Source organism: Alphaproteobacteria bacterium, assembly GCA_017308135.1.
GTDB lineage: Bacteria > Pseudomonadota > Alphaproteobacteria > CACIAM-22H2 > CACIAM-22H2 > Tagaea.
Map to the genome: position 1 here is coordinate 448,033 of JAFKFM010000006.1, position 55,480 is coordinate 503,512.

A 55,480-nucleotide genomic window follows, 5' to 3' on the forward strand; every position below is an offset into this window, starting at 1 on the left:
ATGCGCGGGACGCGACGTTGGGCCAGGCGTCGCAGATCTTCGATCGTGGTGATGACGGGCATTTCGGGGTTCCTCTTTTCCGGGCGGAGAATGCCCAGCGCGCTACGCCGATGCAACCCAATCGGCGAAGGCCGCCACGCGCGCGTCCTTGGCCGCCGCTTTGGGATGGACGACCCAATAAGCGAAGCCCGAGGGCAGTTCCAGATCGAACAGCTTCACGATCCGCCCTAAGGCGAGATCGTCGGCCAGCGGCACCGATCGTCCGATCCCCACACCATGACCCAAGCGTACGGCCTGAAAAATCGCGCTGCTGTCCATGAAGCCGGGCCCGCGCTGCGCCAAGGCGCGCGGCAGGCCCAGCAGATCGAGCCACGGTTCCCAGGCGAGACGCGGTTCGCTGCGCCCGGCACTCGTGTCGTGAATCAGCGTCGCGCGCGTGAGATCGGCCGGGCGGCGCAAACCAGGTTTGCCCGCCACGAGCGACGGGGCGGCGGCCAAGAACAATGTCTCGCGTGACAACAGCCGCGATGCAAAACCCGCCGGGGCCGTCTTCGCGTAACGGACCGCAAGGTCGACGCCATCGCGCGCGAAATCGACCGTCGCGATTTCGGAGCGTATGTGCACGTCGATCTCGGGGTAAAGCCGCCGAAACGAGGGTAGGCGCGGCACCAGCCAGTTGGTCGCGAAATTCGGCAGCACCGATACGACGATGCGGCCCGCGCGCGGCCGTGCCCCCAGCCCGCGCGTCGCTTCGGCCAAGCGATCGAACCCGTCGCGCAATCCCGGCAGATAGGCGCTGCCCGCATCGGTCAACGCCACGCCGCGCGCGTGGCGACGGAACAACGCGACCCCCAGCCCGGCTTCGAGCTGCGCCACTTGCTGGCTGATCGCGGCGGGTGTCACGGCCAATTCGCGCGCGGCCGCCTTGAACCCGCCCAAGCGTGCGGCGGCTTCGAAGGCGCGCAACGCGCCCAAAGGCGGCAATCGGCGAGACATAGCGGTGCTTAGCCTTGGCTTCGAATTACCCGGTTGCGGGCGGCGTTGGTCCGTCTATACCGGAGGGCATGACCGTGCTCTACGACAATCTTTCCTCGGGCAACGCCTATAAGGTGCGGTTGATGCTGCACAAGCGGGGCTTGCCCTATACGCGCATCGAAATGGATATCGACACGGGCGCCACGCGCCGTCCCGATTTCCTCGCCCTCAATCCCGACGGGCGTGTGCCCCTGCTGGTGCTCGACGACGGCACCAAGCTGCCGGAATCCAACGCGATCCTCGCGTTTCTTGCCAAGGGCACCGATCTGTTGCCCGAGAACGCCGCCGATTTCGCGCAGGTACTGCGTTGGCTGTTCTGGGAGCAGTACAGCCACGAGCCGAATATCGCGACCGTGCGTTATTGGATCACGCACAAGGTCGAGATGACGCCGTATCGCAAACTGGCGATCGAGGATAAACGCGCGCGCGGCGTCGCGGCTTTGGGCGTGATGGAAACGCATCTCGCCGCGAACGAATTCTTCGCCGCCGGGCGCTTCACGATCGCCGACATCGCGCTTTATGCCTATACGCATGTCGCCGAAGAAGGCGGGTTCGATCTATCACCCTACCCCGCCCTTCGCGCGTGGCTGGCGCGCGTCGCCGCGCAGCCGCGCCATATTCCGATCACGGCTTAGAAACGCTTCCGTCATCCCGGGCAAGCCGGCGCGGCAGCGCCGGTGCGACCCGGGATCCCGGCTCTCGCTCACGCTCGGCCGGGATGACGAAATGTCAGGAACCGCGCATACGCCGTTCGGCGATCGCTTGCGGCAAGAGCAGCCAATAGCGGCCGGGCGAGCGCATTTTGCCCGCACGTTCGGCGGCGTCCGCCCCCGCGCCCCAGAACACATCGCCGCGCACGGCGCCGCGAATGGCGCCGCCGGTATCCTGCGCCATCATCATCCGGCGGATGCGTGTGCCAGGCGTCAGCGGGTCTTCGGCATCGAGCCAGAGCGGCAATCCCATCGCGATCAGGGACCGGTCGACGGCCAGCGAACGGCCGGGCGTGAGGGCGACACCTTCCGCCCCCAGCGGCCCGTCGCCGTCGAGCACGCGGAAGAACACGTAAGACGGGTTCGTTTCCATCACCGCACGTGCCTCGGCCGGGTTGGCGCTGAGCCAGGCGCGGATCGACTGCATCGATACGGTTTCGCGCGTCAGCGCACCGCGTTCGATCAGCGTGCGGCCGATCGCGACATAAGGCTGGCCGTTTTGCGCGGCATAGCCCAAGCGCAATACGCGGCCATCCGGCAGCACGACGCGGCCGGAGCCCTGGATTTCCAGAAAGAACGCATCGACCGGATCGTCGACCCAGACGAGCACCTCGGCGCGGTTGTCGATCGCACCTTGATTGATGCCCGCACGCGCGGGATAAGGCCGGAGATTGCCGTTCACCACATTGCCCGCGATGCGCTGGCCGCGCAGCTCCGGCCGGAACTCGCCCAGATCGACCATCACCAGATCGGCGGGGCGGGCGCGCAGCGGAATCGTGTAGGCGCCCGTGCGGGTCTGCGAGCCACGCAATTCCGGCTCGTAATAGCCCGTGAAAAGGCCATCGGGCCCGGCGGCTTCGTCCGACGCGAGGAACGGCCGGAACGCGGATTCGAGGAAACGCTTGGCCGCCACATGGTCGCCCATCGGGATCGCGGCGGCTTGCGCACACGGCGCACGCCAATCGGCGGCGCGCCCGCCCAACCCCGTTTCGCGATCATCGGGCAAGCGCGCGAGCCTTGCACAGGTGCGCGCAAACGCGGACAGGAATTCGGCGTGGCGGTCTTCGGCCCAGCCCGGCAGATCCGCGAACGAGGCCGCTGCCAGCGCCAATTTCGGCAACGGCGGGGCGGCGGGCGGCGGGGCTTCGCGCGGCGCGCAAGCGGCCAACGCCGCCAATGCGAGCGCCGCGACGAAACGCTTCAAGGTCAGGCCGGCTCTTCGGTGCGGACCAGGATCCAGTTCGGATCGCGGTTGCCGGTGTCGCGCTGGAAGGTCCATTGATCGGTGAGGCGCAGCACCTTTGCGGCATCGCCATCGACCACGTTGCCGTCGGCGTCGCGCGTCACGTTGACCTGTTCGGAGATGAACCGCACCGTGACCAGCGCGTTGCGGCCTTCCATCGTGGCGCCGACGATCTCGGCCGAGCGGATGCCGACCAGCGTCGTCTCGCGCGTTTCCTTCGCGGCGATGCGGTCCTTGATCGCGGTCTCGAAACCCTTGAACACATCGGCGGCAAGCAATGGCTTCAGCGTCGCCGTATCGCCTTGCGCGAAGGCGGTGACGATCATTTCGAACGCCGCCTTGGCGCCGCCCACGAACCCGGCCGCGTCGAAATCGCGGTCGGCGCGGCGGATATCGTCGATGCCCTTGCGCAGTTCCGGATTGCCGGTCGTATCGATGCCGGCGGTTTCGTTCGCGGTCTCGGCGGTCGGCTCGGCCGATTTCGGCGCGCCGGGGAATTGGGTCACGTTGTCGGGCACCTGCTCGGCGCGCTCCATCGTGCGCTCGGGCGGGCGGGCGCGCCAACGCTCGGCATCCTCCGCCCCGTTGCGACGGCCCAAGACCGAACGCAGACGCAAGATCAGAAACCCGGCGACGGCGGCGAATAGCACGATATCCAGAAAAGCCATGTCGCCCATCGGCGAAACCGTTCCTCTTTGGGGGGTGTGAAACTCCCGTTATAAATAGGCCCCTTGAATGCCCGCGACAAGCGGCGATCCCTATTTTCGGCCCCTTTGGGAGAGACCCCCCTTTCGTTCCCATGCTGTTGATTCGTCACGGACAATCGGAATTCAACGCGGCCTACGCGAAAACCCGTATCGACCCGGGAATCCCCGACCCGCGCTTGACCGAGGAAGGCAAGCGCCAAGCGCGCGAGGCCGCTGCCGTTTTGGCGGCGCATGGCGTCGAACGATTGCTGGCGAGCCCCTATCGCCGGGCCCTGGAAACCGCGTCGATCATCGCGCGCGAATTGCGCATCCCCATCGCGGTGGAACCGCTGGTGCGCGAACGCGCGGCGTTCCATTGCGATATCGGCACGCCCACGCCCGAGCTCGTCAAACGCTTCCCCGAGCTCGATTTCGCCCATCTCGACGAAACCTGGTGGCACGACCACGTGACGCTCGGCGTGGAGGAAAGCGAAGCCCAAATCATCGAGCGCGGGCGGCGCTTTCGCGAAGCCGCGCGCGGGCTTTCCGGGCGCGACAGGATCGCGGTCGTCTCGCATTGGGGCTTCATCCGCGCGCTGACCGGGATCGAGCCCAAGAACGGCGAGATCGTGCGCCTCGAATTCGCCGATTGAGCCCCCGCTTGAGGCTGCCACGGTTCCCGTGCTACCTCGACCCGGCTTTTTCTCGATAAGGAGATGTCCATGACCGACGCGGCTCAAGGCCAGCAAGGCCCGGTGTTCGGCGTTGTCGCCCAGTACCTGAAGGATCTGTCGTTCGAATCGCCGCGCGCACCGGACATCTTCCTCAATCAGGACAAGAACCCGCAGGTTTCGGCCGACGTGAAGACCGAAGCCCGCCCGCTTGCCGATGGCGTGTTCGAGGTCGAGCTGCTGATCGCCGCCAAGGCGATGGCCGGCGACGACGTCGTGTTCCAGATCGAATGCCTCTACGCGGGCGTGTTCCAGGTGCAGGGCGTGCCCGAGCAGCATATGGGCCCGTTCCTGCTGATCGAATGCCCGCGCATGCTGTTCCCGTTCGCGCGCAACGTCGTCGCCGACGCGACGCGCGAAGGCGGCTTCCCACCGCTGATGCTGCAGCCCGTCGATTTCGTCGAGATCTATCGCCGCCGCGCCGAAGCGCAAGCCGCGGCGGGCAATCCGCCCGCCCCGTCGGCACAAGGCCCGACGTCGAAGATCATCCTGCCGAACTGACGCGCGCTTCGCGCGTCAATTCATCCAGACCGGCGCTTTGAGCTTGGCGAGGGCCGCCGCATGCGCGGCGAGCTCCGCCTCGCTCGGCGCGTGCGGGCGCGCGGGCCGCGCCACGCGCTTGACCGCCACGGCGGCTTCGATCGCAGTCTTCTGCGCGCCGAATTCCATGCCCGATTGCCGGCCGCCGATCAGTTCGAGATAGACCTTCGCCAGCAGATCGGCGTCGAGCAGCGCGCCGTGCAGCGTGCGATGCGTGTTGTCGATTTCGAAGCGTTTGCACAGCGCGTCGAGCGACGCAGGCGAGCCCGGAAATTTCTGGCGCGCCATGCGCACCGTATCGATCGCGCGCGACATCGGCATTTTCTCGAACCCCAAACGCGCGAACTCGGCGTTGAGGAAGCCCATGTCGAATTCGGCGTTGTGGATCACGAATTTCGCGTCGCCGGCGAATTCGATGAACTCGGCGGCGATCTCGGCGAAGACGGGCTCCTTGGCCACGCGCTCGTTCGTGATGCCGTGCACGTTGGTCGCTTCGGCCGGGATATCCATTTCCGGATTGATGTATTTGTGGAAATGGCGGCCGGTCGGCACGTGGTTCATCAATTCGATCGCACCGATTTCGACGATGCGGTTTTTCGACGGATCGAGGCCGGTGGTTTCGGTATCGAGAACGATTTCGCGCATATGAATCAGCCCGTCATTCGGATCGCGCGTTTGAGCGCGCGCAAGGTGGGAAGATAGCCCAACGCCGTGACCGCGACGATATCCGCGCGGCGGCGTTTTTCGGAATCCGGCATTTGGCGGGCGAGGATGCCCGCAAGTTTTTCGTTGGTCATGCCCGGCCGCGAAAACGCGCGCTGGCGCTGGATCGCGGGCGACGCGCTGACCACGACGACAGCGTCGCAAACCGCGTCGAGTCCGGTTTCGTACAGCAACGGCACATCGAGCACGACGCGCTTGGTGTGGCGGCGGCGATGCTGGTCGAGAAACGCTTTCATATCCTGGCGCGCGAGCGGATGCAGAATCGCTTCGAGATGGGCGAGCGCCGTCGGATCGGCAAAAACTTTGGCGCCGAGTTTGCGCCGGTCCACCGCCCCGTCGACGATCGCATCGGGGAACAGCTTCGCGACGGGCGTCACGCCCGCTCCGCCTTTGGCTAACAGGCGATGGATCGTCGCGTCGGAATCGCGCACGGGCAGCCCCAAGCGCCGGAACATCTTCGCGGCCACCGACTTGCCCATTGCGATGGAGCCCGTCAGGCCGATGATTTTCATTTGATGCCTTCGCCCACGAACGCGCGCAGTTCGGGCGTCACGTCGGGCATCGTGCCGAACCACGCGGCGAAACCCGGGCGGCCCTGGTGCAGCAACATGCCAAGCCCGTCGACGGTTTTAAGGCCGCGCTTGCGGGCTTGGGCGAGAAGCGGCGTTTCGAGCGGCACATAGACCAGATCGTTCACGACGGCGTCGGCCGGCAAGCCCGCGAGATCGATATCGAGGGCCGGTTGTCCATCCATACCTTGCGTGGTCGTATTGACCAGCAAGCCCGCCTTGTCGAGCGCGGTTTCGCGCGCCGCCCAATCGACGACGCGGATTTTGGGCCCGAATTCCTTGGCGAGATTGTCGGCCCGCGCGCGCGTGCGATTGGCGAGGCGGATTTCCGGCACGCCGGCATCGAGCAAGCCGACCAGGATCGCACGGGCCGCGCCGCCGGCCCCCAGCACGACCGCCGGCCGATCCTTGCGCCAATCCGGCGCGGACTGCGTCAGATGCGCGCCGAAGCCGAACGCGTCGGTATTGCGCGCTTCGATTTTGCCGTCGGCATGGAAGATCAGCGTATTCGCCGCCCCGATGCGCTTGGCGCTGGCGTCGACGATATCGGCGAGTTTCAACGCCGCTTCCTTATGCGGCACGGTGACATTGGCGCCGGCGAAGCCGAGTTTCGGCAAAGCGCGCACCGCCGCGTCGAAATCCTCGGGCTTCACGGCGAGCGGCACATAGGCCGCGTCGATGCCGTAATGCTTCGCCCAGAAGCCATGCAGACGCGGCGAGCGCGAATGCTTGACCGGCCAGCCGATCACGCCCGCAAGCTTTGTGCTGCCCTTGATCATGGGACGAGCGCGCCGTTCGCGCGCAAGAAGCCCAGCAACGGCAACAACGGCATGCCCAGCACGGTGAAGTAATCGCCATCGACGCGCGTGAACAACTGCGCGCCCAGCCCTTCGAGCTGATAGGCGCCCACACTTCCCAGTGCCGCATCGCCCGTCGCGTCAAGATAGGTTTCGATGAATTCGTCCGTCAAGATACGGACAGTCAGCTTGGCGCTGTCAACATGATGCCAAACGCGCACCATGTTGCGATAGGCGACGGCCGCACTGACCAGACGATGCGTCTTGCCCGAGAAAGCGCGCAAATGCGCGGCGGCATGCGCGCGATCGATGGGCTTGTCGAACCACACGCCGTTGCAATCCAGCATCTGGTCGCAGCCGATGACGATGGCGCCGGGAAATTTCTCGGCGATGCGCCGCGCCTTGGCTTCGGCGAGTTTGACGGCCGCGTCCTCGACCTTGGCGCCCTCGGCACGCATGGCGAGTTTGATCTCGTCCTCGTCGACGCGCGCAGGGTAGGTTTCGACATGCACGCCCGCGTCTTCCAGCATTTTGCGCCGCGCCGCACTTTGCGAGGCGAGCACGATCGGCGGGCCGTTTTCGAGTTGCAGTTTCGTCATTTCGGGGCGGCTTTCTCGCGCCGTTCTTGAACCATGGTCATGATCTGCGCGGCCGTTTCCTCGATCGAGCGGCGGGCGACGTCGATCACCGGCCAGCCTTGCGAACCGAAGAAGCGTCGCGCCTCGGCGACTTCGCTTTTGACTTTGTCGAGGTCGGTATAGTCGGTTTCGCGGTTCTCGTTGAGAATATTGAGCCGGTTGCGCCGCAGCTGCACCAAAATCGTGGGATCGTTGGTGAGGCCGACGAAGATCGGCGGCTCGGCGCTGTCGATCAATTCGTCGATTTCCGACGGCAAGCGCACGCCGGGCACGTAAGGCACGTTCGCCGCCTTCACGCCGCGATTGGCGAGATAGATGCAAGTCGGCGTTTTGGACGTGCGGCTGACGCCGATCAGGATGACCTCCGCTTCGGTCAAGCCATGCGTCGACATGCCGTCGTCATGCGCCATCACCCAGTTGATCGCGTCGATGCGCCGGAAATACTCGGCGTCGAGCGCGTGCTGCCGACCCGGCAGATTGCGCGTTTTGAGACCGAGATAATTCGACAACGCACCCATCGTCGGATCGAGAACCGGGATATAGGGCACGCCCAGCGCGCGGCAGCCTTCTTCCAACGCGGCGCGCGCATGTTGTTCGATCAACGTGTAGAGCACGACGCCCTTGTTCGCGGCGATGCCGGAGAGCACGCGTTCGATCTGCCGGTCCGAGCGTACCATCGACCACATATGCTCGACGGGCTCGACCTCTTCGAACTGCACGAGACACGCGCGCGCGATGCCGATGAGCGTTTCGCCGGTCGCGTCGGAGACGAGATGCAGATGGAATCGTTTGATGTCGTCGGACATTCAGGACCGGGGATTATGGGGACCGCGGGGATAAACAGGGGTGTCATCCACAGGGGTCGAAAATCGGTCCCGAGACCCGTACACGTCAAGCCCGGCTTGACCCCATGGGGAAGGTCACAATCGGCATTCCGGGGATAACTGGGAAAACCGGGCGGTTTTGAATCTATCCCCGATTCACCCGTCGCTGTGATTCACAGCCCGTATGCTTCTGAATCGTCCGGGGCACGATGCTTTCCGGCAGTTGACCAAGCGATGATCCACATGCCGGCGACGCCCGTCGTTTCCACCGGACAAGACGACTAAAGGCCTGCGTCCCCGGTATCCACAGGCACCCATCCACTACCTCATCCTTTTAAGAATCTTATCTTTATGTTGGTTCCTTCGGAGCCGCGTGGCTACACTCCGCCCATTCTTGCGAGCAGGCCATGTTGACCCAACCAAAATCTTTCGTGCGCGCGATCCGAGGCGAAATTCAAGCGCGGCCGTGTTTCTGGCTGATGCGCCAGGCCGGCCGCTATTTGCCCGAATATCGCGCAACCCGGGCGCAAGCGAAGGGGTTCGTCGATCTGTGTTTACGCCCCGATTTGGCGACCGAGATCACGTTGCAGCCGATCCGGCGCTACGGCATGGACGCGGCGATTTTGTTTTCGGACATTCTGATGATCCCGCACGGGCTCGGCCAAAAGCTCGAGTTCAAGGAAGGCGAAGGCCCGGTGCTGGAACCGGTGACCGACGCCGGAGGGATCGCGGCCCTGGAAAAGGGGCTCGATGGCAGTCTTGAAAAGCTCGGGCCGATTTTCGAGACCGTCTCGCGGGTCAAAGCGGCCTTGCCGCTGGATACGGCGCTGATCGGCTTTGCGGGCGCCCCTTGGACCGTCGCGACCTACATGGTCGAAGGCGGCGGTTCGAAAGATTTTGCGAAGGTCCGTTTGCTTGCTGCGCGCGATCCAGCACTGTTCGAAAAGCTGATCGATTTGCTGGTCGAAGCGACGACGCGCTATTTGTCGCGCCAGGTCGAAGCCGGGGCCGAAGTCCTTCAGCTTTTCGATACCTGGGCCGGCGTATTGCCCGAAGACGAATATCAGCGCTGGGCGATCGAGCCGGTGAAGGAAATCATCGCCCGGATCCGCGAACGGCACCCATCGATCCCGATCATCTATTTCCCGAAGGGCTCGGGAATGCTTTACACCCACGCGGCCGCGGAAACGGGCGCGGATGCGCTGGGCATCGATACATCCGTGCCGATGGAATTCGCCAAGCTGTTGCAGCACCAGGTGACGGTGCAAGGCAATCTCGATCCCATCAAACTCGCTGCCGGCGGCAAGGCGATGGAGGATTCGATCAATCGGATCCTCGCGGCGCTCGCGGGCGGCCGGTTCGTGTTCAATCTCGGCCACGGCGTTATTCCGCAAACGCCGCCCGAACATGTCGCGCGTCTGGCAGAGATCATTCGCGGCTGGCGCCACCGGGCGAATTGATGCGGAAGATCGCCGTCGTCCTGTTTAATCTCGGCGGCCCGGATTCACCCGACGCGGTGAAGCCGTTTCTGTTCAACCTGTTCAACGATCCGGCGATCATTAGCGTTCCGAATCCGTTTCGCTGGTTGCTGGCGAAATTGATCTCCGGCCGCCGGGCGCCGAAAGCGCGCGGCATCTACGATCTGATCGGCGGGTCCTCGCCGTTGCTGGCGAATACCCAGGCCCAAGCGCGCGCATTGGAAGCCACCCTCGCCGATCTCGGCGCCGTCAAATGCTTCGCGGCGATGCGCTATTGGCATCCATTGACCGAAGGTGCGGCGCTGGCCGTGCGTGAATTCGGGCCCGAGCGCATCGTGCTGCTGCCGCTTTATCCGCAGTATTCGACGACGACGACGGGCAGCTCGAAGAAGGCTTGGGATCGCGCGGCGGCGCGATTGGGCTTGAACGCGCAGACCGCGTCGGTGTGCTGCTATCCGACGGAACCGGGTTTCGTGAAAGCGGTCGCCGATTTGATCCGGCCGCATTACGACGCCGCGTCCGCGCATGGCAAGCCGCGCGTCCTGTTCTCCGCGCATGGTTTGCCGAAAAAAGTGATCGACGCGGGCGATCCCTACAAGGTTCAAGTCGAGCGCACCGCCGCCGCGATCGTCGCGGAATTGGGCATTCCCGATCTCGATTCCGTCGTTTGCTATCAAAGCCGCGTCGGTCCGCTCGAATGGATCAAGCCCTATACGGAAGCCGAGATCGAACGCGCGGGCAAAGATAAGGTGCCGCTGGTCGTCGTGCCCGTCGCGTTCGTGTCCGAGCATTCGGAAACGCTGGTCGAGCTCGACATCGAGTATCGCGAAAAAGCGCATGAAGACGGCGTGCCGCATTACGAGCGCGTCCCCACGGTCGGCACGCATCCGGCGTTTGTCGAAGGCCTCGCCAAGATCGTGCGCGCGGCGGTGAGCGGCCCGGCCCGCGAATGCGCGGCGGACGGGCAAGGCCGCCTGTGCCCCGCCGAATGCGGCAAATGCCCGCTTAAAGCTTCGTCGCCGTCTGGCTAAGCCGGCGCAAGGCGGGGTGGAATTCCCCCGGCCCGAGCGCACGCATCCAATCGTCCCAATCGGCGGCCATCTCGACCAGCGTATCGCTGATCGGATTGACCGGCAGCGTCTCGGTCCACGCCGCCAGCGGGCCGGAGCCGAGAACAAGCATCGCCAGTGTCGCCGCGACGATCGCGATCGAGACGTCACGTAACGGGCGCGCAGGCGCACCGGCAACAGGCTCGATCGGCGGGCGATATTGGATGATGCGCTTCATGTCAGAACTGGAAATAGATGAAAGGCGCGACGCCCGCCGGGCCGATCGCGTCGATGGCGACGATCGCGGCCCCCAGCGCCAGCCCTTGCGCCCAGGCCGGCAGGTCCATGACGCGCGCCTCGGCGCGCGCCAGACGATCCTTGGGCAGGAATTGGCTGGCGATGCCAAGCGCGATCAGAATCATCACGAAGCCGCTGGCATGGACCGGCAAGGCGAGGTGTTGCAGCCCCGCGAGATAGTCGAGCGCCTTGCCCGAATCGCCCGCGCGGAAGAACACCCAGGTGACGCAAACGAAATGGAAGGTCAGCGCGGTCGCCAAGGCGCGCGGCAAGGCGATGGGCCAAGCGCGCGCGATGATCAGGGCCGCACCGTGCAACGCGCCCCAGATCACGAAGTGCCACGCAGCCCCGTGCCAGAGCCCGCCCAGCAGCATCACGAGGGCGAGGTTCGCATAAGTGCGCGCCCCCCCCGCATCGCCACCGAGCGGGATATAGAGATAGTCGCGCAGCCAGCTCGATAGCGAGATATGCCAGCGCTTCCAGAATTCCGACGGCGAGGCCGCGCGATAGGGCTGGTCGAAATTGACCGGGAAGCGATAGCCGAGCAAGGCGGCGACACCGACCGCGATATCGGTATAGGCGGAGAAGTCGCAATAGATCTGCAGCGCATAGGCGTACATGCCGAGCAGCAGATCGCCCGCCTTGTAGAGCGACGGATCGCGGAACATCTCGTCGGCTTGCAGGCCGGCAAGCCATGTCGCGACGAAGACCTTCTTGAACAGACCGACCGCGATCAGCAGGAAGGCGCGCGTCATCGCGATGCGGGTCGCATCGGCCGGGGCGGCGATCTGCGGCAGGAAATGGGCGGCGCGCACGATCGGCCCCGCGACGAGCTGCGGGAAGAACGACAGATACAGCGCCATGTCGAGCAAGCCGGCGGCTTGGTGCACATGACCGCGATGGATGTCCACGAGATAGGAGATCGCGTGGAAGGTGAAGAACGAGATCGCAACCGGCACCACGAGCGACAGCAGCGGCAGATCACGCCCAAGGCCGGCGGCGTTCAACAGGCCTTCGAGCGAGAGCAGGAAGAAATCGGCGTATTTGAAAAAGCCGAGAACGACAAGATTGAGGGCGACCGCGCCGAGCAGGATGGGTTTGCGCGCTTCTTCATCCGGCGTGTTGGCGAGGGCGCGGCCGACCGCCCAGTTGCCGACGCTCGACAGCGCCAGCAATACGCAAAACCGCCAGTCCCACATCGCATAGAAGCCGTAGCTGGCGGCGACCAGCAGCAGCTTGCGGCTATCGGTGCGTTTGGCGAGGGCCCAGCTGGCGAAGAACACGGCCAGGAAGAACAGGCCGAAATTCAGCGTCGGGAACAACATTTAGCGGGCCCGATTCCACGCGTCGTAATTCGCCATCAGATCTTCGAAGAGCCGTTCGGCGACGGCCGAATAGCCCAGTGTAGTGAAATGCACGTGATCGGCGCGCGCCAGCGGCGGATTGGCGCGCACCCAGCGGCGCATGGAATCCGCGCCGCCCATCGAGCCCCACCAATCCCAAAACTCGTAACCGAGCTTGGGCGCGTTGGCGATTTGGATGTCGCGCACCAGCGCGATATTGGCGGGGGTGGCCCAATTGCAGGCAAGGCCCTGGCAGCGCGGATCGGATTTGCGCGCCGCATCTGGCGGACCGACGACCAGCACCGACGCGTTGGGCACAGCGGCATGCACCGCGCGCACGCGCTGCGCCAAAGCTTCGGTATAGCTCGCGGCGTCCAGATCGTTGCGGAAGCCCTCGTTCGTGCCGAAAACGAGGATGACGAGCGACGGTTCGCGCGCCGCAAGCTCAGCCGCGGCCGCGGCTTCGTCCCAGCGCAAGGTGGTGAGGTAACTTGCCCCCACGACGCCGAGAGAATCGTAGACCAGCCCCCGCATCGCGCGCTCGATCCCCCAGCCCAACAGCGTGACCGGTTTGCGATCGAGCGTGGTGATGCGCAATGTGCGCGAACCCGACGGCACGTCGCGGCGGAAGATCTGCACCGGCCCGCGCAGTGTGCTTGTGTCGAGGGTTGCGAGATCGCGGCCATCGACGGAGATGCGCACGCGCCCGCCATTGGGCTGCGGGCGCAAGGCGACGAAAATCTCGTCGAAGCCGCGCTCGTCGGTCGTATCGAGGGCGAGCGACGCGCCCGCCGCCCCGGTCTTGGCGGCGATGCCCGCGAGCGAGAACGGGCCGCTGGAACGCTGGTTCAGCGAGAATTCGTAGGCCCAGCGGCCGGTCTCCTGGATGGTCAGGCCCGCATGGCGCACGGTGGGATAAGGCTTGCCCGGCGGCATCCAGCCGCGACCGGCCGAACCGAAGCGCTGTTGAAGGAGTTCGCGCAGGCGTGCGCTCATCACATCGCCCGCCGTGTGGCTGTCGCCGATCTGGACGATACTCACCCGCCGCCGCACGCCTGTTTCGAGCGATGCGAGATCGGCGAAGAACGGGTCGAGCCGGCTGGTATTGCGCGGGATCACACGCGGGCGCGCCGCCCCCGGCACCATCGCCGCCATCAGATCCGTCGCCAGCGGCGCGAAGCTTTCGTCGGCCGGCGGCAAGGGCACGCTTATCGCGGGGGTTGTCGGCGACGAAGGGGGTGCGGCCGGTTGTTGTGCCGCACAGCTCGCCAGCAACAGGAAGGCGAGGCACGCGGGCCCCAAACGACCGCGTGCGAAGATCATGTCAGCGCGGCTGGGCGGTTTCGGGCAAGCGCGCCGAGGCTTCCGCCTGGCCCGCTTCGAAACGCCGGATCGCGGCCATCGCCTTGTTGGCGATGATGTCGTAGCCCGTGCCGATGAAATGCAAGCCATCGTCGCCGCGCACTTGCAGGCGCCGCCCGTCGGCACTGGCGAGATGCGTCGTGAACGCGCCCTCCGGCCCCAGGAAATCGTCGTAGATCGGCACGAAGGCGATGCGCGCGCGCGCGGCCGCTTCGGCGTAAAGCGAGGTCAGATGCTTGGCGCCGTCGTTCTGTTCGGGTTTGCGGAACACCGGCAAGCCGATCCACACGACGTCGTCCGCCTTGGCGCGCAAGCGCGCGATCAGCTGGTCGATGCGCTTGGCGTAGGCCGCGTTCCACGCGTCGGTGCCGTAGACGCGCCCGCGCCGGTCGTCGCGAAAATCGCGCATGTCGTTCAGGCCGAACATGACCACGACATGGCGCGCGGGGTTCGCGTCGAAATCGGCGTCGATCTGGTCGAGCCAGGCCGAAAAATCGGAGCGCGTCAGACCCGTGCCGATCGACGAACGCCGCGTGGCGATCCAGCCGCCGGGCTCGCGCTTCAAGCTGCGGGTGAACGCGTCCCACACGCCATCGGCGAGGGAATCGCCATAGACGGCGATATTGCGCGTGGGGCTTTGCGCGCCGGCGGGCGAAACCGCGGCGAATGCAAAGGCCAGGAATGTCAGGGCACCCGCCCAGCGGGTGAAAAATCCGGAAAAGCGCCGCATCTTGATCTCACGAAGGGTGTCCTTCGGCACCCGTCCTAATGCCCCTGTTCACATTACAGGACAGTTCCGTCGCAGGACGGATCGGCATTGCGTCGTTGGATATTGCGCGGCTCGGTGCGCGGATATAGTGAAACACGCGAATGCGGCGGACAAGTGGCATTCCGTTCGCCGCGCGCGAATTTTTCGAAAGGGCCGGTCGTGTTCGAGACCATTCAGGAAATCGTCTACGTCGCCTATGACTGGATCAAGTGGTTGCACGTCGTCTCGGTGATGGCGTGGATGGCGGGGCTGCTCTATCTGCCGCGCCTGTTCGTCTATCACTGCGCGGCACCGGCGGGCACGCACACCTCCGAGACGTTCAAGGTCATGGAGCGCCGCTTGCTGCGCGCGATCATGGGACCGGCGATGATCGCGACCTGGGTGTTCGGCCTGCTGCTGGCCAGCGTCCAGGATTGGACGTCCGGCTGGCTGATCGCGAAATTCGTGCTGGTCCTGATCTTGAGTTGGCACCACCATGCCCAGGCGCGCTGGCGCAAGGATTTCGAGGCCGATCGCAACACGCGGCCCGCGCGCTTCTACCGGATCCAGAACGAGATCCCGACCCTTCTGATGATCCTGATCGTGCTGTTCGTGATCGTAAAACCGTTTTGAACGAAGGGGTTGCGACCCTCCGCCCGCGTTTGGGGGATTGACAGGGTCGGGGAAATCGCTAGATTGGCAAGCGGATGGGGGTCGCCCCTATCTTCGAGGCCGCGTTCTGCGGCCGATTTTCCCGCTGATATCTTCGATTATTCGAGCGAGCCTTAACGGCACCGCTCGGTCCTTCCAAACAGGACGAATTCAAATCGGATACGGCGGGGGCGCGGGCCCCTCGAATCCTCCTCCTCGGCCGACACCTCCCCTCGCGGAACACCAAGACGATGAATCTCCAAGAACTGAAGCGCAAAACGCCGGCGGAGTTGCTGGCTTTCGCGGAAGAGCTGCAGATCGAGGGCGCTTCGGCCCTTCGCAAGCAAGACATGATGTTCGCCATCCTGAAGCGGATGGCCGACAACGACGTCGCGATCTACGGCGACGGCGTGATGGAAATCCTGTCCGACGGGTTCGGCTTCCTGCGCAGCCCCGAATCGAACTACCTGCCCGGCCCCGACGACATCTACGTCACGCCGCAATTGATCCGCCGCCACGGCCTGCGCACCGGCGACACGGTCGACGGCCAGATCAAGGCGCCCAAGGACGGCGAGCGTTATTTCGCACTGACCACCGTGCGCGCGATCAATTTCGACGAGCCGGACGTCGCGCGCCATCGCATCAATTTCGATAACCTCACGCCGTTCTATCCGACCTCGCGCTTGCAGCTCGAGGTGACGGACGACAGCCCCGAAGCGGCCCCGCCGCCGATCCCGAAAAAGGCCTCGCGCCGCCCGCAGGGCGACGAAGAGGCGATCGCCCTCAAAGGCACGCTGTCGGCCCGCCGGACGGAGAAGAAGGAAAACGCGCCGTCCGGTCCGCGCCGCGACATCACCGGCCGGATCGTCGATCTGGTTTCGCCGCTCGGCAAAGGCCAGCGCGCGCTGATCATCGCCCCGCCGCGCGTCGGCAAGACCGTGATGTTGCAGAACATCGCGCATTCGATCGCGACGAACCACCCCGAGGTCTATCTGATCGTGCTGCTCATCGACGAGCGGCCGGAAGAAGTGACCGACATGATCCGCTCGGTGAAGGGCGAGGTCGTGTCCTCGACCTTCGACGAACCGGCGCAGCGCCATGTGCAGGTCGCCGAAATGGTGATCGAAAAGGCCAAGCGCTTGGTCGAGCACAAGCGCGACGTCGTGATCCTGCTCGATTCCATTACGCGTCTGGCGCGCGCCTACAACACGGTCGTCCCCTCGTCCGGCAAGGTGCTGACCGGCGGCGTGGACGCCAACGCGTTGCAGCGCCCGAAGCGCTTCTTCGGTGCCGCGCGCAATATCGAGGAAGGCGGGTCGCTGACCATCATCGCGACGGGCCTGATCGATACCGGCAGCCGCATGGACGAAGTGATCTTCGAAGAGTTCAAGGGTACCGGTAACTCCGAAATCATCCTGGACCGCAAGCTCGCCGACAAGCGCACCTTCCCGGCCATCGACATCACCAAGTCGGGGACCCGCAAGGAAGAGCTGCTGGTCGATAAGGCCGTGCTGTCGAAGATGTGGGTCTTGCGCCGCATCCTGATGCCGATGGGCACGACGGACGCGATGGAGTTCCTGATCGACAAGCTGAAGCACTCGAAGACCAACAAGGATTTCTTCGAGGCGATGAACACCTAGTTCGCGAACCCCCGCCCGACCGGCGGGGGTTTTCGTTTGGGGACGCGCGCGATGCTGATCATGGTGGCGGGGCCGTTCTCGGCCCCCGATGCGGCCGGGCGGGCCGCAAATCTCGCCCGGATGAACGATGCGGCCGTGGCGGTCGCCAAGGCCGGTCATATTCCCGTGATCGGCGTCAACGCGGCCTTGCCCGTGCTGGAAGCCGCCGGGTTGCCGCCGAACCACGCCTGGATGATGGAGATTTCCCTGGCTTTGGCCGCGCGCTGCGACGGCTGCCTGGTGATCGCGTCTTCGCCCGGAGCGGACCGCGAAGCGGCGGTTTTGGCGGGTCTTGGCCGCCCGGTTTGGCGGCGGATCGAAGACCTGCCGCCCGTTTGATCCCGGCGCTATAGTCGCGCAAAGGGGGCACCCGAGTACGATGACGGTTGCCGACGAGCGCGACGAACTGGACCTATCGCCGAACGCCGCCGATCTGGCGCGCATGGCGATTTTGGAGACGGATTCGCACGGCAGAATCCGGCGCGCCAACGCGCATGCCGCGCGGATGTTCGGCTATGAAAGCCCGGCCGCGATGATCGCGGGCGTGGCGCATTCGCGCGATCTGTTCGTGCGCGAAACCGACCGCGCGGCCTTGCGCGCGCGATTGGCGCGCGGCGAAGCCGTGGACAATGTCGTGGTCGAAATGCGCCGGCGCGACGGCAGCGCGTTTTGGGCGGTCCATGGCGTGACGGCGAAGGCGGGACCGGACGGGCCGCTCGACCGGACGGTCGGCTGGATCGTCGAGACGGGCAACGTCGTGGATCGCAAGTCAGCGGTCGAGCCGATCGAGCGGCATTTCGCGGAATCGGAATTCCTCGCTCAGCTTTTCGGCGCGACCGATATCGGCATTTACGAAGCCGACGACCATTGCCGTATTTTGCGCGCCAACGAAGCTTTCGCGCGGATGTTCGGCTACGCCTCGGCCGACGAAATGCGCCGCGCCTTGCCGGATGGCAGCGAGGCGATCTATGCGGACGCGGACGATCACACGCGGCTGGTCGACCGGCTGATCAGCGAGGGCACCATCCGCGAAGCCTTATGGCAGGCCCGCCGGCGCGACGGGACGCCCTTCTGGGTGCGTCAATCGGCGATCCGCGTCGATGGTCCGCCGATGCGGATGATCGGCACCGTCGCGGACGTGACGCAGCTCGTCGAAGCCTGGGCCGAGGTCCAGCGCGCGGAAGCCAATTACCGCTCGATGTTCGAAAACGCGAGCCACGGCATCTTCCGTTCGTCGCGCGAGGGCAAGCAGTTGCGCGCCAACCCGGCGTTGGTCGCCCTCAACGGTTACGACACGGAAGAACAGCTGCTCGCCGCCGTCAACGACATCGCCCAGGAATGGTATGTCGAGCCCGGGCGGCGCGACGAATTCATCCGCTCGGTAGAGCGCGACGGGCGCGTGCTGGATTTCGAATCGGAAGTCTACCGCCACAAGACGCGCGAGCGCATTTGGGTCTCGGAAAGCGCTTGGGTCGTGCGCGGCCAGGACGGGCGCGTGCTCTATTACGAAGGCATGATCGAGGACATCACCGCGCGTAAGCGCGTGGAACTGGCCCTCGCCGCCGCGAAGGCGGAAGCCGAGACCGCGGCGGCGGATCTGCGCTCGATCTACGACAACGCCAATGTCGGCATTTTCCGCACGATCCCGGGCGGGGCGCAGACGCGTTCCAATCTCGCGCTCGCCCGATTGAACGGATTCGACACGGTCGAAGAACAGATCGAAGCGGTGCGCGCCTCGCTGGTCGACGGCAAGACGACCGGCTGGTATGTCGACCCTGCGCGCCGCGACGAGTATCGCCGTCAGATGCGCGAGAACGGGCGCCTCGACAATTTCATCTCCGAGGTGCGCCGCCGTAAGACGGGCGAACGCATTTGGATCAGCGAGACCGCGTGGGTCGTGCGCGACGCGGCCGGCGCCATCGTCGCCTATGAAGGCACGGTCATCGACGTGACCGAGCGCATTCTGGCCGAACGCGCCTTGGCCGAAGCGAAGGCCGAGGCGGAGCGCTTGGCCGAGGATTATCGCTCGATTTTCGAGAACGCGAATTTCGGCATCTATCGCACGGACGCGAATTGGCGTCAGCTCGCGGTCAATCCGGCCTTGCTGCGCATCAACGGATTCGAGCGGCCCGAACAGCAGATCGCCGCGAACCCGGCGGCGGGCGAGAAACGGGAAAGCTGGTACGTGGAACCGGGGCGGCGGGAATTGTTCCGCGGCATCATGGCGCGCGAGGGGCGCATCGCCGGGTTCGAATCCGAAGTCGTGCGGCGCACGACGGGCGAGCGGATTTGGGTCAGCGAGAACGCCTGGGCGGTGCGCGATCGCGACGGCAAGATCGTCGCCTTCGAAGGCACGGTCGAGAACGTGACCGCGCGTAAACATGTGGAGGCGGCGTTACGCGAAGCGAAGGCGGAGGCCGAAGCCGCTTCCGCCGCGAAAAGCGCATTCCTGGCCGTGATGAGCCATGAGTTGCGCACGCCGCTGAACGCCATCATCGGCTTCGCCGAAGTGGTGGCCGGGCGATTGTTCGGGCCCAACGACGCGCGCTATTTCGAATACGCCGAATATATCCGCCAATCGGGCACGCATCTGCTGAACCTGATCAACGACATTCTCGACCTGTCGAAAATCGGGGCGGGCCAGTTCGACTTGCAGGAAACGGAATTCGATCTCGATCGATTGGCGGAAGAAGTGGTGCGCCTGTTCGCCGCGAATGCGAGCAAGAGCGGTGTCGCCTTGATTCTGGAGGACGGTTTTCCGCAAGTTTGCGTTCGCGGCGACGCGTTGCGCTTGAAACAAGTGCTGATGAATCTGGTGTCGAACGCCATCAAGTTCACGCCGCAAGGCGGCTCGGTCACGCTGGCGGCGCGGTTGACCGACACGACGCTGTGCGTTTGCGTGACCGATACGGGCATCGGCATGACCCCGGCCGAGGCCAAACGCGCCATGGAGCCGTTCGTGCAGATCGACGACGGTCTGGCGCGTAAACATGGCGGTACGGGCTTGGGCCTGCCGATCAGCAACCAGCTGGTCATGCTGCATGGCGGCCGGCTGGCCGTCGATAGCGAAAAGGGCAATGGCACCAAGGTGACGGTCGAGCTGCCGCGCGAGCGCATCGTGGCGCCGGTTTGATCGGCCGGCGCGGGGCTAAATGTTCGATCCGTCCTTGCGCTTATAGGTCCACGCGGCGGCGGAACTGGCCTGAAGATCGTCGTCGGGATAGACGACGCTGTCGCCCGGCGTGCGGTCGCCGACTTCCAGATAGACGACATCCGTGTCGGTTTCATTGACCAGGCAATGGCCGTTCGCCTCGCCCGCCGGGAAACCCGCGCACATACCGGGCTGCAACACGTGGCGTTCGTTATCCGTCACCAGCGTGGGCGTGCCCGAAACGATGTAGACGAATTCGTCCTGGCGCGCGTGGTAATGGCGCAAGGCGCTGGCGGATTTCGGCGGGATGGTCGTGAGATTGACGCCGAAATTCTTCAAGCCCAGCAAGTCGCCGAGCGCGCGCTTGGCGCGCCCGGCGATCTTGGCTTGGAGATCGGGCGGATAACCGGTCGCCACACGCGCCGGCACATCCGCCGGGTCGACCACCTTCGCCATTACGGCACCAGGATGACCGAGCCGGTCGTCTTGCGGCCTTCGAGATCGGTGTGGCAGCGCACCGCGTCCTTCAACGCGTATTCGGCCGAGGTTTCGATCTTCACGATGCCCTTCGCGACCACGTCGAACAATTCGTTCGCGGTGGCGACGAGGTCTTCCTTCTTTGCGATATACGTGAACAGCGTCGGACGCGTGAGGAACAGCGAACCCTTGGCCGCCAGCAAGCCCGTGTTGAGCGGCTCGACGGCGCCCGAGGATTGGCCGAACGACGCGAGCAGGCCCAAAGGCCGCAAGCAATCGAGCGACTTCAGGAACGTGTCCTTGCCGACGGAATCGTAAACGACCGGCACGCCTTCGGGGATGATCGCCTTGGTCGCGGCGACGAAATCCGTGTCGCGATAGAGAATGGTGTGGGCGTAGCCGTTGGCGTGCGCGAGCTTCGCCTTTTCAGGCGAACCGACCGTGCCGATGACGATGGCGCCCAGATGCTGGGCCCATTGGCCCGCAATCAAACCCACGCCGCCGGCCGCCGCGTGGAACAGGATCGTGTCGCCCTTCTGGACCTTATAGGTGCGGCGCAGAAGATATTGCGCGGTCATGCCCTTCAGCATCATCGACGCGGCTTGCTTGTCGGTGATGCCGTCGGGCAGCTTGACCACGCGATCGGCGGGCGCGTTGCGCGCTTCGCTATAGGCGCCGCCGCCCGGGATCACATAGGTGACGCGATCGCCGATTTTGAAATCGGTGACGCCCGCTCCGACCGCGGCGATCGTACCCGCGGCTTCGTTGCCCGGCGCGAAGGGCGTAGGCGTGGGGTAAAGCCCCGAGCGCATATACGTGTCGATGAAATTGACGCCGATCGCCGTGTGTTTGATCTGCACCTGGCCGGGGCCCGGCGGCGCGAGGTCGATATCCTCGTAGACCATCACCTCGGGACCGCCGGATTTTTGCGCGCGAACCGCTTTGACCATGGAAATCGTGCTCCTTAGACGAGATTGGTTTTGAAGAATTCGGCGGTGCGCGCATTGGCGAGCTTGGCCGCGTCGGCGTTCCAGTGCTTGCCGCCTTCGCGCGCGAAGGCGTGGTCTTGTCCCGGATAGACATGGATCGTCACGCTGGAATTGCCAGCGAGACCCGCCTTGATCTTGGCTTGCGCCTCGGGCGGCACGAAGCCGTCCTTCTCGGCGATATGCATCAGCAGCGGCTTTTTGATCCCGCCGGCGATGTCGAGCAAGCCGTCGAGCCCCACGCCGTAATACGACACGGCCGCATCGGCCGAGGTGCGCGCCGCCATTTGATAGGCGAGATTGCCGCCCAGGCAGTAACCGACCGCGCCGACTTTTCCGGTCACCGCCGGATGCTTGCGCAACGCGTCGAGCGTGGCGCCGAGATCTTCGACACCCAGCGCGAAATCGAAGCCCTTGAACAGCTCGAACGCGCGCGCCCATTCGGCGTCGGTCTTGTCGGTGATTTGGATGCCGGGCTGCTGGCGCCAAAAAATATCGGGGCAGGCGACGACATAGCCTTGACGCGCGTAGCCGTCGGCCAGATCGCGCATCACTTGATTGACCCCGAAAATTTCCTGGATCAGCACCAAGCCCGGACCCTTCCCGCCCGGTGGCAGCGCCAGATAGGCCGTGAATTCCGTGCCGAATTGCGGGGACGCGGTCTTGGCCGCGATCGTGAGGTCGCTCATGGGGGTACTCCCGGGAAAAACTGCGGGGCGGAGCGTGCCAGACCCGGCGGGGGAATCGCAAGCCGGGGTTAATCCTTACGAAAGGATCGATGCGGGATTATCGCCCTTAAGATGAATACTCGCGCCCGCAAGCCCAAGATCGACACGCCCGAGACGTTCGAGGCGCGCGGTGTGTGCGTGCCCTTCGCGCATCGCCAATTGCGCCATATCCGGGCGCGCGCGGAACCCGGCAAACCGCCCAAGGAATGGGAAGCGTTGTTCGCCGATCCGTCGGGCGATTCCGGCCGGCGCATGATCATGCCGTGGACGCAATTGCCCGGCTGGATGCAGTTTCCGCCGCGCGATATGGGGTTGTATTTCGCGCTGTCGGCGCAGGCCGAGCACGGGCTGGACCCGCTGACCGTGAAGCGCCTGTCGGCCGAAGCCGATCGCGACCAGGGTGCCGACGATATCGCCAAGGCGCGCTATATCGTCGTCGAGCAGGAGGAAAAGCTCGAGCGCTTCAAAGCCTATATCGCACTGCTGGTCGCCGCGTCGCGCGAGGCGGGCGACGCGTTGGACAACGCGACACTCAAAGCCGCCGACAAGGCCAAGATCATGGCCGAAATCCAAGGCGACAAAGCCGCTGCCAATGCGACGTCGGTCGTGTTCGGCTATTTCGCCAAGCTGGCGGGTTGCAAGGAGAACGAGATCGCGCAGCGTTTGGAGAAATTCGCCGAATTGATCGGCCCGCTGGGCGTGCCGAGCGACGATCCGGCGAAATTTCCGACGGAGGGCGCGTTGGGCCGCGCGGCGACGCGGCTCGACGAGTTTCGCGATCAAGTGCGCGCCCATGAACGCCGCGTGCGCGATCAGGCCGCGCAAAACGCGCTGCTCGTCGCTTTTGCCGCGACCCAGTTCCGCGATTTGCTGCGCAACGAATATTTCAAGCTCTCGGCGGTGACGAAGGACCTCACCCGCGCCCTCGCCAAACCCGAAGCGGCGGTGGAAACGCTCGCCCTTGTCCGCCGGCGCGTTTCCTTCGCGCTCGACGGTTGGGAAGAGTGCATGAATGTATGGGACGAAAGCATTCGTCTGCGCGACGACGGCAAATCGGGCGCGGCGCCGCTCGACGCGATCGAGTATATCGTCAAGATCATGCCGACCTTGCCGCGCGACGAAGCCGAGGGCGTGGAAGAGGCGACGTGCTGGAACGGCATCGATCTCGCAAGGTCGAAAATGGTCCGCAATCTGGTGAATTGGATCGACGGCAAGGAAGACGGCGAGATGAAGCAGCGGATCGAAGGAAAGCGCCCATGACCGAGCAGCGCCGCGCCGAGCGTGTTTCCGCCGAGGGCGCGTTCCTGTCCGCCAAGGGCACGAAGCTGGCGCTGGCCGACCTGTCGACCATGGGGGCCCGCACGCAAGCGCCCTTGCCGGGCTATGGCGAGGGAGATTCGCTGATCATCACGTTGACGGTGCCGGGCCGCAGCGCGAAATCCAAACCGGCGGAGTTCGTCGTCCCGGCGATGGTCGTGGCGAATGGCGAGCGCGGGCTGATCGTGCGGTACTCCACGCTCGACCCCAAAGCGGCGGCGGCGATCGAGAAGTTCCTCGCCCGGGGCGCTTAGAAGCGGGTAATCTGACGGCTCCGCGCGAAGGAGCCGCCAGCCCCGATGAAGATCAAGATCGATATCGATTGCACGCCCGAGGAGGCCCGCGTTTTCATGGGCCTGCCCGATTTGAAGCCCATGCAGGACGCGCTGATGGCCCAAATGCAAGGCCGCATGGAACAGGCGATGAAGGCGATGGACCCCGAAACGCTGTTCCGCCAGTGGTTCACCGGGGCGGGCATTTCCGAGATGCAGAAATTCTGGACCAATCTCGCGAGCACGAGCAGCGACAAGAAATGACCACGCGCAATCTGCCGGGCGATCCCGCCCAATTCTACGAAGCGCATATCTTCGTCTGCACCAACGAACGGCCGGAAGGCCATCCGCGCGGTTCGTGCAAGCCCAAAGGCTCCGAACGCCTGCGCGACTATATGAAGGCGCGCGCCAAGGAACTGGGCATCAAGAACGTCCGGGTCAATTCGGCCGGTTGCTTGGATCGCTGCGAGATCGGGCCGTCGCTGGTGATCTACCCCGAGGGCGTCTGGTATCAGCCCCGGACGACCGAAGACATCGACGCGATCCTCCAGACCCATGTGATCGACGGCAAACGCGTCCTGCACCTGTTGCGCCAACCCGAAGACGGTCCCAAGCCCAAAAAATGAAGAATCAGCGCCGCATTCGCTTCATTCGCCACGGCCAGTCCGAGTTCAACGCCGCCTTCGAATTGATCCGCCCGAAAGATCCGATGATCTTCGACGCGCGCTTGACCGAGAAAGGGCGCGGCCAAGCCAGCGCCCTGTCGGGCCAAGGTCTGTGGCACGACGTGCAGCTCGTCGTCACCTCGCCGCTGACGCGCGCGATCGAAACCACGCTGTTGGCTTTCGCCGGCGTGAACGTGCCGATCCGCGTGGAAGCGCTGCATCGCGAACGCGTGGAGCATTCGGGCGATCTGGGCCGGCCGCGCGCCGCGTTGGCGGGCGAGTTCGGGCATCTGGAATTCGGCGCGTTCCCCGAATTCTGGTGGCATCACGAAGAGGGCCGCCCGCACGAGATCGCGATCGAAAGCGAGGAAACCTTGGGCGCCCGCGTGGCCGATTTCCGGGCATGGCTTGCGGGCCGGCCGGAACGCAATATCGCCGTGGTCGGCCACGGCACGTTCCTCAACCGCTTGACCGGCCACAGCTTCGCCAATTGCGAAGTGCTGGCGCGCGACGACTTCTAAAGTCAGGGCACAGCGATTGCACATCCCGCCTTCGAAGAACAACCGAAGGAGGCGGAGATGGCGAAGCAATTGGCGCGGCGCGGGTTCTTAGGCTTGGCGGGGGCTGCGATCGCGGCGCCTTACGTGTGGGCGCAAAGCGGCGGTGTGCCGATCAAGTTTTCGCTGAACCTGCCGCGCAACGGCACCAACTCGCCGTTCATCCACGCGCTCGAGAAAGGCTATTTCGCCGCCGAGGGCATTCGCATCACGGCGATGGACCCGGCCTCGGGGGCCGACGCCATGCAGCGCGTGGCGACCGAGACCTACGATATCGGTTTCGCCGACTTGCCCGGCATGTCGGAATTCTATCTGAAGAACCCGGATTCCACACCGCTGGGCATTTTCAACGTCTATCGCACCACGCCGGCCGCGATCGTGTCGTGGGCGAGTGCCGGCATCAAGAAACCCGCCGATCTGGCCGGCAAGACCGTGGGCGGGCCGCTGACCGACAACGCTTTCCGCCTGTTCCCGGTGTTTTTCCGCGCGAACAACCTCGATCCCGCGACGGTCAAATTCAACAACATGGATTTGCGCTTGCGCGAGGCCGTGTTCATGCGCCGCGAGGTCGACGCGATCACCGGGTTCGATTCGACCGTGTGGTTGAACCTGAAGGGCTTGGGCGTGAAGTTCGAGGATATCTCGATCATGGCTTACGCCGATCATGGGCTCGACATGTACTCGAACTCGCTGCTCGCCAGCCGTAAGGCGCTGCGCGACAACGAAGCGGTTCTGCCCGGGCTGCTGCGCGCGTGCCTGCGCGGCTGGCGCGACGCCATCGCCGACGCCAAGCCTGTGACGGATTCGCTGTTGAAGGCGGACGGCCTCATCAATCACCAATTGGAGCTCGAGCGCCTGGAATGGGTCATCAAGCACCAGGTGATGACCGAAGAAACCAAGCGCACCGGTCTTGGCGATATCGACAAGACGCGGCTGCAAAAATCGATCGAGCTGCTGGCGATGGGCATGGGCCTGCCCAGCGTCGTGCCGGTCGACAAGATCTGGACCGACAAATACCTGCCCGACGCCGCGACGCGCCGGGTGACGTAATCCACGAATCTATCGCTGGGATTCCGGCAAAGGCCGCGCGATAGTGGGGGTCTTCGGACCCCCTTTTCGCCGGTGTGCGCCCATGTCCCTCGGTCTCCCTGAAATCGCAATTCTGGCGGTGATCGCGCTGCTGCTGTTCGGCGCGGGGCGTATCCCGAAAGCGATGGGCGACCTCGCCGGCGGGATCAAGGCGTTCAAGCGCGGCATGAACGATCAGATGGCCGAGACCAAAGCCGACACGGCCAAGCCGGATTCGGCGCCCAAGGCCTGATTGCCGTCTGAGACGTCAAAAGACACGATCTACGCGCCCGCGACCGCCACCGGCATCGCCGGGGTCGCGGTCGTGCGCGTTTCGGGTCCCCAAGCCGGGGCGGCCTTAACGGCGTTGGGCGGCAAGCGGCCCCTGCCTCGCATGGCAACGCGCGCGCGGTTGATCGATCCAGACGATCGCGCACCACTCGACGACGCGTTGGTGCTGTGGTTCCCCGGCCCCGCGAGTTTCACCGGCGAGGATGTCGCCGAGCTCCATCTTCACGGCAGCCGGGCGGTGATGACCGGCGTGCTCGCGGCGCTTGCCCGCCTGCCGGGGTTGCGGATGGCGCGGCCCGGCGAATTCGCGCGCCGCGCCTATGACGCGGGGAAGCTCGATTTGGCCGAGGTCGAAGCGCTCGCCGATTTGATCGCCGCCGAAACCCGCGAACAGGCCCGCCAGGCTTTGGCGCAATTGGGTGGCGCGTTGGGCGCCCAGGTGGAAGCCTTGCGCGACACCGCGATCAAGCTGCTGGCCCAAGCCGAGGCCGAGATCGATTTCCCCGACGAGGGCGACGTGCCCGGCGGGGCCATTGCGGCGATGAAGGCGCCGATCGAGGCCTTGGCCAAGCGCATCGCAGCGATCCTCGATGACGGCCATCGCGGCGAGATTTTGCGCGACGGGTTTTCGGTCGCGATTCTGGGCCCGCCGAATGCGGGCAAGTCGTCGCTGCTCAATCGGCTGGCCAAGCGCGACGCGGCGATCGTGTCGGAGATCGCGGGCACGACGCGCGACACGATCGAGGTGCGGCTCGACCTAAAGGGCCTGCCGGTCGTGTTGTGGGATACGGCGGGTTTGCGCGGGATCGACGAAGCCGACCCGCATCACGCGATCGAGCGCGAAGGTATGCGCCGCGCGCGCGAACGCGCCGATCAGGCGGATCTGAAACTGCTCGTGCTCGATGCGCGCGAGCCGGCGCCCACGGGCGAGCTTGCCGATCTTGCGCGCGATGCGCTGGTCGTGCTGAACATGGCCGATCTCGCCCCCGCCGTGAAGGGTCTTGCCGTCAGCGCGTTGACCGGGGCGGGCATCGAGGCGTTGGAAAACCAGCTCGCCGCGATCGTCGGCGAACGTCTGGGATCACGCGACGGTGCCGCCCCGCTCGTCACCCGCGCGCGTCATCGCGAGGCGTTGGAGGATGCGCAAGCCGCGTTGTTGCGCGCGCGCGATCTCGACGTGGCGGAGTTGATCGGCGAAGAGCTGCGCGCCTGCCTTGCCGCATTCGGGCGCATCGTCGGGCGCGCGGGCGTCGAAGATGTACTCGACGTATTGTTCGGCGAGTTCTGTATCGGAAAGTGATTAGCGGCTGAGGGCCGGCGAACGCGTGACCGTGCCGAACGGCTTCACCGGTTCGGGCGCGCGCAGCAATTGCTTTTGCTGCAGCTTCAAACGCGAACGCTGATTCCACAGTACCAGCCAGCCGGGCCCGTGTTCGCTCGCGGCCTTGTCATAGGCGGCGGCGGCGGCGGCGAAATCGTTGCTCGCGTAGACCGGCTTGCCCGGCGCGTTGGGTCCGCCATTGGGCGGGTAGAACTGCACGAGATAGGTTTCGTTCGCCATCTTGGGCCTCACGAAAGCGACGAGCAGGGCATGAGGGTTATGCCCTGCGGTGTGGATAAGTTACGGCGATGTGAAAAATTTGTCTTGAGATAACGGTTTGAAACCAGACGATAATTCCGAAATTCGCATTTTGCGAATTTTGCACCTGCGTAAACCCCTTGATATAAAAAGATAATTTTCGCTGTTTCTCGAGAAACAGATTCCTGGATTTGACGGATCGGCCCTAAATCCGTAGGTTCCGCGCCCGTGAGCAATCCCCTTCCCCTTCCGGCCGCACGTTACGACGTCCCCCGCTACGACGTTATCGTCATCGGCGGCGGCCATGCCGGCTGCGAAGCCGCGGCCGCGTCGGCGCGCGCCGGGGCCAAAACGCTGTTGCTGACACTCGACACCGCCAAGATCGGCGAGATGAGCTGCAATCCGGCGATCGGCGGCTTGGGCAAGGGGCACCTTGTCCGCGAGATCGACGCGCTGGACGGCGTGATGGCCCGCGCGATCGACCGCGCCGGGATTCAGTTCCGGATGCTCAACAAATCGAAGGGCCCGGCGGTGCGCGGCCCCCGCTCCCAGGCCGATCGCAAGCTCTATCGCCAGGCGATGCAGGCGATCCTGGCCGATCAGGCCAATCTGGATATCGCCGGTGGCGAGGCTGCCGATCTGGAACTCGACGCCGAGGGCCGCGTCGCCGCCGTGCTGACCGAAGCCGGCCAGCGCATTCCCTGTGGTGCGGTCGTGCTCACCACCGGCACGTTTCTCAACGGCCTGATCCATATTGGCCTCGAAAAGACCCCGGCCGGCCGGGTCGGCGAAAAGCCGAGCCTGGGCCTGTCCAAGACGCTCGCCCGGGCGGGTTTCGCGCTCGGCCGCCTCAAGACCGGTACGCCGCCGCGCCTCGACGGGCGCACAATCGACTGGTCGGGGCTGGAAATGCAGCCGGCCGACGACCCGCCGATCCCGTTTTCGACCCTGACGGCCAAGATCGAGGTGCCGCAGATCGAGTGCGGCGTGACCTATACGTCCGAAGCGACGCATGCGCTGATCCGCGGCAATCTCCACCAGGCGCCGATGTATTCGGGCCAGATCGAATCGACCGGGCCGCGCTATTGCCCGTCGATCGAGGACAAGGTGGTGAAATTCGCCGGCCGCGAGCGTCACCAGATCTTCCTGGAGCCCGAGGGCCTGGATGATCCAACCGTCTACCCGAACGGCATTTCGACCTCCCTGCCGCGCGATATCCAACTTGGAATTCTCAAGACGATTCAGGGGCTTGAGAATTGCGTGATGATCCGGCCGGGCTACGCGATCGAGTATGATTTCGTCGATCCGCGCGAGCTTTACCCGAGCCTGGAGACCAAGCGGGTACCCGGGCTTTATCTCGCCGGGCAGATCAACGGGACGACCGGCTACGAAGAAGCGGCCGCGCAAGGGATCATGGCCGGCTGGAACGCCGCGCGCCGCGCGGGCGGCCAGGAACCGATCCTTTTGGACCGGGCCGAGGCCTATATCGGCGTGATGATCGACGATCTGGTCACGCACGGCACACGCGAGCCCTATCGGATGTTCACCAGCCGGGCCGAGTATCGCCTGTCGCTGCGCGCCGACAACGCCGATCAACGTCTGACCGATAAGGGCATTGCCGCCGGCATCGTCGGTTCGGCGCGCCAAACCGCCTGGGCGGATAAGAAATCGCGCCTCGCGGCGGCGCGGGCGCGGGTTGCGGAACTCGCCGAAAGCCCGCCGAAGCTCGCCAAGCGCGGCTTCGCGGTCAATCAGGACGGCGTCATTCGCGGAATCACCGATTTGCTGCGCCTGCCGGGCATCACCTGGGACCGCGTCGCCGCCGAATGGCCGGAGCTGCGGACCTGGGCGCCGGACGTGGTCGAGCAGATCGAGGTCGACGCGCTGTACCAAGGCTATCTCAGCCGCCAGGAAGCCGAGATCCGCGCCTTCCGCCGCGACGAGGAATTGGCCCTGTCGCCGGACCTCGACTATGCCGCCATCGCCGCTTTGTCGAACGAACTGCGCTCCAAGCTCGCTGCCGTGCGCCCGGCCACGCTGGGCCGGGCCGCGCGCATCCAGGGCATGACACCGGCGGCATTGACCGCCTTGCTCCGCTACGTCAGAAAAGCCGCGTGACCCCCGACGATTTCGCCGCGAAGACCGGTGTTTCTCGAGAAACGATCGAGAAACTTAAGCGATATCAATCGCTTCTCGAAAAATGGCAGGCGAAGATCAATCTCGTCTCGGCCACGACGCTGCCGGAGATTTGGGAGCGGCATTTCTACGATTCCTGGCAGATCGTCCCGCATCTGGGCGATGCGCGCGTGCTGGCCGATATCGGCAGCGGGGCGGGCTTTCCCGGTCTGGTGATCGCAATCTGCCGCCCCGATCTCGAAATCCATTCGGTCGATTCCGACAGCCGCAAGATCGCCTTCCAGATCGATGTCGCGCGCGAGCTCGGCCTCAAGATCAAATTCCACGCCGCGCGCAACGAAGCCTTGGCCGGAAAAATCATGGCCGACGTGATCGCGGCGCGCGCCCTCGCCCCGCTGCCGCAATTGCTCGATTGGGCCACGCCGCTGCTCGTCCCCGGCGGGTTATGCACGTTTCTCAAGGGCGCGACCTATGCGGACGAATTGACCGCAGCGGAAAGCGCGTGGCACATGGATGTGCAGGTCGTTCCCTCGCGCAGCGAGTCCGGCGCCGCCCTGCTCCTGATCCGCGATCCGAAACCGAAATGACCGATCCCGTGAGCAAAGCCCCGCGCATCCTGGCGATCGCCAACCAGAAAGGCGGCGTCGGCAAAACCACGACCGCGATCAATCTCGCCACGGCTTTGGCCGCCGTCGGCAAGAAGGTGCTGGTCGTCGATCTCGATCCGCAGGGCAACGCGTCGACCGGTTTCGGCATCCCGTCGAGCGAGCGTCATGTCGGCACCTACGACGTGCTGATCGGGGACACGGCGCCGATCGAAGCGATTCTGCCGACATTGGTGCCGGGGCTTTCGGTCATGCCGGCGACGACCGATCTGGCCGGTGCCGAACTCGAACTCGTCGACCTCGAGCGGCGCGAATATCGCCTGGCCGAAGCGTTGCGCGATTCGTTGTCGGGCATGGGGCTCGATTACGTGATGATCGACGCCCCGCCGTCGCTCGGCCTACTCACGCTCAACGCGCTGATCGCCGCCGATGCGGTGATCGTGCCGCTGCAATGCGAGTTCTTCGCCCTGGAAGGCTTGGCGCAGCTGATGCGCACGATCGATTTGGTGCGCGGCCGCTTCAACCCACGGTTGAGCCTGCAGGGCGTCGTGCTGACGATGTTCGACAAGCGCAACAACCTGTCGGAATCGGTCGCCGCCGATGTGCGCCAGCATCTGGGCGAAATCGTCTACGAAACCGCGATCCCGCGCAATGTGCGCATTTCCGAAGCGCCCTCGCACGGCAAGCCCGTCCTGCTTTACGACCTGCGCTGCCCCGGCAGTCAGGCTTATGTGATGCTCGCCTCCGAACTCATCCGCCGCGAATCGGCGCTCGCGGAGGCCGCATGAGCCCCGCCGACGCCAAGAAGGGTTTGGGCCGCGGCCTGTCGGCGCTGCTGGGCGACGCCGCCGCGCAAGGCAACGCGCCCGCCGAAGGCCCGCGCGCCGCGCGGTTGATCCCGGTCGCCAAGATCCATCCCGGCAAGTTCCAGCCGCGCCGGCATTTCGCGCCCGACGCGATGGCCGAGCTCGTCGCCTCGATCAAAACCCAAGGCGTGCTCCAGCCCATTCTGGTCCGCCGCGACGCCAAGCATCCCGGCGATTACGAGCTGATCGCGGGCGAACGCCGCTGGCGCGCCGCGCAAGAAGCGTCGCTCCACGAAATCCCGGCGGTGGTGAAGGACCTGTCCGACCGCGAGGCGCTGGAAGCGGCCCTGGTCGAGAATCTTCAGCGCGCCGACCTCAACGCGATCGAAGAAGCGCTTGGCTACAAGCGCCTGCAAGACGAGATGGGTTTCAGCCCCGAGCGCGTGGGCGCGGCCGTCGGCAAGAACCGTACGACGGTGATCAATTCGCTGCGTCTTCTCTCGTTGCCGGAGCCTGCGCGCAAACTGATCGAGACCGGCGTGCTGACCGGGGCCCATGGCCGCGTCGCGCTTTCCGCCCCCGATCCCGGCGCCTTCGCCGAGATCATGGCGCTGGAAGGCCTGACCGTGCGCCAGGCCGAAGCGCGGCTTAAAGCCGGAGCCGATCCCGCGACGGTCAAAACGAAACTGAAGCGCCCGGCCAAGGGCGTGGTGCGCGACGCCGATACGCGCGCGATCGAGAAGCGTCTCGTCGAAGCGCTCGGCATGAATGTCGAGCTCAAGCCGCGCAAGAATGGCGCGGGCGAGCTCGTGCTTCACTATTCCAATCTCGATCAGTTCGACGATTTGTTGTCGCGCCTGGAGCGCGATCCGGGCTAAGCCGTTTTCGCCGATCCGTCCAAACGATCCAGCGTCAGGCGCAGGATCGCGGCTTCGCCATTGATCGCGCGGCTCCACACCCAGCCCGCGATCCCCAGATGGTCGTCGAGCTGGGCGTAGATCTCGAAGCTCGGGCTGTCTTCGGCGAAAGGCGGCTCGTCCACCACGACAAGGAACAGCGCGATCGCCGCGGCGGGCAACGCCGCGAAGGCGCGCCGCGCAGGCCGATAGCGGATCGCGACGGCGAGCAGCAGACTCGCCAGCGACGCGGCATTGGCGATGATCGCCAGCAGCGACACGGTCATCGACATCGGCGGCAGGAACAGCGCCGAGACGGCCTCGCGCAATTGTTCGGGCGACGCGGCCTCGGCGGCGAGCAAGACATGCGCGGCGGCTTGCGGCATCGGCAATCCCATCGCACGCGCGGTTTGCGCCTCGGCGATCTTGGCGCGGATCTGCGCGATTTCCTTTTTGTCGCCGGTCAGACGCGCGGCGAGATTGACCAGCGCCAGACGATTGACGTCGTCGAGGCTGCCGTCGCGGCCTTTGAGTTCGGGATTGTCGATGGCGCCGGCGAACACCGCTTGGCGGTAAAGGCCGAGCAACAGGGCCTCGCGCTGCACCGATTCCGGAATCGAATCGAGCACGCGATCGTAAAGCGTCGACAAGCCGCCGAAGACCAGCGCCCAGAGCACGACGAAGGTCACGGCCAAGCCCCAGCGCACGCGCCGCCAGATCGCCGCGAAGAACGGGCGCAAGACGAACAGCGCCATTCCGAACGCGCCCAGCACCTTCCCGTAGAACACCAGATCGTCGATCCGCGCGCGGTCCGGTTCGGCGGCCGAGGCGGCATCGACCAGATTCAAATTGAACGCGACTTCGAAGCCGACATAGAGCGCCAGCATCACCGCCATCGTTGGCCACGCGAAAGGCCGCGCCAAGCCGTGACTCCGGCCGCGCGTGCGCAACTGCGTCAGGCTTTGGACAATGGGCACGCGGCGCTCCGGCGTCGTTCTATCGGCTACCACCAGAGCATGGTGCGGTGCGAAACGCTGTGACAGGCGTCACGGGTAACACCAGATTGGCTTCGTGTAACACCGCGCTACCGGCAAATTTCGCCCGGCGGCGGCAGGAAATGCCGCCTTGGCTAATTTTCACCGCCGCTAACCCATTGAAAAACCGTCGCGACCCTGTGGCCCGGCGGCTGCAATTAACCTTGCCGAAGTTTGTTTCTTTCCCGTTCGAGGTACCGAATATGGCCCAATCCGCGACCGCCGATCTGCCCCCGCATCAAGGTCTGTTCAATCTGGGCACCGGCCCCAGCGCCCCCGCGCCGAACACGGCCCCGGCCGCCCGCTTTCCCGGTGCGGCCGCGATGGGCCAACGGATCGAGCCGCGCTTGGTCGCGACCAACCCCGCCCCGGCCCCGGTCGCCAAATCGACGACGGCGAGCCAACCGCCGTTGAAGCCCGCTTTGTCGCTCGCCCCGTCGGCCGCCCCGGCCGCGAAGACGATCGCCTTGCCCGGCGGCAACGCCCAGGTACAGCCCAAGCCCGAAGCCGCCCCCAAACGCGTGCAGGCGGATGGCGAGCCGATGAGCCGCGGCCGTTTCCTCAAAACCATCGAGCATCTCGCCAAGACCGAAGAAGCGAAGGCGATCAACGCCGCCGTCGCGCGCGTGAAAGTGCGCGAAGTCGAACTCGCCGTGCAGCACGCCGCCAAGGCGCGCGCGCGCTATCTCGCCAGCGTCGTCGATCTGGGTGCGAACCGCACGCCGTTGACGCGCGCCAACGTCGCCGAGCTCGCCGAGCTGCGCAAAGCGCATGAGGAACTCGAGCAGGGCATCGAAGCGCTGACCAACGCAATCCGCGAAGGCCTGGTCGAAATCAACGGCGTGGGGGAGTGACGACGCTTTACGGGTCGTCCGACCAGAAGCCGAACAGGCCGGGGCCTTGGCGCGTCGGGCCGCCCGACACGACATTGGTCGGGTTGTTCGTCGTGGTCATGGCAAGCGCCATGGGATTGCGCGAAGCACTCGAACCGAACGGCATTCCGCCGCGCAAATTGCCGAGCAGCGGCTCGGCGAGGAGTGCGAACGCCATCACTGTTTCGGCGCGCAAATGCGTGCCTTTCAAACCGAACTGTGCGGCGAGCGCTTGCAGCTGCGGCGGCCAATCGGCCGAAGCCGGACGGCGCGGGGCCAAGCCCGGCGGAGCGGGTGCGGTTTCACGATCCTGCGTATCGACCGTCGCGATTTCCTCGCCCATTTTCTTGGCGAAGAAATCGTAGATCTGGCCGAGCGTGCGCGCGCGTCCGCTCGACGGATCGTAGAACACGCCGCGATTGGCGTTGGCCGCTTCCGGGAACAGCGAGGCGCCGATCTTTTGCGGATCGTTGCGATAATTCTGCAGGAAGCGCGAAGCGCCATTCGCACCCAGAAAATGCGCCAAATAAAGATCGGTCGAGTTGATGCCTGAACCCAACGCGCCCTCGAGCTGCGCGTGATTCGACTTGGTGAACTCGGCCGCCATGGCGCTGGCGATCTTGGGATCGAAACGCAGATCGAGGATTTGGCGGCGCGTCATCGGATCGCGCACGCGCGCGGCTCCGCCGAAATCGTCTTCGATCGAATTGGCGAGATCGCCGATCCCGTATTTGGCACCATGCTGGCGCACGGTGCTGAGCCAAGTGCTTTCGATGAATTGGTAGAGGCCCGAGGCCGACGACGTGCGGGCGCGGATACTCGGATCGAGGCTCGATTCCGTCTGCGCCTTGGCCAGCATGAATTTGAAATCGACGCCGGCGCGTTCGCTCGCTTGGCGAATCGCGTCCACGACTTCTGTGCGGCCGGGGGCGGTCTGCCCCACGCCACGGAAGGGCCCGATCGTCGACATGGGCGGCGATCCTAGCCGAAATCCGTTAATTTTTCGACAAATCCGGTGGAAAGCCGCGCCGGATCAACGCCTTGCACTCTGCGCGGCCATCTGGGCCAGCGCCAGCAGGCAGCGCTGGGCGACCAAATCGGCGGGAATGGCACCCGAGGATTTGCACTGAATTTCGGCCTCGAGCAGACGTTCCAACGCGATCTGGATGCGCGGCAACGGCCAGCGAGTGAGCTGGCTCTTGAACGGCTCTTTCTCTTTCCAGAACACCGGCGGGAACAGCTTGCCCATCGCGGCGTCGCTGTCGAGCCCGTGGCTCATATGCCCGGCGGCGAGTTGCAGGCGCAGGAAATGCCGGCCGAGGGCGCGCAGAATCATGATCGGGCTGCCGCCCTCGCCCTCCAGCTTGGCGAAGGCGCGATCGAGCGAGGCCATGTCGCCGAGCGCGGTGGCGCGCGATAGATCGTCGAGATCGATATCGGCCGAATCGCCGATCAGTGCACGCGCGTCGTCGAGCGTGATCGTCCCGCCTTTGCCCGCGTAAAGCGCCAGCTTGCCGATCTCCGAGCGCGTGATCGCGCGATCGGTGCCGAGACGCCCGGCGAGCCATTCGACCGCATCGGACGAGGCTTTGACGCCCTCCGCCGCCAGCGACTCCGCGATGGTCTTGCCAAGCGACGCGCCCTCGTCGCGATAGCAGGCGATGGCCGCACCGTTCTTCACGGCGGCGGATTCGAACAGCTTGCGCAGTGCCGATTTGGAATCGAGATCGCCCGCCTCGATGATCACGAGGCCATCGCCCTTGGCGTCGTCGAGGAAATTCTTCGCGGCGGCGACGGTCTCCGCCCCCGCCCCGCGCACGCGCACCAGCCGCCGCCCGCCCATCATCGAGATCGACGCGGCTTCGTCGGCGAGGCGGGCGGGATCGTCCTTGAACGCTTCGGGCCCCAGATCGGCGACGCGGAATGGGTCGGAAAGGTCCGGCACGACCGTCTTGCCGATGATTTCGGCGCGTTCGCGCACCAAACCCGCATCCGGCCCGAACAGCAGGATCGCACGGATCCCCGGATCGGGTTTTTTGACGAAGGCCGGAATGGCGCGCGTATCGATTTTCATAGTGCCGGGAGGATAGCAGTTTGCTACTCCCGCTCCATGGAAAAGCCGACAGCCGCCCAGGCCTACGACCACGCGCGCGCCGCCCATGCGCGCGGCGATTTCGACACCGCTCTCGGGGCGTATAATTACGTGCTCGTCGCCGAGCCCGCCCATATGGGCGCACTCGACGGTATGGTCGCGATTCTGGAAATGGCGCGCACGCCCGGCTTCAGCCCGACGCTGGCCGCACTGCTCGAGAAAGCGCTCGCCGCCGAGGGTGCCGAAACCGAAGCCTTGTCGCTGTCGGCGGCCCACCAGCTGATCGTCAAATACCGGATGACCGATCCGGGCCAATCGCCCAGCCGCGATCTGTTGGCGGCGATGGCCAAGGACAAGCTGCTACTGCTGGCGTTGACGCGCACGATTTGCCGCGACCCGCGCTTGGAAGGTTTCATGTTCCGCGTGCGTACGGCGCTGTGCGCGGCCGATGCGCCCGCCGCGTTGTTGCCGCTGGCGATCGCGTTGGCGCATCAAGCCTACAACAACGAATATGTCTGGGCGCAAAACGCAAACGACGCGGCGGCGTTGCCGCTCGATACGTTTGGGCATGCCCGCCGCGCGATGTTCGCCCCCTTGGCGGACGAAGCCGCGAACGATCCGGAACTCGCCGCGCTGGCGCAAGCGACGACCTTGTCGCAAGCGGCTGATCGCGCGGCCGCCGCGCGTATTCCCGAATGGACGTCGATCGGCGACGCGACCAGCCAGGCCGTGCGCGCGATGTACGAGGCGAATCCCTATCCGCGCTGGCTGCGTTTGCGCCGGACGGAGAAGGTCGATATCCGCAAGGCCATCGCCGAACGTTATTTGCCCGGCGAAACCTTGCCGGAATTCGCCACGCCCTTGCGCGTGCTGATGCCGGGGGCGGGGACCGGCCAGCATCCGTTGTCGGTCGCGGCGAATTACACCGATGTCGGCGTCGATGCGGTCGATCTGTCGAAAGCCTCGCTCGGCTATGGCTTGCGCCAGGCCGAAGCGCATGGCGTGACGAACATCAATTTCGTCCAGGCCGATATTCTCGCTTTGCCGAGCCTCGGCTCGACCTGGGGCCATATCGAATCGGTCGGCGTGCTGCACCACATGGCGAGCCCGCGCGCCGGGCTGGAAGCGTTGACGCAAGTGCTTGTCCCCGGCGGATTGATGCGCTTGGCGCTTTATGGCGAACACGGGCGGCGCATCGTGGTCGAAGCGCGCGAGGCGATCGCCAAGCATGGTTATGCGGACGATCCAGCGGGGTTGCGCCGGTTCCGCAGCGACGTGCTGACCGGCAAGCTTGGGCAGACGCTGCAAAAGGAATTGCCGAACTGGCCCGATTTCCATTCGGCGTCGCTGCTGCGCGATCTTTGCTTCCACGTGCAGGAAACGCGCTACGACATTCCGAAGCTCAAAGCGCTGCTCGCCGGATTGCCGCTGCGCTTCCTCGGTTTCGAATTCGTCCGCGGGCGCGTGCAGCAGCAAGATGCCGATGCGCCGGCGTTCCGCGCCTATGCGAAGAAATTCCCGAAGGACAAGGCGATGGCCGATCTCGATCGCTGGGAAGCGCTCGAGAAGGCCGATCCGTCGTTGTTCCCCGGCTACGCGTTCTGGCTGCTGCGCACCTGATCGTCAGACGACGATATTGACGATCTTGTTCTTGACCACGATCAGCTTGCGCACGGGCTTGCCCGCCATCGCGGCCTGAACGGTCGCGATCGCCAACGCGGCTTCGCGCACGTCGTCTTCGCCCGCGTCGCGCTTGGCGTCGATCGTGCCGCGCAGCTTGCCGTTGACCTGCACCGCCAGCGTGATCGTGTCGTCGACCAGCAACGCCGGATCGGCTTTCGGCCACGGCTCCAGCGTTAGCAGCGTGTCGTGGCCCAACGCGGCCCACAACTCCTCGCCCAGATGCGGGATCATCGGGCCGACCAGCTTCACCAGCGCTTCGAAGCCGTTGCGGCGAACCCAATCCGCACCCTCGGCCTTCGGGTCGAGCTCGGCCAGCGCGTTGGTCAGCGTGCGCACTTGCGCGACAGCCACGTTGAAGCGGAAGCCTTCCAGATTTTCCGACACGGCGGCGATGGTCTTATGGACCTGACGCCACGCGGCTTCGACCGCCGGCGCGAAGGCGTTCGGCTTCGCGGCCCCCTTCGCGGCAAAGGGCGTTTCGGGCTCGAAGATCTCGCGCCACAAACGCTGGATGAAGCGGAAGGCGCCATCGACGCCAGCCTCGCTCCATTCCAGATCGCGCTCGGGCGGCGAATCCGACAGCATGAACAGCCGCGCCGTGTCCGCCCCGTATTCGCCGATGATGCGCACCGGGGCGACGACGTTCTTCTTCGACTTGCTCATCACCTCGCGACGGCCGACCGTCACCGGCTTGCCGGTCGCGATCTCGATCACGAGGTCGTCGGATTTGCGCTCGATCTCTTCGGGATAGAGCCACTTGCCGTCCGCACTCTTGTAGCTCTCGTGGCAGACCATGCCTTGGGTGAACAAGCCGGCGAAGGGCTCGCTCAGCTTCACATGGCCGGTCTGCTTCATCGCGCGGGTGAAGAAGCGCGAATAGAGCAGATGCAGAATCGCGTGCTCGACGCCGCCGACATATTGATCGACGCCCATCCAGTAATCGACCGCGTCGTGATCGACCGGCTTGTCGCTGCGCGGCGAGCAGAAGCGCGCGAAATACCACGACGAGTCGACGAAGGTGTCGAACGTGTCGGTCTCGCGGCGCGCAGGCTTCCCGCATTTCGGGCAATCGACATGTTTCCAGGTCGGATGATGATCCAAAGGATTGCCGGGTTTATCGAAGCTGACATCGTCGGGCAGCTTGACCGGCAATTGATCCTTCGGCACGGGCACGACGCCGCAGGAATCGCAATGCACGACCGGGATCGGGCAGCCCCAGTAACGCTGGCGGCTGACCAGCCAATCGCGCAGACGCCACACGGTCGTGGGCTCGCCCGCCCCCAGCGTTTTCAAGCGCTCGCCGACTTTGACCTTGGCGGTTTCAACGTCCAGCCCGTCGAGGAAATCCGAATTGAAGATCGTGCCGGGGCCGACATAGGGCTCCTTCGACACGTCGGCGGCCCCGTCGGGCGCCTTGACGACCGCGACGATCGGCAGACCGTATTTCGACGCGAAATCATGGTCGCGCTGGTCGTGGCCGGGGCAGCCGAAGATGGCACCCGTGCCGTAATCCATCAGCACGAAATTCGCGACCCACACCGGTACTTGTTTGCCGGGGATCAGCGGATGCTGAACCTTCAAGCCGGTGTCGAAGCCGAGCTTCTCCTGCTGCTCGATCGCCACGGCCGACGTGCCCATGCTCTGGCATTTGGCGACGAAGGCGGCGAGTTCAGGGTTCTTCGCCGCCAGTTCCGTCGTCAACGGATGGTCGGGCGACAACGCGACGAACGAAGCGCCGAACAGCGTGTCGGGGCGCGTGGTGAAGACTTGGATCTTGTCGCCGCGGCCGACGACCGGCCAATGGACGTAAGCGCCCGACGATTTGCCGATCCAATTGTCCTGCATCAGCCGGACCTTTTCGGGCCAGCGATTCAGCGTGGAAAGTGCATCGAGCAATTCGTCGGCGTAGTCGGTGATCTTGAAGAACCACTGCGACAGTTTCTTCTTCTCGACGGGGGCGCCGGAGCGCCAGCCCTTGCCGTCGATCACCTGTTCGTTGGCCAGCACGGTGTGGTCCACCGGGTCCCAGTTCACGAACGCCTCTTTGCGGTGGACCAGGCCCGCCGCGAAGAAATCGAGAAACAGGGATTGCTGCTGCGCGTAATAGCCGGGATGGCAGGTCGCGATCTCGCGCGACCAATCCAGCGACAGGCCCATGCGCTTCAACTCGCCGCGCATATTGGCGATGTTGTCGTAGGTCCATTTCGCGGGATGGATCTTCTGGTCGCGCGCGGCGTTTTCCGCCGGCAGGCCGAACGCATCCCAGCCCATCGGGTGCAGCACGTTGTAGCCGAGCGCCCGGCGATGGCGCGCCACGACGTCGCCCAGCGTGTAGTTGCGCACATGGCCCATATGGATGCGTCCCGACGGATAGGGAAACATCTCGAGCACGTAGTATTTCGGGCGCGAATTATCGACGGCCGCGCGGAAGACGCCGTCGTCTTCCCAGCGCTTTTGCCACTTGGCTTCGGATTCGGTGAAATTGTAGCGGCCGGCCATCGTTCGTCGGATTCCCTAAGGAGGGCCTATGAAATGGGGGCCGAACGATTAACCCTTCAAGCCGGCGCTGTGAAGAGTCTTAAGCTCAGCGCGCGCCGGCCGATTGGCGGATCTGGCGCGCGCGGTTGAGGATCGCGTTCTCGACCTGCGTCGCCGTCGCGGTTTCGGTCGACGCGTCGACCCAGTTGCCCGTGTTGTCGCGGCGCTGGCGGAACACCGTCGCCTTCACGCCGTCGGCGCGGAGCTGGCGGCCAAGAATGTAGAGATTGAGCTTGAACCGCTCTTCGGGCGTTTCGGCCGGCGTGTACCAATCGGTGATGATGACGCCACCGAACGGATCGGCGGACACGATCGGCATGAACGAGATCGTTTCGAGCGACGCACGCCACAGCAGCGCGTTAACGCCGATCCCGCCACCATCGTCGTTCTTCTTGCCGCCGCCGCCGCCGAACAAGCCGTCTTCGCCGAACAGGCCGCCGCGTTGGATCTGATCCGACGGCACGTAGCGGCCGTCGGAGCCGGGGACTTCCACCGGGTAATTGTATTCGACCTTGCGGCCGCTGCAGGCCGCAACGGCCAGGATAGCCGCGAAAGCGACGCCCAAACGCAGGGTGGAACGAAGCGAAACGGCTCGAAGCATGGCAAATCCTCAAATCCGGCCGCGACCAGCGCGGTCAGCGAAGCGGTTCGTCATTATACCGCCCTTTCCTGCTTGTAAACCATTCAAAGGGCGCGGTGTTCAGCGCTTTAACGGTAGCAAAGCGCCGACCCTGGGTAAGCCCCCGAACGCCGCCTGATCGCCCTCTGATCCGGATATTAATTTCTTGATATTATGATATAAAATCCCGATTCTTTGGCGAAGGGTGAAAGGAAAGATTGTGGCGAAGTTGCCACAGTCGCGCCCGTTAATCGCCCAGGCAGGGTGACTCCAGTTGACCCCCTACGCGCCGGTTTGGCACAAACACGGTGCCATAGCGGGCGGCAGTACGGCCGCTAGGCCGTACACATGTCCGAACAAGGAGAGGACCTTATGAAGAAGACGCTTTACGGGACCACGGCCATCGTTGCCCTGGGCCTCGCGATCGTCGCAGCGGCTCCGGCCAGCGCCCAGGCGCCGGCGCAGGGCTTCAGCTCGACGAACTTCCAGTTCACTGTTGGCGGTCTTGCCCGCGGTTTCGTCGGCGGCGTGAGCCAGCACGACAACATCGCGACGTGGACGGCCGGCAACAACGCCGCTCCGGCGGCCGGCAACGCCGGCACGACGCAGCGCTTCGACGTTCAGCGCGACTGGCGCTTGGACATCACTGCCGCCGCCAACCTGTCGAACGGCCTGCGCGCCACGGCGGTTGCGCAGCTGCAGCAGCTGTCCGGCCCGGCCGGTGGCGCTGGCCAGGAAACGCACCTGCGTCGTAACTGGGTCGCTCTGTCGGGCGCCTTCGGTGACCTGCGCATCGGCGCGCTGGACAACGTTGCCTTCCAGATGGCGCAAGGCGCGATGGACGCCTTCACCGCTGGTTCGGCGCGTACCGGCAAGATCTACGAGTACACCCAGACCGCCAGCGTGTACGGTCGCGATGACTCGGGTCTCGGCGCTTCGAACAACATCCGCCTCTACGATCGTTCGGCGGAGAAGATCGCGTACTTCACCCCGCGTATCGAAGGCTTCCAGCTCGGCGTGAACTACACGCCGGAAGCTTCGAAGGACCGTAACGGCGCGCTGGCGACGGCCGCTGGTGGCGTGTATCAGCGTGGCTATGCCGCCGCTGGTAACTACGTCAACACGTTCTCGGGCGTTGGCGTTCGCGCTTCGGCCGGTTACGCCAAGTGGAGCTCGGCTGACAACACGGTCACGGGTGGTGCGAACCTCCCCGACCCGTCGGCTTGGGGTCTCGGCCTCGGCGTGAGCTACATGGGCTTCGACGTCGGCGGTTCGTACGGCAAGTACAAGGACGTCGCTTCGGGCACGAACCGTTTGGAAGCGTTCGGCACGGCGCCGGCGACCAACACGAACCGTTTCCTGGCTGACGGCCGCGGTTACGAACTCGGCGTTGGTTACACGACGGGTCCGGTTCGCGTGTCGTTGAACTACTTCAACGGCGAAATGAACAACGTGAAGAACGGCGCGGTCTCCGCTCCGGTCGCGATCACGAACGCCGGCAAGGACAAGCTGCAGACCATCGCGCTCAACGGCTCCTACACGATGGGCCCGGGCGTGAACCTGGAAGCTTCGGTGTTCAACATCCGTTCGTCGGCTCCGTTCACGGCCGCCAACGTGCGTAACAGCCAGGACTCGACCGGTGTCATCACCGGCCTGATCCTGTCGTTCTAATCCCTTCGGGGATTGGTTCGGGAAAGGGGCGGCTTCGGCCGCCCCTTTTCTTTTGTCCGCAGTTTCGAGAAAGCGGCAGTATTCGCCGCCGATCAGCGCGCGATCATTCTCGCGCCAGCATTCGCGTGAATGCGTCGGTCATTTCCAGCGCCAGGCTCGATCCATCGGCCAGCGCGCTTGCCCGCATCCGCACGGCCAAGTTCTTCGCCAAAACGGCCAGCCTTTCCGGCTCTCGGGCGAAGCCGATCGCCGCATCGCGATAATCATCCCAACTCTGCGCGACGAACCCGGCATTCGGCACACGCGACAATAGCGATGCGCCCACGCGCCCCGCATGGCGCGATCCCGCCAATGTCAGCAGCGGCACGCCCATCCACAGCGCTTCGCAGCTCGTCGTCGTGCCGGCATAGGGGCCGGTGTCGAGCGCCAGATCGATTTCCTCGTAAAGCGCTAGATGCGCCGCCTCGTCGTCGACGAACGGCACAAGCCGCACGCGCCCGGCGAGCCCCGCCGCGGCCAAACGCGCGTGCCATGCGGCCATCGTCGCCGGGTCCTTCAGCGCGAATGCTTTCAGCAGTAAGGTCGCGTCGGGTACCGCGCGCAATATCGCCACCCATGCGTTCCAGCAGGGCGCCGAGATTTTCTCCAGCATGTTGAACGATCCCAGCCGCAAGCCGCCGCCGGACTGCCTGCGCGCCGGAACCGGGACATCATCGAGGGCTGCGAAACGTAGGAATCCGCCCCCGAGGCGCCAAAGTTTCTCGGTGTAGTACCGGTCTTGCCCCTCGGGATCGGCGATCACATCGGTGAAGCGCCAATCGATCCGCGATAGTCCCGTCGTGTTGGCGTAACCAAGCCACGAAACCTGCACGGCGCAGGGCTTACGCGCGAACACGCCCAAACGATTATCGGCGGTGTGACCGCTTAGATCGACCAGCACGTCGATACGATCGCCCGCGATCTTGCGCGCCAACGCGCCGTCATCCAGGCCGCGCGTTTCGTGCCATTCGGCCACAAGACCGCGCAAACGCGCCGTGATCGCGTCCGGCTTTTCGACGTCCGAGTAACAAACCGCCGCGACGCGCGCCGGATCGAAGGCGGCGAATAACGGCAGCAGAAAATGCGCGCAAGAATGGCGTTTGAAATCGCCGGAAACAAAACCGACGCGAATTGCGCCGCCATCGTGCACACGCATCGGCGCGTTCATCGGAATCAGCGCGCCTTCGAAGAAACCGCCCCACAGGCGATGCAGCTCCGCCAAACCTTCGGGCGCGTCGAGATCGTAATTCGCGCCGAACAACGTCGCCGAATTCGCTTTCGCCGACGGCACGGCCTCGCCGTCCGTCAGCGACTCGCGATACGCGGCCAGCGCATCGCCGACATTGCCCAGCCGTGCGAGGACACGTGCAAATTCGTCGATCCGCGCGCGCCGCTTGGCCGGCACGGCCGCAAGAATCGCTGCCCCCCGCGCCGCATCGCCGTACTTGGCCTCGAGCAAGCCAAGATTGATCTGACATTCGAGAAAATCGGGTTTCAAGCGCAATGCCTGCTCGAACGCTGCGCGTGCACCGGCGACGTCACCTTGCGCTAGCAACGCATTGCCCAGCGCCTGATACGCCGCGACGAGCCCCGGTTCCAACGCGATCGCTTTACGCGCCGCATCGACGGCACCACCCGCGTCCGTCGCCGCCAAGCGGGCATGGCCGAGATTGGCGAGATAGGCGGGATGATCGGGTTTCAGCGCCAGCGCCTTCTCCAACGCCACGACCGCCTCCGCCGCGCGCTTGGCGCCCCGCAACGCCTCGCCCAGATTGTTGAACGCATCGGCGAAATCGGGGCGTTGCTCGCAAGCGCGGGTCAGAAACGCGATGGCCTGATCGTGGCGCATGGCTTGATGCAGCGCCACGCCCAGCAAATAGGTCGCGTTGGGCTCGTCCGGCATTTGCGCCAGAACGGCGCGATAGCGCGTCATCGCCTCGTCGAATCGCCCGCCTTGGTGCAGCGCCAAAGCGTCGCGCAAAACTTGCTTGTAATCGTCCATCGCGGATGTGGTAAGGCGAAGCGGGAGGCCCGTCCAGTATGATCTCCGCGCAACTCGATGAAATCCGGTCCCGGATGTGCGCCGCACTCGAACGTGCCGGGCGCGCACCCGATTCCGCCATGCTGATTGCCGTCGCCAAGACGCACCCCGCCGAAGCGGTCGTGGAAGCTTTGGCCGCGGGCCAGCGCGTGTTCGGCGAGAACCGCGTGCAGGAAGCGATGGCGAAATATCCCGCCTTACGCGCGCGCCATCCCGATCTCGACCTGCATCTGATCGGCCCGTTGCAGACCAACAAGGTCAAGGAAGCGGTCGCGACCTTCGATGCGATCCACACCGTCGACCGGCCGAAGCTCGCGGCGGCGTTGGCGGCGGAGATCGCGCGCAGCGCCAAGCGGCCGCGTCTATTCGTGCAGGTGAATACCGGGGCCGAACCGCAAAAGGCCGGCGTGTTGCCCGATCAGGCGGACGCGTTTATCGACGAATGCCGGACGGCGCATAAGCTCGTCATCGACGGCTTGATGTGCATTCCGCCGGTCGTGGACGTGCCGGCGCCGCATTTCGCGTTGTTGGGCCAAATTGCCAAGCGCAACGGCATCGCGATGCTGTCGATGGGAATGAGCGAGGATTTCGAAACCGCGTTGGCGTTGGGGGCCACGCATGTGCGCGTCGGCAGCGCCATTTTTGGCGCGCGGCCGCCGATCGCTTAGGACCCCAGATCCTTCTGGCGCTGCATATCGCGATAGCGATCGAGACCGGCACCCATCATCATCGCGACCCAACCTTGTTCGCCGCCGGCGGTGTTGCCGCCGCTATTGGCGCCGAGCTGCGCTTCGAGGGCGGCGGGCAGGCCGGTCGGTTGCACATTGGCCTGTGCCAAGGCTTGCGAAACCGGCGGCTTGAACGCATTCGCTTCGCGATAGCTCGCCAAAGTGCGGCGCGCGTTTTGACCCGCAATGGGGTCGCTCGCCACCGGCATGCGCACCATCGGCACCTCGGCCGATTGGGCGTTGGCGCGATAATCGGCGAGGGTGCGAACGCCGCGTCCCGCCGGCACCCCGCCGCCGGTATCGGGCGCCATCGCGGCGGCTTTTTCGGGCTCGGCGGGCGACACGCCCTTCGTCGGTTGGATCGGCGCCGCAGCCGGGACGGCTTGCGCGGTTTGAACGGGTGCCGCTTCCGGCTTCGGCGCGGGGCCGGTGAACAGCGAGGCGAGCGCCATCTTGCCGTCGCTCGGCACCAGCGACGGGCCCTGGGGCGTCAAGTTCTGGCGCAGATTGGCTTCGAAGATTTCGGGCGCTTGATTGCGCGGCGCGGCGCTGCCGCCGGCGATCCAGGTCGCGAGCAAATCGTTCGATTCGAATGCGCCGTCTTGGCGCAAGGCTGCCAAATGCACGCCCGATTGCGCCGCGTCGCCGGTCGGCGGCGGCGCGATATTGCCCTTCTCGGGCCCCGAAACCATCGCGAGCATATGGCCGCCGATGTCCTTGCCGCTGCCGTCCTCGACGATCGCGTTGACCAGCGCGCTGGCGATTCCGATCGGCCCGCCATAGATGAAGCCGCCCAGGACCCGTGCCGACGGTTCGATCGATTGGCCGGTCAATTCGCGATAGATCGTGCCGACGATCGGCAGGTTCTGGAGCGGGTTCAGCGCTTGCAGCAGATCGCCGAAGCCGCGCGATCTGCCGTCGGTCAGGACGACTTCGTCGGGCGCATCCGGATTCCACGCCTTCGCGGCGCTGGACCGGATTTCGAACTTCGATGATTGGATGGCGGTGGCGGACATCTTGCCGGAAGCATTGCAAGCGCCGAACCAGGGATCACCTTTGTAAATTCAAAGGGTTAGATGCCAATCGCGTGACGCTTCCAGGCAAAAATTGCCGGTCCTAGCGATCTCTGCCGGGTTCCATCAGGCGCTGCTGGTTCGGATCGACGATCGTGAACCGATCGGGCGCAATAGTCACGCCGTCGCGCGGATCCAGCAAGGTGATGCGCGTCGTCAGGCCCTGGCCGTCGACCACCCGCCAGCTCGACAGCTGGAACGGCCGCTCGGCAAATTCCAGGATCAGCCGCCCGGCGCGCGGATCGCTGGTCTGGACGATGCCCACGCGCAGTACGCCGGGGCCGCGTTCGATCCCGGTCACGGTCACGTCGCCCGCGAGTTTCACGTCGGCGCGCACCAACACGCCGGCCGGGGTGGAATCGAGCGGCAGATACGAAATCGTTTTCAGCGAACGGTCGATATGCGCGAGGGCCCGCCCATCGGCGATCAGCAGATTGGGGTTGGGCGCGTCGTAATCGAGCCGCAGCTTGCCCGGTCGCGACAGATAGAATTTGCCTTCGGCGGTCGAACCGTCGGGGCCGATCTGCAGGAAACGCGCTTCCAGCGTTTTGATGCCGGCGAGATAGGTTTCGACGCGCGCGATATCCGCGCGATCGGCTTCGTTGCGCGCGGGGCTTTGCGCGGCAACGGGCGCGCTTGCTACAACGGCAAGCACGGCACCGGCGATGAAGAAGCGGCGGGAAAATCCGTCCATGACCGGTTCTTTGCCAGCGCTTTGTGGCCCGAGCAAGGCAAAACCAAGGAGCGATTCGCCATGTCGATCTACCGCAATCTCGGCCGTTCGGGCCTGAAAGTCTCGCCCTTGTGCTTGGGCACGATGATGTTCGGCGACCGCACCGACGAAGCGGAGGCCGCGCGCATCGTTGCTTCGGCGCGCGAAACGGGCGTCAATTTCATCGACACGGCCGATGGCTATGCCGGCGGCGAATCCGAACGCATTGTCGGTCGCCTAATCGCCAAGGAACGTGCGCGTTGGGTGCTGGCGACCAAGATCGCCAATCCGGCCCCCGGCGACGATCCCAATGCGCGGGGCACTTCGCGCCGTTGGTTGATCGCAGGGCTCGAGGCGAGTCTCCAACGGCTCGGCACCGATCACATCGATCTTTATTACCTGCATCGCGACGACATGACGACGCCGATGGAGGAGACGGTCGAAGCCTTGGGCGGGCTGATCCGGGCGGGCAAGATCCGCTATATCGGCTTGTCGAATTTCCGCGGCTGGCGCATGGCGCGCTTCGTCGCCCTGTGTACGGCGATGGGCGTGCCGCAACCGATCGCGAGCCAGCCTTGGTACAATCTGTTCGATCGCCAGGCGGAAACCGAAATCCTGCCCGGGGCGGCCGAACTTGGCCTCGGCAACGTGCCCTACAGCCCGTTGGCGCGCGGGGTGTTGACCGCGAAATACGATTCGATCGACACGCCCGATCCCGCCTCGCGCGCCGGGCGCGGCGACAGGCGGCTGCACCAGACCTCGTTCAAACCCGAAGCGATCGCGTTGGCGCGGAACCTTGCCGATCTCGCCAAAGCGCGCGGGACGGATGCCGCAACGCTGGCACTGGGCTGGGTGATGGCGAATCCGCTGATCACGTCGGTTTTAGCGGGGCCGCGCACCCTGGCGCAGTGGCAGGCCTATGTTTCGGGAAGCCAGCGGCCCTGGAATGGGGCCGACGAATCGGCGGTCAGCGCCCTCGTCGCGTCAGGCCATCCCGCAACCCCGGGTTTCAGCGACCCGCAATACCCGATTCTGGGCCGTCCGGCCTGAATTCTTCCTGTCGCACGCTCAAAACTGTAACCCCCGTGCCACAGTCGGCATTGAAACCCATGGCTGTGCCTTGGGTAAGGGCTTCAGTTGCAGAATTCATGTTGCGGTAAGTCCGAGCCTTGCAATAGAACCTCCAAGACAGGCTTGAGGAGCAAAAACATGAATATTCGCAAAGGCTTACTGACCATTTTTGGTGCAACTGCACTGATTTTGGGCGCTAATGTGACGCCGGTTTCGGCACAAATCGAAACTTCGGTCGGCACCTTCTCGCCGACGATCGCCGTCACCTCGAATTATCTGTTCCGCGGTATCTCGCAGAATGATCGCCGCCCGGCTCTTCAGGCCGGTTTGGAATACGGCTACACGGTCGGCATGTTCACGCCGTACCTGGGCACCTTCATTTCGAATGTCGGCTTCCCGGATGGCGCCGGCGGCTATCTGCGTCAGCGCGTCGAGCTCGACCTCTACGGTGGTCTGCGCGTCACGCCGATCGACAATCTGACCCTCGACGCCGGCGTGATTGCCTACACTTATCCGCGCAACTCGGTCGAAAAGCTGCCGAACCCGCAAGGCGTGGGCAACCCGTCGTGGACCGAAGTCTACGGCAAGGCAGCCTATGATTTCGGCTTCGCCAAGGTCGTCGGCTCGGTGTTCTACACCAGCGCCTTCTCGGCCGCGTCGGGCACGGGTTGGTACTATGAAGGCGGCGCCGATGTTCCTCTGCCGATTTGGGACCTCACCGCGTCCGGTCGCGTGGGCCGCCAGACGGTCGATAAGAACGCAAATTTCGGCTTCCCGGACTACACGACCTGGAACCTGGGTCTGTCGCGTAGCTTCTTCGGTATCCTCGTGGCCGCGACCTACTCGGACACGAACATGAAGGAAAACGCCGCGCTGGGCCGCGACATCACCAACGCCAACTCGACGTTGACCAAGGACAACTACAAACTGACCCGCAATCAGTTCGTCCTGTCGCTCACGAAAGCCTTCTAAGCCTTATTTCGTAGGGCTTTGCGATCAAGACCGCCGGTGGCAACGCCGGCGGTCTTTTTCTTTGCGCCCTGGTCATTTGATCGGCGGATTGGGTTAGGCTTGAGCCCATGACCGCCGCAAGGCTGCTTTTGCTCGCCCCGGAGCTTTCCTCGCGCGTCCTTGGCGAAGGCCTGCGGGCGCACGGCTTCCGTGTCGAGACGACGCAGGAAGCCGACGCCGCTTTGGCGCTGGCCGAAGGGGTGGGCTTCGACGCGGCGATCCTCGATCGTGCGATCGCATCGGGCCGGGCGCTGGGCGCTCTGGTCAAACGCCTCGCCGTGCCGGTTTGTCTGCTGGGTCTCGACGCGCGCGGGCGCGCGCCCCATGGCGTGGCGGCGGCCTTGGCCAAGCCCGTGCGGCTCGACGATCTTGCGGGGCTGATGCACGGTCTGGTTCGCCCCGCCGCAGCACCCGAAAAACTCGGTCCCTACGCGTTCGACGCGATTTTGCGCCGCTTGGTCGAACGCAAGAGCGCGCGTGAGATAAGGCTCACCGAACTCGAAACCGCCTTGCTCGATATGTTGTTGAAAGCCAGGGGCGATCCGGTCCCGCGCGCGGAATTGCTTCGCGCCGTTTGGGGGTATAAACCGGGATTGACGACGCGCACGCTGGAGACGCATGTCTACAGGTTGCGCCGCAAGATCGAGCGCGACCCGGCGCGCGCGCGGTTGTTGTTGACGACGCCGGGCGGTTATCTTGTGCCGACGGCACGTAAGGGAGCACGCGCGAAGTGACGACCGACCGACTCTCCGTAACGTTTTGGGGCGTGCGTGGCTCGATCGCGTGTCCGGGTCCGGCGACCGCCGGCTATGGCGGCAACACCGCGTGTCTGGAAATCCGTGCGGGCAACAAGCTGCTGATTTTCGATGCGGGCACGGGCTTGAAGCCGTTCGGCGGGGCGCTCGCCAAACAAGGCGGGCCGCTCGACGTCGACTGGTTCTTCACCCACACCCATTTCGACCATATCCAGGGAATTCCGTTTTTCTCGCCGCTCTACGACCGGCGCAATCGCTTCCGCCTGCGCGCGGGCCATCTCATTCCCGAAATGAACCTCAAACAGGTTTTGTCGGAAATGATGTCGGCGCCGTTGTTCCCGATCCCGATCGGCATCTTCGCCGCACAGATCGAGTTCGCCGATTTCCGCGCGGGCGAAACCCATGATCTGGGCGGCGGCGTGGTGGTGAAGACGGCCCCGCTCAACCATCCCAATCGCGCCACCGGCTATCGCGTCGAGGTCGCGGGCAAATCGATCTGCTACGTGACCGACACCGAACACGTGCCCGGCCGTCTCGATACCAATGTGCTGAAGCTGATCGAGGGTGCCGACATCGTCGTCTACGACTGCACCTATACCGACGAAGAATATCCCGCCCATGTCGGCTGGGGCCATTCGACCTGGCAGGAAGGTATTCGCCTGGTCGAGAAGGCGGGCGCCAAACGCTTGGCGATCTACCATCACGATCCCGACCATGACGATACGTTCATGGACAAGATCGCGGCCGACGCCGAAAAGATGCGCCCCGGCACGTTCGTCGCCCGCGAAGGCACGACGATCGAAGTTTGATGGGTGCCGGCCGCGGCCATTGGTTCCAGTTCCTGACCGCGCTGGGTGCGAAGCGCGGTTTCTTCGTGCCTTATCGCCATGCTGCGGAAGTCGCGCCGCCGCAAGCCTATAAGGGCCTCGAAAAGATCTTCGCCGACGCGCTGCCGCAATTCGCGGCGTGGGGTGCGCGTATCGACGCCTATCGCGCGCAGCTTCAAGGCTTCGGCGCCGAGCCGCCGCCGGCCCCGCGCTGGAACCAGGATTGGTTCACCGGCCACGATGCCGCCTTCGCCTATACCTTCGTGCGCGAGACAGCCCCCAAACGCATCGTCGAAATCGGATCGGGCCATTCGACGCGTTTCATGGCGCGCGCGATCCAAGACGGCGACCTGGCGACGCGGCTCGACTGCATCGACCCGGCTCCGCGCGCGACGCTGACGGGTTTGCGCGTCGATTGGACGAAAGCGCGGCTGGAGACGACCGACTATCCCTTCGCCGAATTGGGCGAGGGCGATGTCGTGTTCGTCGACTCCTCGCATATTCTAATGCCAGGCACGGATCTCGACATTCTGTTCGCCAATGTGCTGCCCGCGCTGAAGCGCGGCGTCGTGCTGCATTTCCACGACATCTTCCTGCCCTGGGCCTATCCCGACTCATGGGCGTGGCGCGGCTATAACGAGCAGAACGCCGTCGCCGGCTTGTTGGCGAGCGGCGCGTACGATCCGCTGTGGTCGTCGGCTTATGCCGCGCGCCATCTGCGCATCGCGGCGCTGGACGGCCTGCCGATTCCCGATACGGCGTTCGTCTCCAGCCTGTGGCTGCGGAAACGCTATTTGTAAGGATCGGCGGCGTCGCGCAAGCCGTCGCCCAGGAAGTTGAACGCCAGCACGGTGACGATCACCGGCACGACCGGCAGCAACAGCCACGGGTAAAGCGCCACGACGTTGATGTTCTGCGCTTCGGTCAGCAACACGCCCCAAGACGTGATCGGCGGGCGCAGGCCCAGCCCCAGGAACGACAACGCCGTCTCGCCCAGGATCATCGTCGGGATCGCCAGCGTCGCCGACGCGATCAGATGGCTCATGAAGCTGGGCACGAGGTGGCGGAAGATCACGCGCTTGGGGCTCGCCCCCATCAGCGTCGCGGCCGTGCAGAAATCCTCCTCGCGCAAGGCTAGCAGCTTCGAGCGCACCGCGCGGCCCAGGCCCGTCCAGCCGATCAGGCCCAGGATCAGCGTGATGCCGAAATAGATGTAGATCGGGCTCCACGACACGGGCAGGGCGGCCGACAGCGCCATCCACAGCGGCAATTCCGGGAAGGAGCGGATGATCTCGATCATGCGCTGGATGACCATATCGACCCAGCCGCCGTAATAGCCGGCGAGCCCGCCCAGCACGATGCCCAGGATGAATTTCACCATCACGCCGATCAGGCCGATGGTCAGCGAAATCCGCGTGCCATAGGCGAGACGGCTGAACATATCGCGCCCCAGCCGGTCGGTGCCGAGCAGGAAGAACGTGCCGCCTTCCGCGGCACAGACGAAATGCCAGGAACCCGGAACCAAGCCCATCCATTCCCACGAATCGCCTTTGCAGAAAAACCGCAACGGCTGAACCTTGGCGGGGTTCGGCGTGTACTCGCGTTTCAGCGTGTCGAGGTCGAGCGTGTAGTCGAAGCCGTAGACGAAGGGCCCGACGAAGCGCCCTTCGTGGAACAGATGCACCGCCTGCGGCGGCGCATAGATATGGTCGATATTGCGCGTGCCCACGCCGTAGGGTGCAATCATCTCGCTGAACAGGATCGACACGTACAAGAATACGAGCAGCACGCCCGACCATAGCGCGAGCTTGTGGCGCTTCAGCTTCCACCACATCAGCCGCCATTGCGTGGCCATGTAGTAGCGCTCGAGCTTGGGGTCGAGCTTCTCGCCGTCATACGGATCGAATGTCTCGCGCCGTACGTAATGCGCCAGCTTGTCGCTCTCGTTCGCGCGGGTATCGGTCATTTGCCGGCCCCGCCATGCAGACGGATGCGCGGGTCGAGCGCGGCCAGCGCCACGTCCGACAGAAACACGCCCAGCACGATCAGCACCGCTTCGATCATCAGGAACGATCCGGCCAGGAACATGTCCTGGCTGCGCAAGGCCGCCAGCAGCATCGGCCCGTTGGTCGGCAGGCTCATCACCACCGAAACGATCGCAGCGCCGGAGATGAGCTGCGGTAGCAAATCGCCGATATCGGCGATGAAGGGGTTCAGCGCCATGCGCAACGGATATTTGAACAGCGCGCGGCCCGGCGGCAGACCCTTGGCGCGCGCGGTGACGACGTATTGTTTTTGCAGCTCGTCGAGCAGATTGGCGCGCAACCGGCGGATCATCGCGGCGGTGCCCGACGTGCCGATGACCACGACGGGAATCCAAAGATGTTCCAGCACCGACAGGAACTTCGCCCAGCTCATCGGCTTGTCGACGAATTCGGGGTCCATCAAGCCGCCGATCGCCGTGCCGAACCAGATATTGGCGAGATAGAGCATCACCAGCGCGAGCAGGAAAGACGGCGTGGCGAGGCCCAAGAAGCCGAGGAAGGTGAGGCCGTAATCGCCCCAGGAATATTGGCGCGTCGCCGAATAGATGCCGATGGGGAAGGCGACGGCGTAAGTGAAGATCACCGTCGCGAAGCCGACGACGAAGCTCAAGATCAGCCGGTCGCCGATCACCACATTGACCGGCAGATCGTATTCGAACGACCAGCCAAGGTCTCCGCGCAGCAGGCCGAACAGCCAGATGAAGTAGCGCTCCACCGGCGTCTTATCGAGATGGTATTGCGCACGCAGATGTTCGATCTGCGCCATGCTCGCGGCTTCGCCTTGCGCGCGCAACTCGGCGATCTGGTTCGACAGGTAGTCGCCCGGCGGCAATTGGATGATGAAAAACACGATCGCGCTGATCGCCAGCAGCGTCGGTATCATCACGAACAAGCGACGGACGAAATACGCGAGCACGTCGAAGCGACCTTCCTACTTACCGGCCGGAACCGCGGCGGTGCTGCGCGGGGCGCCGCGCTCGCCATCGAACCAGAACGCGTCCATGCGATGCACGCCGAAGAAAGCGCCCGGATCCCAATTCCATACGCCGTCGCGCGGCACGTTGCGCAAACGATTCGACACGACGACCGGCTGGCGCACATTGGCGACCAGACCGATGGTCCAGACGTTGTCGGCGTGGTTCTGCAGCATGCGCCGCCACGCTTCTTCGCGGCCGTTGCGCGTCGCCGCGTTGCGCCAAGCTTCGGATTCGCGCACCAGATCGATCGCCTCGGACATGTCGACCGGTTCGCCCGACGTGCCGCCGGTCTCGCGATATTGGCCCCATTTGGGCCATTGCAGCCGGTCTTGCATCGTCGGCGCCAATTCGTCGGGCGGCGAGTCCGGGTTGGCGAGCGCGTTCTCGATCCCGAACCACAGCGCCACGCGCGTTTCGCCCGAGAACACGCGGTTGCGCAGAATGTCGCGTTGCTGGGGCCGCGAATAAAGCTTGATGCCCGCCTTCAGCCAGGAATCGTGGATCAGCTCCAGCACGTCGGTCTGCTCGACATCCTCGCCCGCGGTTTCGACCACGATTTCCATCGGCCGTCCGTCGGGCAGCAGGCGCACGCCGCGCTCGTCGCGCTTGGTGAGGCCGATCTGATCGAGCAACGCGTTCGCGGCCTTCAGATCGAATTGATGCCACGCGCTGCGGTATTCGGGCCGGTACATCGGGCTTGCGGGCAGCAGCGTATTCGCCCCTTCGACCGCCAAACCGAAATAAACGACTTGATTGATCTCGCGCCGATCGATCGCCATCGACAACGCGCGGCGAAAGCGCACGTCGCGGAACAGCGCGCGCCAGCCCAGATCGTTGGTGTTGAGATTGGGATGGATCGCGATTTGCGAACCGCGCGCGGTCGACCACAGCCGCGTATCGAAATCGTTCCGCTTCCCGGCTTGGCGCAGGAAGGTGTAGTTCGCGAAGTTGAGGCCGCGCGCTTGCAGATCGACCTCGCCCGCACCGGCCTTGGCGGCCAGAATCTTGCCGTCGGCGACGTTCATGATCAGCCGATCGATATAGGGAAGCTGGCG

58 protein-coding genes (2 of these 58 running past the window's edge) are annotated in these 55,480 nt (G+C 64.8%); 30 read left to right on the forward strand and 28 right to left on the reverse strand.

The features are described 5' to 3' along the window. Both J0H39_02465 and gcvA read right to left on the reverse strand, forming a co-directional pair. Window positions 1-62, reverse strand: the 5' end (the start) of a protein-coding gene (locus J0H39_02465; protein MBN9495593.1) for an alpha-hydroxy-acid oxidizing protein. It extends 1,111 nt beyond the left edge of the window; only the first 62 of its 1,173 coding nucleotides appear in the window; its start codon is at window positions 60-62; the stop codon falls past the left edge of the window. A gap of 40 nt (window positions 63-102) precedes the next feature. Further along, window positions 103-996 (reverse strand): transcriptional regulator GcvA, encoded by an 894-nt coding sequence (gene gcvA / locus J0H39_02470; protein ID MBN9495594.1) that lies wholly within the window; start codon window positions 994-996, stop codon window positions 103-105. A 68-nt stretch (window positions 997-1,064) separates the two neighbouring features. Here gcvA and J0H39_02475 point away from each other — a divergent pair, with 68 nt between their 5' ends. Beyond that, window positions 1,065-1,670: a glutathione S-transferase family protein gene (locus tag J0H39_02475; protein MBN9495595.1), complete on the forward strand. Its 606-nt coding sequence runs from the start codon at window positions 1,065-1,067 to the stop codon at window positions 1,668-1,670. 94 nt (window positions 1,671-1,764) lie between these two features. Here J0H39_02475 and J0H39_02480 read toward each other — a convergent pair whose 3' ends face one another. Together J0H39_02480 and J0H39_02485 are read right to left on the reverse strand one after the other, a co-directional pair. Then, a complete protein-coding gene (locus J0H39_02480; protein ID MBN9495596.1) occupies window positions 1,765-3,024 on the reverse strand; it encodes an MltA domain-containing protein in 1,260 nt (419 codons plus the stop codon). Beyond that, on the reverse strand, window positions 2,952-3,665 hold the full coding sequence (locus J0H39_02485) for a Tim44 domain-containing protein (protein ID MBN9495597.1): 714 nt from the start codon (window positions 3,663-3,665) through the stop codon (window positions 2,952-2,954). Before J0H39_02485 ends, J0H39_02480 begins: the two co-directional genes overlap by 73 nt. A 122-nt stretch (window positions 3,666-3,787) precedes the next feature. On the opposite strand from J0H39_02485, the gene J0H39_02490 reads away from it, so the two are divergent. Further along, entirely contained in the window at window positions 3,788-4,327 is a 540-nt protein-coding gene (locus tag J0H39_02490; protein ID MBN9495598.1) for a histidine phosphatase family protein, read from the forward strand. Window positions 4,328-4,390: 63 nt separating this feature from the next. Continuing rightward, entirely contained in the window at window positions 4,391-4,906 is a 516-nt protein-coding gene (gene secB / locus J0H39_02495; protein MBN9495599.1) for a protein-export chaperone SecB, read from the forward strand. A 15-nt stretch (window positions 4,907-4,921) separates the two neighbouring features. Here the strand turns inward: secB and dnaQ are convergent, their stop codons facing one another. From dnaQ to J0H39_02520, 5 genes are read right to left on the reverse strand one after another with little or no spacing between them, the layout of a single operon-like run. Continuing rightward, window positions 4,922-5,590, reverse strand: coding sequence for a DNA polymerase III subunit epsilon (gene dnaQ, locus J0H39_02500; protein MBN9495600.1), 669 nt, complete (start codon window positions 5,588-5,590; stop codon window positions 4,922-4,924). Between the two features lie 5 nt (window positions 5,591-5,595). Beyond that, the gene (locus J0H39_02505; GenBank protein MBN9495601.1) at window positions 5,596-6,180 is read right to left on the reverse strand and encodes a dephospho-CoA kinase; all 585 of its coding nucleotides are present in this window, start codon (window positions 6,178-6,180) and stop codon (window positions 5,596-5,598) included. Next, window positions 6,177-7,016, reverse strand: coding sequence for a shikimate dehydrogenase (locus tag J0H39_02510; GenBank protein ID MBN9495602.1), 840 nt, complete (start codon window positions 7,014-7,016; stop codon window positions 6,177-6,179). Before J0H39_02510 ends, J0H39_02505 begins: the two co-directional genes overlap by 4 nt. Next, entirely contained in the window at window positions 7,013-7,633 is a 621-nt protein-coding gene (gene maf / locus J0H39_02515) for a septum formation protein Maf (protein ID MBN9495603.1), read from the reverse strand. The genes J0H39_02510 and maf overlap by 4 nt, the downstream gene beginning before the upstream one ends. Continuing rightward, window positions 7,630-8,466, reverse strand: a complete 837-nt coding sequence (locus J0H39_02520) for a kinase/pyrophosphorylase (GenBank protein MBN9495604.1) — start codon at window positions 8,464-8,466, stop codon at window positions 7,630-7,632. Before J0H39_02520 ends, maf begins: the two co-directional genes overlap by 4 nt. A 437-nt stretch (window positions 8,467-8,903) precedes the next feature. Here J0H39_02520 and J0H39_02525 point away from each other — a divergent pair, with 437 nt between their 5' ends. Continuing rightward, complete coding sequence (locus J0H39_02525; GenBank protein ID MBN9495605.1) at window positions 8,904-9,956, forward strand: uroporphyrinogen decarboxylase; 1,053 nt, start codon at window positions 8,904-8,906, stop codon at window positions 9,954-9,956. Then, the gene (gene hemH / locus J0H39_02530; GenBank protein ID MBN9495606.1) at window positions 9,956-11,005 is read left to right on the forward strand and encodes a ferrochelatase; all 1,050 of its coding nucleotides are present in this window, start codon (window positions 9,956-9,958) and stop codon (window positions 11,003-11,005) included. Before J0H39_02525 ends, hemH begins: the two co-directional genes overlap by 1 nt. On the opposite strand, the gene J0H39_02535 is transcribed toward hemH, so the two are convergent. Genes J0H39_02535 through J0H39_02550 form a run of 4 tightly spaced genes read right to left on the reverse strand, consistent with a single transcriptional unit; the run spans window position 10,980 to window position 14,755 of the window. Beyond that, window positions 10,980-11,261, reverse strand: coding sequence for a hypothetical protein (locus J0H39_02535; protein MBN9495607.1), 282 nt, complete (start codon window positions 11,259-11,261; stop codon window positions 10,980-10,982). The genes hemH and J0H39_02535 overlap by 26 nt on opposite strands. Window position 11,262: 1 nt before the next feature. Further along, complete coding sequence (locus J0H39_02540) at window positions 11,263-12,645, reverse strand: MBOAT family protein (protein ID MBN9495608.1); 1,383 nt, start codon at window positions 12,643-12,645, stop codon at window positions 11,263-11,265. Continuing rightward, window positions 12,646-13,986: a hypothetical protein gene (locus J0H39_02545; protein ID MBN9495609.1), complete on the reverse strand. Its 1,341-nt coding sequence runs from the start codon at window positions 13,984-13,986 to the stop codon at window positions 12,646-12,648. It lies immediately after the preceding gene. Between the two features lies 1 nt (window position 13,987). Beyond that, complete coding sequence (locus J0H39_02550) at window positions 13,988-14,755, reverse strand: DUF459 domain-containing protein (protein ID MBN9495610.1); 768 nt, start codon at window positions 14,753-14,755, stop codon at window positions 13,988-13,990. 270 nt (window positions 14,756-15,025) lie between these two features. Between J0H39_02550 and hemJ the strand changes: the two genes are divergently transcribed. The 4 genes from hemJ to J0H39_02570 all read left to right on the forward strand — a co-directional run bounded on the left by hemJ (window position 15,026) and on the right by J0H39_02570 (window position 20,236). After that, window positions 15,026-15,406, forward strand: coding sequence for a protoporphyrinogen oxidase HemJ (gene hemJ / locus J0H39_02555; GenBank protein ID MBN9495611.1), 381 nt, complete (start codon window positions 15,026-15,028; stop codon window positions 15,404-15,406). Window positions 15,407-15,675: 269 nt separating this feature from the next. Then, a complete protein-coding gene (rho, locus tag J0H39_02560; GenBank protein ID MBN9495612.1) occupies window positions 15,676-17,064 on the forward strand; it encodes a transcription termination factor Rho in 1,389 nt (462 codons plus the stop codon). A gap of 51 nt (window positions 17,065-17,115) precedes the next feature. Continuing rightward, the gene (locus J0H39_02565; GenBank protein ID MBN9495613.1) at window positions 17,116-17,442 is read left to right on the forward strand and encodes a hypothetical protein; all 327 of its coding nucleotides are present in this window, start codon (window positions 17,116-17,118) and stop codon (window positions 17,440-17,442) included. Window positions 17,443-17,482: 40 nt separating this feature from the next. Beyond that, a complete protein-coding gene (locus tag J0H39_02570) occupies window positions 17,483-20,236 on the forward strand; it encodes a PAS domain S-box protein (GenBank protein ID MBN9495614.1) in 2,754 nt (917 codons plus the stop codon). Window positions 20,237-20,251: 15 nt separating this feature from the next. On the opposite strand, the gene J0H39_02575 is transcribed toward J0H39_02570, so the two are convergent. The 3 genes from J0H39_02575 to J0H39_02585 are packed head-to-tail and all read right to left on the reverse strand — an operon-like array spanning window position 20,252 to window position 22,406. Further along, complete coding sequence (locus tag J0H39_02575) at window positions 20,252-20,710, reverse strand: cupin domain-containing protein (protein ID MBN9495615.1); 459 nt, start codon at window positions 20,708-20,710, stop codon at window positions 20,252-20,254. Next, window positions 20,710-21,681 carry a quinone oxidoreductase gene (locus J0H39_02580; protein MBN9495616.1) on the reverse strand — a complete coding sequence of 324 codons (972 nt, stop codon included), beginning with the start codon at window positions 21,679-21,681 and terminating at the stop codon, window positions 20,710-20,712. The genes J0H39_02575 and J0H39_02580 overlap by 1 nt, the downstream gene beginning before the upstream one ends. A 14-nt stretch (window positions 21,682-21,695) precedes the next feature. Further along, complete coding sequence (locus J0H39_02585; GenBank protein MBN9495617.1) at window positions 21,696-22,406, reverse strand: dienelactone hydrolase family protein; 711 nt, start codon at window positions 22,404-22,406, stop codon at window positions 21,696-21,698. A gap of 111 nt (window positions 22,407-22,517) precedes the next feature. Here J0H39_02585 and J0H39_02590 point away from each other — a divergent pair, with 111 nt between their 5' ends. From J0H39_02590 to mnmE, 8 genes are all read left to right on the forward strand, one after another. Then, a complete protein-coding gene (locus J0H39_02590) occupies window positions 22,518-23,705 on the forward strand; it encodes a hypothetical protein (GenBank protein MBN9495618.1) in 1,188 nt (395 codons plus the stop codon). Beyond that, window positions 23,702-24,016: a PilZ domain-containing protein gene (locus J0H39_02595; GenBank protein ID MBN9495619.1), complete on the forward strand. Its 315-nt coding sequence runs from the start codon at window positions 23,702-23,704 to the stop codon at window positions 24,014-24,016. Before J0H39_02590 ends, J0H39_02595 begins: the two co-directional genes overlap by 4 nt. A gap of 45 nt (window positions 24,017-24,061) precedes the next feature. Beyond that, the gene (locus J0H39_02600) at window positions 24,062-24,298 is read left to right on the forward strand and encodes a hypothetical protein (GenBank protein MBN9495620.1); all 237 of its coding nucleotides are present in this window, start codon (window positions 24,062-24,064) and stop codon (window positions 24,296-24,298) included. After that, window positions 24,295-24,660 carry a (2Fe-2S) ferredoxin domain-containing protein gene (locus J0H39_02605; protein ID MBN9495621.1) on the forward strand — a complete coding sequence of 122 codons (366 nt, stop codon included), beginning with the start codon at window positions 24,295-24,297 and terminating at the stop codon, window positions 24,658-24,660. Before J0H39_02600 ends, J0H39_02605 begins: the two co-directional genes overlap by 4 nt. After that, window positions 24,657-25,220 carry a histidine phosphatase family protein gene (locus J0H39_02610; protein ID MBN9495622.1) on the forward strand — a complete coding sequence of 188 codons (564 nt, stop codon included), beginning with the start codon at window positions 24,657-24,659 and terminating at the stop codon, window positions 25,218-25,220. Before J0H39_02605 ends, J0H39_02610 begins: the two co-directional genes overlap by 4 nt. Before the next feature lie 57 nt (window positions 25,221-25,277). After that, window positions 25,278-26,306: an ABC transporter substrate-binding protein gene (locus tag J0H39_02615; protein ID MBN9495623.1), complete on the forward strand. Its 1,029-nt coding sequence runs from the start codon at window positions 25,278-25,280 to the stop codon at window positions 26,304-26,306. Between the two features lie 82 nt (window positions 26,307-26,388). After that, window positions 26,389-26,577 (forward strand): twin-arginine translocase TatA/TatE family subunit, encoded by a 189-nt coding sequence (gene tatA, locus J0H39_02620; GenBank protein MBN9495624.1) that lies wholly within the window; start codon window positions 26,389-26,391, stop codon window positions 26,575-26,577. Further along, the gene (gene mnmE, locus J0H39_02625) at window positions 26,578-27,915 is read left to right on the forward strand and encodes a tRNA uridine-5-carboxymethylaminomethyl(34) synthesis GTPase MnmE (GenBank protein ID MBN9495625.1); all 1,338 of its coding nucleotides are present in this window, start codon (window positions 26,578-26,580) and stop codon (window positions 27,913-27,915) included. On the opposite strand, the gene J0H39_02630 is transcribed toward mnmE, so the two are convergent. Continuing rightward, entirely contained in the window at window positions 27,916-28,176 is a 261-nt protein-coding gene (locus J0H39_02630; GenBank protein ID MBN9495626.1) for a hypothetical protein, read from the reverse strand. Window positions 28,177-28,422: 246 nt separating this feature from the next. On the opposite strand from J0H39_02630, the gene mnmG reads away from it, so the two are divergent. Genes mnmG through J0H39_02650 form a run of 4 tightly spaced genes read left to right on the forward strand, consistent with a single transcriptional unit; the run spans window position 28,423 to window position 32,619 of the window. Next, the gene (gene mnmG, locus J0H39_02635) at window positions 28,423-30,312 is read left to right on the forward strand and encodes a tRNA uridine-5-carboxymethylaminomethyl(34) synthesis enzyme MnmG (protein MBN9495627.1); all 1,890 of its coding nucleotides are present in this window, start codon (window positions 28,423-28,425) and stop codon (window positions 30,310-30,312) included. Beyond that, window positions 30,309-30,917 (forward strand): 16S rRNA (guanine(527)-N(7))-methyltransferase RsmG, encoded by a 609-nt coding sequence (gene rsmG / locus J0H39_02640; GenBank protein MBN9495628.1) that lies wholly within the window; start codon window positions 30,309-30,311, stop codon window positions 30,915-30,917. Before mnmG ends, rsmG begins: the two co-directional genes overlap by 4 nt. After that, entirely contained in the window at window positions 30,914-31,723 is an 810-nt protein-coding gene (locus J0H39_02645; GenBank protein ID MBN9495629.1) for a ParA family protein, read from the forward strand. The genes rsmG and J0H39_02645 overlap by 4 nt, the downstream gene beginning before the upstream one ends. Beyond that, the gene (locus J0H39_02650; protein MBN9495630.1) at window positions 31,720-32,619 is read left to right on the forward strand and encodes a ParB/RepB/Spo0J family partition protein; all 900 of its coding nucleotides are present in this window, start codon (window positions 31,720-31,722) and stop codon (window positions 32,617-32,619) included. The genes J0H39_02645 and J0H39_02650 overlap by 4 nt, the downstream gene beginning before the upstream one ends. Here the strand turns inward: J0H39_02650 and J0H39_02655 are convergent. Beyond that, window positions 32,616-33,614 (reverse strand): hypothetical protein, encoded by a 999-nt coding sequence (locus J0H39_02655; protein MBN9495631.1) that lies wholly within the window; start codon window positions 33,612-33,614, stop codon window positions 32,616-32,618. The genes J0H39_02650 and J0H39_02655 overlap by 4 nt on opposite strands. 260 nt (window positions 33,615-33,874) lie before the next feature. On the opposite strand from J0H39_02655, the gene J0H39_02660 reads away from it, so the two are divergent. Continuing rightward, window positions 33,875-34,525 (forward strand): hypothetical protein, encoded by a 651-nt coding sequence (locus J0H39_02660; GenBank protein MBN9495632.1) that lies wholly within the window; start codon window positions 33,875-33,877, stop codon window positions 34,523-34,525. A 7-nt stretch (window positions 34,526-34,532) separates the two neighbouring features. Here J0H39_02660 and J0H39_02665 read toward each other — a convergent pair whose 3' ends face one another. Both J0H39_02665 and J0H39_02670 read right to left on the reverse strand, forming a co-directional pair. Next, window positions 34,533-35,513 (reverse strand): transglycosylase SLT domain-containing protein, encoded by a 981-nt coding sequence (locus J0H39_02665; GenBank protein MBN9495633.1) that lies wholly within the window; start codon window positions 35,511-35,513, stop codon window positions 34,533-34,535. Window positions 35,514-35,576: 63 nt separating this feature from the next. Then, window positions 35,577-36,617 (reverse strand): DNA polymerase III subunit delta, encoded by a 1,041-nt coding sequence (locus tag J0H39_02670; GenBank protein ID MBN9495634.1) that lies wholly within the window; start codon window positions 36,615-36,617, stop codon window positions 35,577-35,579. Between the two features lie 36 nt (window positions 36,618-36,653). Here J0H39_02670 and J0H39_02675 point away from each other — a divergent pair, with 36 nt between their 5' ends. Further along, complete coding sequence (locus J0H39_02675; protein MBN9495635.1) at window positions 36,654-38,255, forward strand: methyltransferase domain-containing protein; 1,602 nt, start codon at window positions 36,654-36,656, stop codon at window positions 38,253-38,255. Between the two features lie 3 nt (window positions 38,256-38,258). Here J0H39_02675 and J0H39_02680 read toward each other — a convergent pair whose 3' ends face one another. Both J0H39_02680 and J0H39_02685 read right to left on the reverse strand, forming a co-directional pair. Further along, a complete protein-coding gene (locus J0H39_02680; GenBank protein ID MBN9495636.1) occupies window positions 38,259-40,817 on the reverse strand; it encodes a leucine--tRNA ligase in 2,559 nt (852 codons plus the stop codon). A gap of 85 nt (window positions 40,818-40,902) precedes the next feature. Continuing rightward, window positions 40,903-41,457, reverse strand: a complete 555-nt coding sequence (locus J0H39_02685) for a DUF3576 domain-containing protein (protein ID MBN9495637.1) — start codon at window positions 41,455-41,457, stop codon at window positions 40,903-40,905. Between the two features lie 390 nt (window positions 41,458-41,847). Here J0H39_02685 and J0H39_02690 point away from each other — a divergent pair, with 390 nt between their 5' ends. After that, on the forward strand, window positions 41,848-43,146 hold the full coding sequence (locus tag J0H39_02690) for a porin (GenBank protein MBN9495638.1): 1,299 nt from the start codon (window positions 41,848-41,850) through the stop codon (window positions 43,144-43,146). A 103-nt stretch (window positions 43,147-43,249) separates the two neighbouring features. Here the strand turns inward: J0H39_02690 and J0H39_02695 are convergent, their stop codons facing one another. Further along, window positions 43,250-45,187 carry a tetratricopeptide repeat protein gene (locus J0H39_02695; protein MBN9495639.1) on the reverse strand — a complete coding sequence of 646 codons (1,938 nt, stop codon included), beginning with the start codon at window positions 45,185-45,187 and terminating at the stop codon, window positions 43,250-43,252. Between the two features lie 38 nt (window positions 45,188-45,225). Between J0H39_02695 and J0H39_02700 the strand changes: the two genes are divergently transcribed. Continuing rightward, window positions 45,226-45,894, forward strand: coding sequence for a YggS family pyridoxal phosphate-dependent enzyme (locus J0H39_02700; GenBank protein MBN9495640.1), 669 nt, complete (start codon window positions 45,226-45,228; stop codon window positions 45,892-45,894). Here J0H39_02700 and J0H39_02705 read toward each other — a convergent pair. Together J0H39_02705 and J0H39_02710 are read right to left on the reverse strand one after the other, a co-directional pair. Further along, window positions 45,891-46,970: a hypothetical protein gene (locus tag J0H39_02705; protein ID MBN9495641.1), complete on the reverse strand. Its 1,080-nt coding sequence runs from the start codon at window positions 46,968-46,970 to the stop codon at window positions 45,891-45,893. The two genes, J0H39_02700 and J0H39_02705, sit on opposite strands and share 4 nt — an antisense overlap. A 100-nt stretch (window positions 46,971-47,070) precedes the next feature. Then, on the reverse strand, window positions 47,071-47,721 hold the full coding sequence (locus J0H39_02710) for an outer membrane lipoprotein carrier protein LolA (GenBank protein ID MBN9495642.1): 651 nt from the start codon (window positions 47,719-47,721) through the stop codon (window positions 47,071-47,073). 60 nt (window positions 47,722-47,781) lie between these two features. Between J0H39_02710 and J0H39_02715 the strand changes: the two genes are divergently transcribed. The 5 genes from J0H39_02715 (at window position 47,782) to J0H39_02735 (ending at window position 52,203) form a co-directional block, all read left to right on the forward strand. Continuing rightward, a complete protein-coding gene (locus tag J0H39_02715; protein ID MBN9495643.1) occupies window positions 47,782-48,789 on the forward strand; it encodes an aldo/keto reductase in 1,008 nt (335 codons plus the stop codon). A 159-nt stretch (window positions 48,790-48,948) separates the two neighbouring features. Further along, complete coding sequence (locus J0H39_02720) at window positions 48,949-49,782, forward strand: hypothetical protein (GenBank protein ID MBN9495644.1); 834 nt, start codon at window positions 48,949-48,951, stop codon at window positions 49,780-49,782. 107 nt (window positions 49,783-49,889) lie between these two features. After that, window positions 49,890-50,555, forward strand: a complete 666-nt coding sequence (locus tag J0H39_02725; protein ID MBN9495645.1) for a winged helix-turn-helix domain-containing protein — start codon at window positions 49,890-49,892, stop codon at window positions 50,553-50,555. Next, window positions 50,552-51,385: an MBL fold metallo-hydrolase gene (locus J0H39_02730; GenBank protein MBN9495646.1), complete on the forward strand. Its 834-nt coding sequence runs from the start codon at window positions 50,552-50,554 to the stop codon at window positions 51,383-51,385. The genes J0H39_02725 and J0H39_02730 overlap by 4 nt, the downstream gene beginning before the upstream one ends. After that, window positions 51,385-52,203, forward strand: coding sequence for a class I SAM-dependent methyltransferase (locus tag J0H39_02735; GenBank protein ID MBN9495647.1), 819 nt, complete (start codon window positions 51,385-51,387; stop codon window positions 52,201-52,203). Before J0H39_02730 ends, J0H39_02735 begins: the two co-directional genes overlap by 1 nt. Here J0H39_02735 and J0H39_02740 read toward each other — a convergent pair. The 3 genes in view from J0H39_02740 to J0H39_02750 are tightly spaced (at most 15 nt apart) and all read right to left on the reverse strand, a layout consistent with a single transcriptional unit that may run on beyond the window. Next, window positions 52,194-53,369 carry an ABC transporter permease gene (locus J0H39_02740; protein MBN9495648.1) on the reverse strand — a complete coding sequence of 392 codons (1,176 nt, stop codon included), beginning with the start codon at window positions 53,367-53,369 and terminating at the stop codon, window positions 52,194-52,196. The two genes, J0H39_02735 and J0H39_02740, sit on opposite strands and share 10 nt — an antisense overlap. Further along, a complete protein-coding gene (locus J0H39_02745) occupies window positions 53,366-54,364 on the reverse strand; it encodes an ABC transporter permease (GenBank protein ID MBN9495649.1) in 999 nt (332 codons plus the stop codon). The genes J0H39_02740 and J0H39_02745 overlap by 4 nt, the downstream gene beginning before the upstream one ends. Window positions 54,365-54,379: 15 nt before the next feature. Next, window positions 54,380-55,480, reverse strand: the 3' portion of a protein-coding gene (locus J0H39_02750; GenBank protein ID MBN9495650.1) for an ABC transporter substrate-binding protein. It continues 843 nt past the right edge of the window; 1,101 of the gene's 1,944 nt are visible here — the last part of the coding sequence; the start codon falls outside the window, past its right edge; the stop codon is at window positions 54,380-54,382.

Bases quoted from the DNA above. Each gene is read 5' to 3' on its own strand.
- gcvA (MBN9495594.1), bottom strand. From the start codon at position 996: ATGTCTCGCCGATTGCCGCCTTTGGGCGCGTTGCGCGCCTTCGAAGCC.
- J0H39_02475 (MBN9495595.1), top strand. From the start codon at position 1,065: ATGACCGTGCTCTACGACAATCTTTCCTCGGGCAACGCCTATAAGGTG.
- J0H39_02480 (MBN9495596.1), bottom strand. From the start codon at position 3,024: ATGGACCTTCCAGCGCGACACCGGCAACCGCGATCCGAACTGGATCCT.
- J0H39_02485 (MBN9495597.1), bottom strand. From the start codon at position 3,665: ATGGGCGACATGGCTTTTCTGGATATCGTGCTATTCGCCGCCGTCGCC.
- J0H39_02490 (MBN9495598.1), top strand. From the start codon at position 3,788: ATGCTGTTGATTCGTCACGGACAATCGGAATTCAACGCGGCCTACGCG.
- secB (MBN9495599.1), top strand. From the start codon at position 4,391: ATGTCCATGACCGACGCGGCTCAAGGCCAGCAAGGCCCGGTGTTCGGC.
- dnaQ (MBN9495600.1), bottom strand. From the start codon at position 5,590: ATGCGCGAAATCGTTCTCGATACCGAAACCACCGGCCTCGATCCGTCG.
- J0H39_02505 (MBN9495601.1), bottom strand. From the start codon at position 6,180: ATGAAAATCATCGGCCTGACGGGCTCCATCGCAATGGGCAAGTCGGTG.
- J0H39_02510 (MBN9495602.1), bottom strand. From the start codon at position 7,016: ATGATCAAGGGCAGCACAAAGCTTGCGGGCGTGATCGGCTGGCCGGTC.
- maf (MBN9495603.1), bottom strand. From the start codon at position 7,633: ATGACGAAACTGCAACTCGAAAACGGCCCGCCGATCGTGCTCGCCTCG.
- J0H39_02525 (MBN9495605.1), top strand. From the start codon at position 8,904: ATGTTGACCCAACCAAAATCTTTCGTGCGCGCGATCCGAGGCGAAATT.
- hemH (MBN9495606.1), top strand. From the start codon at position 9,956: ATGCGGAAGATCGCCGTCGTCCTGTTTAATCTCGGCGGCCCGGATTCA.
- J0H39_02535 (MBN9495607.1), bottom strand. From the start codon at position 11,261: ATGAAGCGCATCATCCAATATCGCCCGCCGATCGAGCCTGTTGCCGGT.
- J0H39_02540 (MBN9495608.1), bottom strand. From the start codon at position 12,645: ATGTTGTTCCCGACGCTGAATTTCGGCCTGTTCTTCCTGGCCGTGTTC.
- J0H39_02545 (MBN9495609.1), bottom strand. From the start codon at position 13,986: ATGATCTTCGCACGCGGTCGTTTGGGGCCCGCGTGCCTCGCCTTCCTG.
- J0H39_02550 (MBN9495610.1), bottom strand. From the start codon at position 14,755: ATGCGGCGCTTTTCCGGATTTTTCACCCGCTGGGCGGGTGCCCTGACA.
- hemJ (MBN9495611.1), top strand. From the start codon at position 15,026: ATGGCGTGGATGGCGGGGCTGCTCTATCTGCCGCGCCTGTTCGTCTAT.
- rho (MBN9495612.1), top strand. From the start codon at position 15,676: ATGAATCTCCAAGAACTGAAGCGCAAAACGCCGGCGGAGTTGCTGGCT.
- J0H39_02565 (MBN9495613.1), top strand. From the start codon at position 17,116: ATGCTGATCATGGTGGCGGGGCCGTTCTCGGCCCCCGATGCGGCCGGG.
- J0H39_02570 (MBN9495614.1), top strand. From the start codon at position 17,483: ATGACGGTTGCCGACGAGCGCGACGAACTGGACCTATCGCCGAACGCC.
- J0H39_02575 (MBN9495615.1), bottom strand. From the start codon at position 20,710: ATGGCGAAGGTGGTCGACCCGGCGGATGTGCCGGCGCGTGTGGCGACC.
- J0H39_02580 (MBN9495616.1), bottom strand. From the start codon at position 21,681: ATGGTCAAAGCGGTTCGCGCGCAAAAATCCGGCGGTCCCGAGGTGATG.
- J0H39_02585 (MBN9495617.1), bottom strand. From the start codon at position 22,406: ATGAGCGACCTCACGATCGCGGCCAAGACCGCGTCCCCGCAATTCGGC.
- J0H39_02590 (MBN9495618.1), top strand. From the start codon at position 22,518: ATGAATACTCGCGCCCGCAAGCCCAAGATCGACACGCCCGAGACGTTC.
- J0H39_02595 (MBN9495619.1), top strand. From the start codon at position 23,702: ATGACCGAGCAGCGCCGCGCCGAGCGTGTTTCCGCCGAGGGCGCGTTC.
- J0H39_02600 (MBN9495620.1), top strand. From the start codon at position 24,062: ATGAAGATCAAGATCGATATCGATTGCACGCCCGAGGAGGCCCGCGTT.
- J0H39_02605 (MBN9495621.1), top strand. From the start codon at position 24,295: ATGACCACGCGCAATCTGCCGGGCGATCCCGCCCAATTCTACGAAGCG.
- J0H39_02610 (MBN9495622.1), top strand. From the start codon at position 24,657: ATGAAGAATCAGCGCCGCATTCGCTTCATTCGCCACGGCCAGTCCGAG.
- J0H39_02615 (MBN9495623.1), top strand. From the start codon at position 25,278: ATGGCGAAGCAATTGGCGCGGCGCGGGTTCTTAGGCTTGGCGGGGGCT.
- tatA (MBN9495624.1), top strand. From the start codon at position 26,389: ATGTCCCTCGGTCTCCCTGAAATCGCAATTCTGGCGGTGATCGCGCTG.
- J0H39_02630 (MBN9495626.1), bottom strand. From the start codon at position 28,176: ATGGCGAACGAAACCTATCTCGTGCAGTTCTACCCGCCCAATGGCGGA.
- J0H39_02645 (MBN9495629.1), top strand. From the start codon at position 30,914: ATGACCGATCCCGTGAGCAAAGCCCCGCGCATCCTGGCGATCGCCAAC.
- J0H39_02650 (MBN9495630.1), top strand. From the start codon at position 31,720: ATGAGCCCCGCCGACGCCAAGAAGGGTTTGGGCCGCGGCCTGTCGGCG.
- J0H39_02660 (MBN9495632.1), top strand. From the start codon at position 33,875: ATGGCCCAATCCGCGACCGCCGATCTGCCCCCGCATCAAGGTCTGTTC.
- J0H39_02665 (MBN9495633.1), bottom strand. From the start codon at position 35,513: ATGTCGACGATCGGGCCCTTCCGTGGCGTGGGGCAGACCGCCCCCGGC.
- J0H39_02670 (MBN9495634.1), bottom strand. From the start codon at position 36,617: ATGAAAATCGATACGCGCGCCATTCCGGCCTTCGTCAAAAAACCCGAT.
- J0H39_02675 (MBN9495635.1), top strand. From the start codon at position 36,654: ATGGAAAAGCCGACAGCCGCCCAGGCCTACGACCACGCGCGCGCCGCC.
- J0H39_02680 (MBN9495636.1), bottom strand. From the start codon at position 40,817: ATGGCCGGCCGCTACAATTTCACCGAATCCGAAGCCAAGTGGCAAAAG.
- J0H39_02685 (MBN9495637.1), bottom strand. From the start codon at position 41,457: ATGCTTCGAGCCGTTTCGCTTCGTTCCACCCTGCGTTTGGGCGTCGCT.
- J0H39_02690 (MBN9495638.1), top strand. From the start codon at position 41,848: ATGAAGAAGACGCTTTACGGGACCACGGCCATCGTTGCCCTGGGCCTC.
- J0H39_02695 (MBN9495639.1), bottom strand. From the start codon at position 45,187: ATGGACGATTACAAGCAAGTTTTGCGCGACGCTTTGGCGCTGCACCAA.
- J0H39_02700 (MBN9495640.1), top strand. From the start codon at position 45,226: ATGATCTCCGCGCAACTCGATGAAATCCGGTCCCGGATGTGCGCCGCA.
- J0H39_02705 (MBN9495641.1), bottom strand. From the start codon at position 46,970: ATGTCCGCCACCGCCATCCAATCATCGAAGTTCGAAATCCGGTCCAGC.
- J0H39_02710 (MBN9495642.1), bottom strand. From the start codon at position 47,721: ATGGACGGATTTTCCCGCCGCTTCTTCATCGCCGGTGCCGTGCTTGCC.
- J0H39_02715 (MBN9495643.1), top strand. From the start codon at position 47,782: ATGTCGATCTACCGCAATCTCGGCCGTTCGGGCCTGAAAGTCTCGCCC.
- J0H39_02720 (MBN9495644.1), top strand. From the start codon at position 48,949: ATGAATATTCGCAAAGGCTTACTGACCATTTTTGGTGCAACTGCACTG.
- J0H39_02725 (MBN9495645.1), top strand. From the start codon at position 49,890: ATGACCGCCGCAAGGCTGCTTTTGCTCGCCCCGGAGCTTTCCTCGCGC.
- J0H39_02735 (MBN9495647.1), top strand. From the start codon at position 51,385: ATGGGTGCCGGCCGCGGCCATTGGTTCCAGTTCCTGACCGCGCTGGGT.
- J0H39_02740 (MBN9495648.1), bottom strand. From the start codon at position 53,369: ATGACCGATACCCGCGCGAACGAGAGCGACAAGCTGGCGCATTACGTA.